Origin of the sequence: Psychrobacter sp. FDAARGOS_221 (assembly GCF_002313155.2) — a bacterium.
Taxonomy (GTDB): domain Bacteria; phylum Pseudomonadota; class Gammaproteobacteria; order Pseudomonadales; family Moraxellaceae; genus Psychrobacter.
Map to the genome: position 1 here is coordinate 519,044 of NZ_NWFK02000001.1, position 57,671 is coordinate 576,714.

At 42.1% G+C, this 57,671-nt stretch carries 44 protein-coding genes (2 of these 44 running past the window's edge); 29 read left to right on the top strand and 15 right to left on the bottom strand.

Annotated features, from left to right (window positions below):
* The 3 genes from A6J60_RS02180 to A6J60_RS02190 form a co-directional block, all read left to right on the top strand.
* Positions 1-359 carry the 3' portion of a hypothetical protein gene (locus A6J60_RS02180; protein WP_096064543.1) on the top strand. 178 nt of this gene lie to the left of the window's left edge, so 359 of the gene's 537 nt are visible here — the last part of the coding sequence; the start codon falls outside the window, past its left edge; it ends in the stop codon at positions 357-359.
* Between the two features lie 66 nt (positions 360-425).
* A protein-coding gene (locus tag A6J60_RS02185) for an IS3 family transposase (RefSeq protein ID WP_413772355.1) occupies positions 426-1,501 on the top strand; the annotation gives its coding sequence in 2 pieces (ribosomal slippage) (positions 426-681 and positions 681-1,501; 1,077 coding nt in all).
* Between the two features lie 116 nt (positions 1,502-1,617).
* Positions 1,618-2,148 carry a hypothetical protein gene (locus A6J60_RS02190; RefSeq protein WP_096064544.1) on the top strand — a complete coding sequence of 177 codons (531 nt, stop codon included), beginning with the start codon at positions 1,618-1,620 and terminating at the stop codon, positions 2,146-2,148.
* Positions 2,149-2,395: 247 nt separating this feature from the next.
* On the opposite strand, the gene A6J60_RS02195 is transcribed toward A6J60_RS02190, so the two are convergent.
* The 3 genes from A6J60_RS02195 to A6J60_RS02205 all read right to left on the bottom strand — a co-directional run bounded on the left by A6J60_RS02195 (position 2,396) and on the right by A6J60_RS02205 (position 5,186).
* Positions 2,396-2,875, bottom strand: coding sequence for a hypothetical protein (locus A6J60_RS02195; RefSeq protein WP_096064545.1), 480 nt, complete (start codon positions 2,873-2,875; stop codon positions 2,396-2,398).
* 27 nt (positions 2,876-2,902) lie between these two features.
* Positions 2,903-3,978 (bottom strand): IS3 family transposase gene (locus A6J60_RS02200; protein WP_413772355.1). Its coding sequence is split into 2 segments (ribosomal slippage): positions 2,903-3,723 and positions 3,723-3,978, totalling 1,077 coding nucleotides; the frame shifts between segments, so codons are not numbered across the junction.
* A gap of 50 nt (positions 3,979-4,028) precedes the next feature.
* Positions 4,029-5,186: a PLP-dependent aminotransferase family protein gene (locus A6J60_RS02205; protein WP_193778006.1), complete on the bottom strand. Its 1,158-nt coding sequence runs from the start codon at positions 5,184-5,186 to the stop codon at positions 4,029-4,031.
* Between the two features lie 184 nt (positions 5,187-5,370).
* On the opposite strand from A6J60_RS02205, the gene A6J60_RS02210 reads away from it, so the two are divergent.
* From A6J60_RS02210 to A6J60_RS02220, 3 genes are read left to right on the top strand one after another with little or no spacing between them, the layout of a single operon-like run.
* Positions 5,371-6,273, top strand: a complete 903-nt coding sequence (locus A6J60_RS02210; RefSeq protein ID WP_096064547.1) for an EamA family transporter — start codon at positions 5,371-5,373, stop codon at positions 6,271-6,273.
* Between the two features lie 33 nt (positions 6,274-6,306).
* Positions 6,307-6,951 (top strand): PhzF family phenazine biosynthesis protein, encoded by a 645-nt coding sequence (locus A6J60_RS02215; protein WP_096064548.1) that lies wholly within the window; start codon positions 6,307-6,309, stop codon positions 6,949-6,951.
* Positions 6,902-7,477, top strand: coding sequence for a DUF711 family protein (locus A6J60_RS02220; RefSeq protein WP_096064549.1), 576 nt, complete (start codon positions 6,902-6,904; stop codon positions 7,475-7,477). The genes A6J60_RS02215 and A6J60_RS02220 overlap by 50 nt, the downstream gene beginning before the upstream one ends.
* Before the next feature lie 360 nt (positions 7,478-7,837).
* Here A6J60_RS02220 and A6J60_RS02225 read toward each other — a convergent pair whose 3' ends face one another.
* Positions 7,838-8,701 carry a tetratricopeptide repeat protein gene (locus A6J60_RS02225; RefSeq protein ID WP_096064550.1) on the bottom strand — a complete coding sequence of 288 codons (864 nt, stop codon included), beginning with the start codon at positions 8,699-8,701 and terminating at the stop codon, positions 7,838-7,840.
* A 446-nt stretch (positions 8,702-9,147) separates the two neighbouring features.
* On the bottom strand, positions 9,148-10,122 hold the full coding sequence (locus A6J60_RS02230) for a DMT family transporter (protein WP_096064551.1): 975 nt from the start codon (positions 10,120-10,122) through the stop codon (positions 9,148-9,150).
* A gap of 195 nt (positions 10,123-10,317) precedes the next feature.
* Here A6J60_RS02230 and A6J60_RS02235 point away from each other — a divergent pair, with 195 nt between their 5' ends.
* The 4 genes from A6J60_RS02235 to A6J60_RS02250 all read left to right on the top strand — a co-directional run bounded on the left by A6J60_RS02235 (position 10,318) and on the right by A6J60_RS02250 (position 14,754).
* Entirely contained in the window at positions 10,318-11,232 is a 915-nt protein-coding gene (locus A6J60_RS02235) for a LysR family transcriptional regulator (RefSeq protein WP_096064552.1), read from the top strand.
* A gap of 343 nt (positions 11,233-11,575) precedes the next feature.
* Entirely contained in the window at positions 11,576-12,451 is an 876-nt protein-coding gene (locus A6J60_RS02240; RefSeq protein ID WP_127891424.1) for an SEL1-like repeat protein, read from the top strand.
* 95 nt (positions 12,452-12,546) lie between these two features.
* Positions 12,547-14,247, top strand: a complete 1,701-nt coding sequence (locus A6J60_RS02245; RefSeq protein ID WP_193778007.1) for a WG repeat-containing protein — start codon at positions 12,547-12,549, stop codon at positions 14,245-14,247.
* 51 nt (positions 14,248-14,298) lie between these two features.
* On the top strand, positions 14,299-14,754 hold the full coding sequence (locus A6J60_RS02250) for a hypothetical protein (RefSeq protein ID WP_096064555.1): 456 nt from the start codon (positions 14,299-14,301) through the stop codon (positions 14,752-14,754).
* Positions 14,755-14,763: 9 nt separating this feature from the next.
* On the opposite strand, the gene A6J60_RS02255 is transcribed toward A6J60_RS02250, so the two are convergent.
* Both A6J60_RS02255 and A6J60_RS02260 read right to left on the bottom strand, forming a co-directional pair.
* A complete protein-coding gene (locus tag A6J60_RS02255) occupies positions 14,764-17,223 on the bottom strand; it encodes a copper-transporting P-type ATPase (RefSeq protein ID WP_096064556.1) in 2,460 nt (819 codons plus the stop codon).
* Positions 17,224-17,578: 355 nt separating this feature from the next.
* The gene (locus A6J60_RS02260; RefSeq protein ID WP_096064557.1) at positions 17,579-18,670 is read right to left on the bottom strand and encodes a glycerol dehydrogenase; all 1,092 of its coding nucleotides are present in this window, start codon (positions 18,668-18,670) and stop codon (positions 17,579-17,581) included.
* A 175-nt stretch (positions 18,671-18,845) separates the two neighbouring features.
* Between A6J60_RS02260 and A6J60_RS02265 the strand changes: the two genes are divergently transcribed.
* From A6J60_RS02265 to A6J60_RS02310, 10 genes are all read left to right on the top strand, one after another.
* A complete protein-coding gene (locus tag A6J60_RS02265) occupies positions 18,846-19,736 on the top strand; it encodes a bile acid:sodium symporter family protein (RefSeq protein WP_096064558.1) in 891 nt (296 codons plus the stop codon).
* A gap of 515 nt (positions 19,737-20,251) precedes the next feature.
* On the top strand, positions 20,252-21,538 hold the full coding sequence (locus A6J60_RS02270; RefSeq protein ID WP_096064559.1) for a WG repeat-containing protein: 1,287 nt from the start codon (positions 20,252-20,254) through the stop codon (positions 21,536-21,538).
* Positions 21,539-21,833: 295 nt separating this feature from the next.
* Entirely contained in the window at positions 21,834-23,873 is a 2,040-nt protein-coding gene (locus A6J60_RS02275; protein ID WP_096064560.1) for an SH3 domain-containing protein, read from the top strand.
* 11 nt (positions 23,874-23,884) lie between these two features.
* Positions 23,885-24,508: a class I SAM-dependent methyltransferase gene (locus A6J60_RS02280; RefSeq protein ID WP_096064561.1), complete on the top strand. Its 624-nt coding sequence runs from the start codon at positions 23,885-23,887 to the stop codon at positions 24,506-24,508.
* Between the two features lie 171 nt (positions 24,509-24,679).
* A complete protein-coding gene (locus A6J60_RS02285; RefSeq protein ID WP_096064562.1) occupies positions 24,680-25,867 on the top strand; it encodes an acetyl-CoA C-acetyltransferase in 1,188 nt (395 codons plus the stop codon).
* Between the two features lie 258 nt (positions 25,868-26,125).
* On the top strand, positions 26,126-26,764 hold the full coding sequence (gene maiA, locus A6J60_RS02290) for a maleylacetoacetate isomerase (RefSeq protein WP_193778008.1): 639 nt from the start codon (positions 26,126-26,128) through the stop codon (positions 26,762-26,764).
* Between the two features lie 95 nt (positions 26,765-26,859).
* Complete coding sequence (locus A6J60_RS02295) at positions 26,860-27,564, top strand: fumarylacetoacetate hydrolase family protein (protein WP_096064563.1); 705 nt, start codon at positions 26,860-26,862, stop codon at positions 27,562-27,564.
* 492 nt (positions 27,565-28,056) lie between these two features.
* Complete coding sequence (locus A6J60_RS02300) at positions 28,057-29,694, top strand: BCCT family transporter (protein WP_096064564.1); 1,638 nt, start codon at positions 28,057-28,059, stop codon at positions 29,692-29,694.
* A 208-nt stretch (positions 29,695-29,902) separates the two neighbouring features.
* Entirely contained in the window at positions 29,903-31,111 is a 1,209-nt protein-coding gene (locus A6J60_RS02305) for a sugar transporter (RefSeq protein WP_227526034.1), read from the top strand.
* A 470-nt stretch (positions 31,112-31,581) separates the two neighbouring features.
* A complete protein-coding gene (locus tag A6J60_RS02310; RefSeq protein WP_096064565.1) occupies positions 31,582-32,703 on the top strand; it encodes a ChuX/HutX family heme-like substrate-binding protein in 1,122 nt (373 codons plus the stop codon).
* Between the two features lie 158 nt (positions 32,704-32,861).
* Here A6J60_RS02310 and A6J60_RS02315 read toward each other — a convergent pair whose 3' ends face one another.
* The 3 genes from A6J60_RS02315 to A6J60_RS02325 all read right to left on the bottom strand — a co-directional run bounded on the left by A6J60_RS02315 (position 32,862) and on the right by A6J60_RS02325 (position 35,302).
* Positions 32,862-33,263: an ExbD/TolR family protein gene (locus tag A6J60_RS02315; protein WP_096064566.1), complete on the bottom strand. Its 402-nt coding sequence runs from the start codon at positions 33,261-33,263 to the stop codon at positions 32,862-32,864.
* A 36-nt stretch (positions 33,264-33,299) separates the two neighbouring features.
* On the bottom strand, positions 33,300-33,989 hold the full coding sequence (locus tag A6J60_RS02320; RefSeq protein ID WP_096064567.1) for a MotA/TolQ/ExbB proton channel family protein: 690 nt from the start codon (positions 33,987-33,989) through the stop codon (positions 33,300-33,302).
* 128 nt (positions 33,990-34,117) lie between these two features.
* On the bottom strand, positions 34,118-35,302 hold the full coding sequence (locus A6J60_RS02325) for an energy transducer TonB (RefSeq protein WP_096064568.1): 1,185 nt from the start codon (positions 35,300-35,302) through the stop codon (positions 34,118-34,120).
* A gap of 617 nt (positions 35,303-35,919) precedes the next feature.
* Here A6J60_RS02325 and A6J60_RS02330 point away from each other — a divergent pair.
* From A6J60_RS02330 to A6J60_RS02345, 4 genes are all read left to right on the top strand, one after another.
* Entirely contained in the window at positions 35,920-38,778 is a 2,859-nt protein-coding gene (locus A6J60_RS02330) for a TonB-dependent receptor domain-containing protein (RefSeq protein WP_227526035.1), read from the top strand.
* A gap of 451 nt (positions 38,779-39,229) precedes the next feature.
* A complete protein-coding gene (locus tag A6J60_RS02335; protein WP_227526036.1) occupies positions 39,230-39,862 on the top strand; it encodes a YceI family protein in 633 nt (210 codons plus the stop codon).
* A gap of 349 nt (positions 39,863-40,211) precedes the next feature.
* Positions 40,212-40,928: a DUF305 domain-containing protein gene (locus A6J60_RS02340; RefSeq protein ID WP_227526037.1), complete on the top strand. Its 717-nt coding sequence runs from the start codon at positions 40,212-40,214 to the stop codon at positions 40,926-40,928.
* A 565-nt stretch (positions 40,929-41,493) separates the two neighbouring features.
* Entirely contained in the window at positions 41,494-42,597 is a 1,104-nt protein-coding gene (locus tag A6J60_RS02345; protein ID WP_096064571.1) for a beta-carotene 15,15'-monooxygenase, read from the top strand.
* 136 nt (positions 42,598-42,733) lie between these two features.
* On the opposite strand, the gene A6J60_RS02350 is transcribed toward A6J60_RS02345, so the two are convergent.
* The 3 genes from A6J60_RS02350 to A6J60_RS02360 all read right to left on the bottom strand — a co-directional run bounded on the left by A6J60_RS02350 (position 42,734) and on the right by A6J60_RS02360 (position 47,532).
* The gene (locus A6J60_RS02350; RefSeq protein WP_096064572.1) at positions 42,734-43,975 is read right to left on the bottom strand and encodes an alpha-hydroxy acid oxidase; all 1,242 of its coding nucleotides are present in this window, start codon (positions 43,973-43,975) and stop codon (positions 42,734-42,736) included.
* A 39-nt stretch (positions 43,976-44,014) separates the two neighbouring features.
* The gene (locus A6J60_RS02355) at positions 44,015-44,791 is read right to left on the bottom strand and encodes a Fe2+-dependent dioxygenase (protein WP_193778009.1); all 777 of its coding nucleotides are present in this window, start codon (positions 44,789-44,791) and stop codon (positions 44,015-44,017) included.
* 179 nt (positions 44,792-44,970) lie between these two features.
* The gene (locus A6J60_RS02360; protein WP_096064574.1) at positions 44,971-47,532 is read right to left on the bottom strand and encodes a TonB-dependent siderophore receptor; all 2,562 of its coding nucleotides are present in this window, start codon (positions 47,530-47,532) and stop codon (positions 44,971-44,973) included.
* A gap of 790 nt (positions 47,533-48,322) precedes the next feature.
* Here A6J60_RS02360 and A6J60_RS02365 point away from each other — a divergent pair.
* The 5 genes from A6J60_RS02365 to A6J60_RS02385 all read left to right on the top strand — a co-directional run bounded on the left by A6J60_RS02365 (position 48,323) and on the right by A6J60_RS02385 (position 54,503).
* Positions 48,323-49,957, top strand: a complete 1,635-nt coding sequence (locus A6J60_RS02365; RefSeq protein ID WP_096064575.1) for an ABC transporter substrate-binding protein — start codon at positions 48,323-48,325, stop codon at positions 49,955-49,957.
* Positions 49,958-50,315: 358 nt separating this feature from the next.
* Positions 50,316-51,332 carry an ABC transporter permease gene (locus A6J60_RS02370; protein WP_096064576.1) on the top strand — a complete coding sequence of 339 codons (1,017 nt, stop codon included), beginning with the start codon at positions 50,316-50,318 and terminating at the stop codon, positions 51,330-51,332.
* A 167-nt stretch (positions 51,333-51,499) separates the two neighbouring features.
* On the top strand, positions 51,500-52,414 hold the full coding sequence (locus A6J60_RS02375) for an ABC transporter permease (protein WP_096064577.1): 915 nt from the start codon (positions 51,500-51,502) through the stop codon (positions 52,412-52,414).
* Positions 52,414-53,484, top strand: a complete 1,071-nt coding sequence (locus A6J60_RS02380; RefSeq protein ID WP_096064578.1) for an ABC transporter ATP-binding protein — start codon at positions 52,414-52,416, stop codon at positions 53,482-53,484. The genes A6J60_RS02375 and A6J60_RS02380 overlap by 1 nt, the downstream gene beginning before the upstream one ends.
* On the top strand, positions 53,481-54,503 hold the full coding sequence (locus A6J60_RS02385; protein WP_096064579.1) for a peptide ABC transporter ATP-binding protein: 1,023 nt from the start codon (positions 53,481-53,483) through the stop codon (positions 54,501-54,503). Before A6J60_RS02380 ends, A6J60_RS02385 begins: the two co-directional genes overlap by 4 nt.
* Positions 54,504-54,720: 217 nt before the next feature.
* On the opposite strand, the gene A6J60_RS02390 is transcribed toward A6J60_RS02385, so the two are convergent.
* A complete protein-coding gene (locus tag A6J60_RS02390) occupies positions 54,721-56,160 on the bottom strand; it encodes an APC family permease (protein ID WP_096064580.1) in 1,440 nt (479 codons plus the stop codon).
* 278 nt (positions 56,161-56,438) lie between these two features.
* A protein-coding gene (locus tag A6J60_RS02395; RefSeq protein WP_096064581.1) for a 5-guanidino-2-oxopentanoate decarboxylase crosses the window boundary here: on the bottom strand, positions 56,439-57,671 show its 3' portion. 441 nt of this gene lie beyond the right edge of the window; only the last 1,233 of its 1,674 coding nucleotides appear in the window; the start codon falls outside the window, past its right edge; the stop codon is at positions 56,439-56,441.

A 57,671-nucleotide genomic window follows, 5' to 3' on the forward strand; every position in this document is an offset into this window, starting at 1 on the left:
TAAAGAAAGTTACACCAGATATAGCAAATATATGTGACCCTACTTTAGTCAATGAATTAAGAATTATGAGACATCGTACTAAATTACTTGAATCTCAAAAAGACATAAAAAAGGTTATTAACATCCTATCAGAAATTGAGATTGAGCAGGTTAAGCAGTATAGAGGAGCCTATACAGGGTTTTTTGCTCCTATATTGGATTTAATGAGATCAGATATAGGTTTAACTAAATGTAACAAACATATAATCACAACAACGCATTCGACAATGTATTTTCTATCTCTTGATGTTATCAACAACCCTAAACACCTCATAGATTTATCGACTAAAATAGGTGAATATGTCGAAACGTTGGTGTAACTATCCCCTAAAATAACACAGCTCAAACGTAGAATTTCTTATAAAATACCCATAAGGAGTTTTAATATGAGCAAACGAATGACTGAGACCCAAATAGTATCCATTTTAAAAGAAGCAGAAGCAGGAATACCTGCTAAAGAGCTGTGCCGTAAGTACGGAATTGCTAATTCGACTTTCTATAAATGGCGTTCCAAGTATGGAGGCATGGAAGCCTCTGATGTTAAGCGACTAAAAGAGCTTGAAGAAGAAAACCGTAGGCTTAAACAGATGTATGCTGATTTAAGCCTCAAAGCGCAAATGCAGGAAGATATCATAAAAAAGCTATAGCGCCTGCTTGTGAGCGCAAAGTCTGGGCTCAAGAATTGCAGGCGCAGTATGGTGTCAGTATTGCATCGAGCTGTCAGGTGGTCTGTATGAGTCGAACCGCTTATTACTATAAGCCTAAGCTATCTGATGATAGTGAGATTATTGATGTCTTAAATGAACTAACAGATAAGCACAATCGTTGGGGTTTCCCAAAGTGTTTTAAGCGTATACGCAAGCTTGGCTATTCATGGAATCATAAACGAGTACACCGTGTTTATAAAGCTTTAAACTTAAACCTACGCCGTAAGTCTAAAAGACGGCTACCAACACGTAACCCCCAGCCGTTAAGTGTGCCAAACGCATTGGGTCATACTTGGTCTATGGACTTTATGAGCGATAAGCTGCACAATAATATTCGCTTTCGAACCTTTAATGTGATTGATGATTACAACCGCGAAATACTCGGCATTGATATTGGTACCAGCATTCCCTCACTCCGAGTGATTCGCTACCTTGACCAGTTAGCCGAGTGGCATGGTTATCCTAAGCAAATTCGTGTGGATAATGGTAGTGAGTTCACCTCTAAAGTGTTTACTGATTGGGCAACGGCTCACGGTATCTATATTGACTATATTGAGCCTGGCTGTCCTTATCAGAATGCTTATATTGAACGGTTTAATCGTAGTTACCGCAATGAGGTTTTGGATTGTTATTTATTCAATGATTTAAATGAAGTCAGTCAACTGACTGAGGAGTGGATCACGGTTTATAACACCGAAAGACCCCATGATTCACTTAATGATATGACACCTGCCCAGTATAGACAGGTGGCTTAATTATTCTACGATGATGTTGTGTTAAGAATGGGGTATTTACATTGGCTAGTCTAAATGGTTCTACACACGAACTATCCATTAGGAAAAACATATTCCTAGCAAATAGCGAATATAAAATGTTCGATGTTAAGTCAAAGAAAATTACTAAACTAAGCAAGTTCAGTGATGACAACAAGGAATATGCGAAAGCTCTTTTATTAATCCTTGCTCGACTAAACTTCACCAAGCTTGTTACATCGAGAGCTTTGCCTAAAAACAGTCATGCTTTACTCAGAACTAAATTTATTAACGTATTTCACGCAGTTTCTTCTTTAAATATTTTACAGGCTATAATCAGAAAACAAGGCTCATCAGAATTAGAGAATGCTTTTTTTAAAGCGGTGTGTGGCGAAGAAAATGTAAAGTGGATAAACAAACAGGCTTCATTACGTAATTTCTTAACCCATTATTTATTAGATAATAAACAACTAAAGAGAATGAAACCGTTATTTACTCGTGAAGATGCAATATATGTTTTAAGTGGAGGGGTTTCTATGGCGACTATAGAGCAAAGACTAGATATAGCTATAGAAAACATAACGACTCACATAGAAAGATTCTTCAATCTGGAAGAAGAGTCTTTTTGGCTCCATAAAGTCGATCCTTAATTATGAGCTGTAAACTTGACCTTGGGAGCGGTTTAGCCCCGATTGAAGCGGATATACTGGCGATTTAAGTAGGTTGTGATGGCTTGGTTTTGGCGTGGCATGGCGTTTAGCCAATTACACACCAAACCTTAGCCCTCGCCCTGCTTAAGACGACAGATAGTAGTGCAAAGCGAGATTGGCTACCAATATTATCTAATCTCTTGATTATACTTTAACCTTCATTTCCTATTTTCTATCTGCTTTTCCTCTAACTGCTTTCTCTCCTTCTATAACTTCTTTTTCCCCCACCCACCCTATCTAAATACGCCCGTAACCAAATCAAAAATGCTTTGGTGGTTGTGCCAACGTTTAATCGAATGTGCGTTTTAAACTTGCCACTGGGTGAGAAAAGATGTCCTGGGGCGACGTGCCAGCCATCGTCAACAGCGTCTTCGGCAAGTGTGGCACTGTCCACACCGACGTCTAACCATAAAAATAAGCTTAGCTCATTGATGCTTTTGTCTTTGTAGTGCTGATTGTCATAGTTAAAGTTTAGCTCGTTCAGCCAAACCACCAGTTGGCGGTGGGTTTGCCTAATGAGGCTTTGCATTTTGCGGATGTGCCGAGGGTAACTGCTGTCTTGCCACATGTTAGTAATGATACGCTCATTAAGCTCGGAGCAAGCGGTGATGGAGAGCATCTTTTGGCGTAGGATGTCCTCAAGTAAATGCTCTTGTAAATACCCCATTCTTAACACAACATCATCGTAGAATAATTAAGCCACCTGTCTATACTGGGCAGGTGTCATATCATTAAGTGAATCATGGGGTCTTTCGGTGTTATAAACCGTGATCCACTCCTCAGTCAGTTGACTGACTTCATTTAAATCATTGAATAAATAACAATCCAAAACCTCATTGCGGTAACTACGATTAAACCGTTCAATATAAGCATTCTGATAAGGACAGCCAGGCTCAATATAGTCAATATAGATACCGTGAGCCGTTGCCCAATCAGTAAACACTTTAGAGGTGAACTCACTACCATTATCCACACGAATTTGCTTAGGATAACCATGCCACTCGGCTAACTGGTCAAGGTAGCGAATCACTCGGAGTGAGGGAATGCTGGTACCAATATCAATGCCGAGTATTTCGCGGTTGTAATCATCAATCACATTAAAGGTTCGAAAGCGAATATTATTGTGCAGCTTATCGCTCATAAAGTCCATAGACCAAGTATGACCCAATGCGTTTGGCACACTTAACGGCTGGGGGTTACGTGTTGGTAGCCGTCTTTTAGACTTACGGCGTAGGTTTAAGTTTAAAGCTTTATAAACACGGTGTACTCGTTTATGATTCCATGAATAGCCAAGCTTGCGTATACGCTTAAAACACTTTGGGAAACCCCAACGATTGTGCTTATCTGTTAGTTCATTTAAGACATCAATAATCTCACTATCATCAGATAGCTTAGGCTTATAGTAATAAGCGGTTCGACTCATACAGACCACCTGACAGCTCGATGCAATACTGACACCATACTGCGCCTGCAATTCTTGAGCCCAGACTTTGCGCTCACAAGCAGGCGCTATAGCTTTTTTATGATATCTTCCTGCATTTGCGCTTTGAGGCTTAAATCAGCATACATCTGTTTAAGCCTACGGTTTTCTTCTTCAAGCTCTTTTAGTCGCTTAACATCAGAGGCTTCCATGCCTCCATACTTGGAACGCCATTTATAGAAAGTCGAATTAGCAATTCCGTACTTACGGCACAGCTCTTTAGCAGGTATTCCTGCTTCTGCTTCTTTTAAAATGGATACTATTTGGGTCTCAGTCATTCGTTTGCTCATATTAAAACTCCTTATGGGTATTTTATAAGAAATTCTACGTTTGAGCTGTGTTATTTTAGGGGATAGTTACACTCTGGACACACCATCATGCCGACACGCCAGTTGCCACCTAGAGATTTGGCAACACCATTGAGGTAAATGACCTGTTCAAATCCATCCAGCATAGCGAATGGGATAAGATGCTGTGAGTCCTGTGAGTCGCAAAGATGCCCTAGTACGTCGTCTTCAACGAGATAACAGGGTGTGTGACGATGACAGCCTATGGCGTCAGTGTGCTGATTTTTAATGTCATTGATGCTTTGGGCGTGTTGTTTGAGTAGGGATAAGACTTTGTACATATTGTTGGCACTAAAGCTAAACCCTGTTGGGTTGTGTAGTCGACTATTGGTGATGTATAGCTTGGGCTGATAAGTGGCAAGGCAATGCTCAAATAGGGTTAAATCGATGCCATCGGCTTGTCTGGGTATGCCTATGACATTGATGCCCATTTGCTGAGCACAGCCGATTATCCAGTACCAGCCTGGGTCGTCAACGAGTATGGTGTCCCCTGCTTTGCATAGGGTTTTTAGTAATAATTCAGTGGCATGCGACACGCCAGCAGTGGTGATGATTTGATTAGCCGTGGCGGTAATGTTTTGACTGGCTAGCTGGATGGCGAAGTGCTCACGTAAGCCATGATAACCTTGCAGATGCCCGTAACCGAAGATGAATTGGTTAACTTGGCGGATGACTTGACGGCTACATTTACCGACCACTTGTGCGTCAGGCAACCAGTCGTCTTTGAGCAGTCCGCCCCCTGATGCTCGGTTACTGGGTAGATCGTGAAATAAGTGCCCCATCATCCAACTGGTGTCTAGGACTTGCTGGTGAATAATGGGCTGTGGCATTGGTGTGGATGCTGTGTGTTCTTGATTGGATTGATTGATTGCATTGGATGGATTATAGGAATCGTTTCGTTCTTTATTTCTGTGGCTATTTGATGGCGTATTAGTGATAGATTGCACTAGAAATCCTACACCTTGCATAGAGGTGATATGCCCTGATGCGACCAGTCTGTCGTAGGCTTGCGAGACGGTGTAAGTTGAGACATCACTTTGCTTTGCCATCACTCGAATCGAGGGGATAAGCTGATTGGGCTGATAACGTCCTGTTTCAATGTTTTCTATGATGGTATTGATGAGGGTATCGGTTTTATTGATTTTTATCATTGTGATTGGTTCTGCTGTCTTGGTTATTGATGTCATTATTTAAACTGTACAGTAGCAAAAAATCACCTGTACAGTGAGATTAAAAAAGGAAGGTGCTGTGTAGGGTCTGTCATGGTTTTTGGTCGTATAGTGTTTGTCAGTATTAAACATACAAATAAGCACTGGCAAGATAAGGGGAATAACAATGACCATTAAAGAACAACTCTTGGCACTGGCTGTCGTTTTGGTATGGGGATTTAATTTTGTCATTATCCGTTGGGGATTAGAAGACCTGCATACGATGACGTTTATCATGCTACGGTTTTTGTTTACCGCTATCCCGATGGTGTTTATTATTAAAAAGCCTGACGTACCTATGCGTTATGTTGCATTATATGGTCTGATATTAGGGCTTGGCGTGTGGGGGTTGGCATACTTTGCTATTGCTCAGGGCATGCCATCTGGCATGTCGTCTTTAATCTTACAAACCAGCCCTTTTTTAACCGTACTGGTTGCTTTGGTGTTTTTTAAAGAGCATTTAACGCCTAGGCAAATTGTTGGTGTGATGATTGCGATGCTTGGATTACTCGTTATCTTTATGTTTAAGTCAGACAACATTAGCTTGACGGGCTTACTGATTACGCTTTTGGCTTCGGTGTTTATGACGCTCAGTAATGTCGTTATAAAAATAACCAAACCTAAAAATGTGGTGAGCTTTACCGTGTGGGCAAGCCTGTTTGTCCCCCTACCTATCCTAATTATGTCGCTTATATATGCTGGCATGACAGACACGCCAATCTATACGTATCTACAGTTGCCAAGCTTGAAAAGTTGGGGTGTGATTTTATTTCAGTCATTGGTCATAACGGTGGCAGGATATTCTATCTTTGCAATGCTAATTACTAAACACGGACTGGCGATTACCACCCCTTATACATTGTTGATACCGATTGCGGGTCTGTTTTTTGGTTGGCTCATTTATGATGAGGTGTTGTCACCTGTGGAGATAATGGGATCTGTATTAATATTGGTTGGATTGGTCGTGTTGACGGTGAGGTTGCCAGTGCGAGGTAAGAATAAAAATCTTGTAGAAATGAAAAAATGCTAATATCGTTAAACCCATCTAACCACTGGAAATAGTATGAAACTAAAAATAGACTTTATCGACGCATTCACTGACACCGTATTCAAAGGTAATTCGGCTGGCGTGGTTGTTTTAAAAGATACCAATGGTCAAAGTCAAAAACAGGACAGTGAGTCAGGCTGGCTAGATACCGATTTAATGCAGTCCATTGCAACCCAAAATAATCTTTCAGAAACCGCTTTTTTGGTTTGTAAGAATCATTCTGACAAGTCAGCATACACAGAAACCACACCTTTATATCATATCCGCTGGTTTTCAACGCTTATGGAGGTTGATTTTTGTGGTCATGCAACATTGGCATCAGCGTTTGTGCTGTTTGATAAGGATAATGATTTAGCTGAGGTGCAGTTTTATGCGGATGCTGTCGGTGTATTGACTGTGACTAAGCGTAATGATGGCAAAATACAGATGGATTTTCCAAATCAGAAACCCAAGCGGATAATGGACTTACCAAAAGCGTTAGTAGATGGGTTGTCTATTAAGCCTGTTGAAGTTTATCAAAATCAAAAAGCTTATTTCGTAATATACGAACAGGTGTCTGATGTCTTAAAAGCCGAGCAAGACAAAAAATTATTGGCAGAATTAGCACCTCATGGTGTGGCAGTCACCAGTCAGGCTCAAACATCATGTAACAGTAATTGATGATATTGCTAAGTCAGTAAATAGAGAATATATACAATTAGGCTGGAATTATTTGGGCATAGACACCTCCCCTGCACCCTCAAAGGACTGTGCGTCAATGGTCGATGTTTATAAGCTGTTAGACGTTCCCTATTTTGGTGCATCGGGTACGGTTGAAGCATCAAGTCTGTTGACACGAATATTTAAGTCAATGACTGGGATTGATGCCGTTGGATTCTCAGGTTTAATGCTGGCAGTGACTGAAGACATAGGATTGGCACAAGGTACGATTAATGGCGATTTCGATATCAGGTCATTATTGACTTATAGCGCGGTTTGCGGCATTGGTCTTGATACCGTACCGATTGCAGGTGATACACCAAACGATAAACTGTGCGCGTTAATACGTGATACAGGAACGATGGCATTCCGTTTGAATAAACCTTTAACCGTCCGTGTCTTTCCTGTGCCAAACTTAACTGCTAGCAAAATAACCGCGTTTGAGAGTGATGACTTGTGCAATTGTGTGGTAATGGCGGTGCCTTAATAGACTTAAAGTAAAGTAAATTTAAACTTCCTTATAAATAGTAATTTTAACTTAGTTTTTATTACGGATTACTTTATTGAATAGCATTGCAACTTCTTACTAAACCATCGATTATATTTATCCTCTTTAATAGCTAGAATACATCCTTTTTATTTATTCTAGCTACTCCCACCCTTTTTTAATCTCTAAAAATTCATTCTCAGCTATCGGTTTTTTGATGACCGAGGTACTAATGCGGGCAATTTTTAGGATATCCACTAAATAATCATCACCGTGCGTGTTTTTAACCGCTAGCGGGATAACCTCGTTTACGAGTGATTATTTGTGCGGTTATTGCAGTGCATTAAAGGTAAATCGAGGCTACTTTTCAGGGTCTATACCCATGTTCCTTAAAAGTATACATGCCTGCGTTAAACCATTGTCACAAGATTGACCAAGCCATAATATGGCAGACGTAGTATTTACTGGCTGATTGATGCCTTTATAATTAATTACACCAAGTTTGTACTGGGAATATTTATCTCCTGCTTCTGCCTCTTCTCTATATGCTTGTATTAATTTTTGAGAATCTGCAACCCCTTTATTTCTAAACGCAAGCAACTCTAAAGATAGCTGCGCATTAACGTCGTTTTGATAGGCCGCTTTTCTCCACCATTCAATAGCTTCACTTTCATTCTGTTCTACGCCCATACCATTTTTATACATATTCCCAAGTGCATTTTGAGCAGGAGCATAATTTTGATTCGCTGATTTGGTCAAAAATTCGAAAGCTATCTTATAACGTTCTTCAGGATTGATATTTGCTACCGCATCTCTATTGCCATTAAGATATACAATGCCTACATTATACTGACCTTTCATAGACCCAGCGTCGGCAGCTTTCTGATACCAATAAAAGGCTTTGTCTAAATCTCGCTCGGTACCCATTGCAAACTCATACATTGCACCAACTTTATTAAGTGCAGGTAAGTGATTAAGTTGTGCCGCCTTCAATACCGCATCAAAACCTTTCTCCTCACTTTCTTCTACCCCCAAGCCATTGTAATACATGAATGCTAACTGATAATAGTCTGCACCTGTCATGGGTTCTCCATCATATCTCAGCTCAACTTCTACATTTTTTGTATCATCTGCATGACCTAATAAAGGTAAAGTTAAAATTAATGGTATTAACATTAATTGACTAACGCACAGTTTTTTGGAGATCGATTTTAAGAATGTCATATTTATTACTTATAAATTAATAAATGAAAGAGTTTCTGAGTTTACATTATGCTCTTTTTATATATTAAAATGTCGAAAACCTCACTATCGGAGCGATTTAGGCTTACTACCGTAGTCTTGCCTTACAACGCCGTATCGTGACAATAGCAACATATCTGGACCTCTTAGAGTGACATATAAGTGCAAAATAAAAATCCATTTTAGGCATTTTTACTTGCAAAGCTAAAACTTCTATAGAGTTTTTTAACATTTTTCATTATTTTCACCACTACCCTAGTCATTTTGTAATCGTTAATTTAAGGGTTCAAATATTAAAATATCATGCCTACCTAGTATCTTAGCAAAAGCACAACAGAGAAATTTAAAGTGTTAGAGCCTAAAAGACTAGTAAAAAAGAGGCTTAAAAGAACAATCAATGAAACCATTTTCTAGAAAGAAAGTCTAAGCTATCGTTTGACGACCAATGCCACAGATGCCACCGTAATCAGCCCACCGCCTAGCCAGCCCAACACACCTATCTGCTCATTAAGTAATAATACAGCGAACAGCGCACCAAATACTGGCTCGCTACCCATAAGCAAAGACGCACGGCTGGGCGAACCTATTTTTACTGCCCAATTTTGAACAAAAAAGGCAAAAATGGTGCAAAAAATGACAAGATAAAGTGTCGGCAGCCAAAAAGCACTTTGGTTAGGTAGATCAATCACACCATTTGAATAAATTTGAGTAATTAAGAATGAAAACAAACAGCCTATAAAAACCATAATAGATTGGACCGCAGTCAGTGCGAGCGATGAGATAGGTTGTTTTGTTTTGCTAGTTTCTCTATCTAACACCTCTAACGGCTGGTTATCAACCAGTTTCTTAGTCATCGTCACCATGACAGCGCGGGCAAGCGCGGCACATAATATAAGCCCGTCCCCTAGATTCAACAACATAGAGGATGCGTTTACTGAGTCTTGGGCATCCATTGTTAGTAAATAAGTACCAAACAATGATAACAAGGCGCATACGAAGACACGGTTGTGTGGGCGATTTTTCAGGACCGCCCATTCCATAAAGGGGGTCATAATAAGGCACAAACTTATCAAAAACGCTGCGTTGGCGGCGGTAGTATAAAACAAACCATAAGTTTCAAATAAGAAAATCGTGAGTAAGATGGCACCAAGAGGGAGACCAGCGGCAATTGTTTGTTTTAATTGTGCAGGGTTACGTCGATAAGTGCTGATTAATATAGGAAAGAGTATCAAACTGGTTAACCCAAAGCGTATCGCTAAAAAGCCAAGTACAGGGTAAAACTGTAGGCTAATTTTTGCCATACCATAGCTTGAGCCCCAGATGGCAGCGACGAGTATTAAACAGATATCTGACAGCAGTAAGAGCTGTCTATTATTCAATTGAAAAGAGATGCTTTGACTCATTTGGATTTATCCTATCGGTTCATCTACCTTCCAAAGTGTATCTACCCGTCAGCCTGCATTAAATGATTATTTCGGCAAAACTGTTTTTCCAAATGCGCTTCTTATACTATTTAATAACAACTTATAATATAAATTTACTTTGACTTGGTTTATTTTATTTTTATTAAATCGGGTATTGGGTTTGGATAATTATCAATGAATAAGACGACTTTGCACGGTTTGCTATTAAATATGGCAATTTTTGAGACAGTAGCCGATTTAGGCAGCTTTAGTGCCGCAGCAGAGGCGCTGCAAATGACGCCATCCTCAGTGAGCAAACGTATCACTCAACTGGAGGATACGCTTGGCACAAGGTTGATTGAGCGCACCACACGAAGTATGCGCCTGACGGGTACAGGAGGGAGTTTTTTAACGTATTGCCAAAATATGCTTAAGGAAGCCAACGCTGCGGTTGAGGTTGCCAATCAATCCTTGGAGGTGCTGGCAGGTGATGTGTCTATAGGCGTACCCAAAAGCTTTGCCAGTCATGTGATGGGTGGTTTATTAGTAGCGTTTTTAAAGCAGTATCCAGATATTCGTTTAAAGGCGGTTATTACGGATAATTCAATAGATTTGTTACGTGATAATGTAGACTGCGCCATAGAGATAAGCGAGTCGCCACCTGATTATTTGATTGCAAAGCCACTGCGAGAAGTGCGGCAAGTATTATGTGCGACACCTCAATATTTAGCATCACACCCGTATCCTATTAAGCATCCTTTAGACTTAAAACATCATGATTGTATTTATTTAGGTGAGACGCCCGATGACAATCAATGGCGGTTTTTAAATATCAATGATAAGACTCTAGAACCGATAACCGTCACCGTTAGTGGTCGCTACGCAGTAAATCATACAGGCATGCGCTTAGAGGGTGTGGTCAATCATTTGGGTGTGGGCTGCTTTCCTGATTTTGTCGTCACAGAGGCATTGAGTAGCGGTACGGTCGTTGAGGTTTTGCCTGATTGGCAATTAAAGTCAAAATATGAAGGGGTTGCATGGTTGACCTATTTACCCAATAAATTCCGCCCGTTACGACTGCAAGTTTTGATTGAGTTTTTGCAAGACTAAGATGTCTTAATCTCTATGTACGGAAATACGCCATAAATTCAAACCATTCTTATAAGCCATCGTATTAAAGGTTGATCCAAATACTCAATCCACTTTAATTCCTCACGTCTCTAAATAAAGTGATATAAATATTCTTAAGAGTTAGCAATCCAAACTTAATCATCGCAAATTTTTGTTATCAAAAATATTGTACAACCCTATATATCCTGCTTAAATAATTATTAGTCAGACTCATAATGTATCGTTAAAAACTTCAAAGGCAGTTAGCATGAGATTTATAAGGCGTAAATCAGTATTATCTGTGATCTCATTGACATCAATCATAATGCTGTCAACCACTTCAATGGCTCAAACAAATCAACGCCAGCATCCAACCCCTCATTCTTCTACTTCTATCGCTAATGCTATTAATACAGATACTGATTCGAGCTGTAGTGTCTATCAGCGTATTGAGCAATCAGATACCCCTATTGATATAAAAGAGTTCAAGCAGACACCAAATGGTATAAATATTTATTCAGATAATTTAAGTCTACAAGTTAAAAGATTTCAGCCTTGCAAAGCCGATGTACCATTCAATAAAAGCCCAGAAGTTCTTGCTCAGTATCATGAATTTGAAAAACCTGTAATAGCGCTAAACAATACAATTAATGAAGATGAGTTCACGCCTGAAGATGTTGCTCTAATAAATTTGTCTATGGCGATTGCTTATTATTCAGGCGAATTTGTACCGAAAGATGATAATAAGGCAGTGCAATACTTAAGCAAAGTGGTCGATTATTACCAAAATGAGAAACCTGAATGGTCGCCATTACTTAGCTATATGGTTACTAGTGAAATTGTCAGTAAAAAAAGCCATCTCAGCGAGAACAATCCTATTAGATTGCAACATGAGACTGAAGCAGGGATCGGTATAGTAAGTAGCTATTTGCTAGACAAAGCAGGACATTTTGATACTAAGGCGATGTTGACTTATGAGGATATTGAACATTTTTTGGGTGTCCCTATTCTTCCTAGCAATGAGGATATTAAACGATATATCACGCCAAAACTTGACGAGCTGACTCATTTAGCCAATCAAGGGAGCTATGTTGCCACAGGTATCTTGGCAGAACTGTATGAAGAGTTAGTAGATATTGACCCTAACTATACTGACAAAGCAAAGTACTGGGAAGACAAAGCGGATGCTTTGCCACAGGATGACATCGACTGGCGCTAAAAATATGTTATTGCTCAAAATATCTGATAAACCTTAATCTTCATCACTTCAGGTGAACCATGCGCTCTGTTCTTATAAAGCCTTTATCTCTTTGTTTGTTTACAACTGTTCTGCATACAGCACTCATTGCACCGTCCGCTATTGCTTCAGATTCAAAATCAGAAGGCACTTCAACTTTGGACTGTGCTTGCTTAAATGCCAAAACCACAAAAAACAGTCAACAATTAAGGGAGCAACAACTTGCCACCGAATACCAGCTCATCTTAAATGACTTTGATGCTGAAAGCGCCTACCATGATATGAGTGATAATAATGATGTGTCGATTCGTATTAATGATAAAGTAATGTTCCAACATTTAAGTCATGTATATTTGACCAAAAACTTAGACATCATTGCCAAACAAAATGACAAATCAGGCGTCATTGATAAAACAGGTAAAGTGATTATACCGTTTGAGTACGATAGTATTTATACCTACCAAGATGCTTTTGTGGTAAAAAAAGATAAATTGTTTGGTTTTATAAATCGTCAACATCAAGCCTTAACCTCTGACGAGTATTATTTTGACAATTGTAAATTGAAGCTTATTCAACGAGCCTCTGCATATCAACCTTTGATTGGTTATAAAAAAACCGGTGCTTATACTGGTAAATGGGGCGCGCTTGATAGCGAAGGTCAGGTTGTAATTCCTTTTGACTATGACTCAATTGGTGAAGTTACAGACAACTACTCAATTGCTTCGGGTAAATTTTATAAAGTAAAAAAGGACGACTATTGGGGCATCATTGATAGTAAAGGGAACACGATATTACCGCCCCACTATCAACGCATACGTTGGTTTAATACCAGTCAGAACTTATTTTATGTTATTAAGAATAATCAAAAATTTGTCGTTGATGCATCACAAAATATAATTATTGACGGTAATATCGGTAGTATTCAATTTATTGACGCTGACGGTGAAGAGAGTTATAGCGTTTACGATGATGAAGTGCATGATGGTAGTGTTCGTCCTGCCATTATTGAAATTGATGGTAAATACGGACTATTCGACTCAAGTGGTAGACAACTATTACCTGCCCGCTATGAGGCTATGCAAAATCTGTATAGCTTAGGCTTGTTACAGGTTGAAAAGGATGGCAAACAGGGTGTCATCGACTTAAAAGGAAGTACCGTTATTCCTGCAAAATTTGATGAGCTCGACCCTGTTAATATCAATATTAAAGGCGAAGATTTAAGCCATTTACGTTATTTTATTGCCAAACAAAACGGCAAATTTGGGCTGTTATCAATTGACAATACGCAGGTGTTGCCATTTGAATATGACAGTATGACTTACAATGTATTTACTTTACCCAACCGACTGATTGTCAGTAAGCCTATCAATAATGACGATCAAATAAAATTTGCACTACTCAATGTTGATGGCACGCCTTTAACCCCTTTTATTTATGATAAGTTAGAATACGACAATTACGACTCACGACTCCATGTCTGGATTAAAGACTTAAACTCTGTTCTTAAAGAGGGGTTGATAGATAATAATGGAAACGTACTACTGGCACCAAAGTATGACAGGCTACATTTTGAAATTGTTGAGGACGGCTATGTATTTGAGCAAGGCGGTAAATACGGCTGGATAACTGAAGATAGCTTTAATGAAATTATACCTGCAACCTTTGATGAACGATTTGATTTTGAAGATGGTATTGCGAAGGTCATCCGTGAAGGCAAGACATTTTGGATTGATAGACAAGGACGTGAGGTTAATAAAATACCTCAAACAAATGAGTGATTAACAGTTAATGATACTATCGAATAGACAAACCCTTAAAGAGTGTAAACTATGAAAAAACTCGCTTTAATTGCCGCTTTAAGCACCGTAAGCACCTCTTTATTTGCTGCTAATATTTTTGATCACAGAGGCATCCAAAAAGGCGCTATATCTGAAAGTTGCTACCACAACCCTTGTAGTATTGTGCGCGTGATGGATTTTAAGTTACTCGAAAAAACGCCTAGACATCATATGTTGAAGTTAAAGGTTGTTGGCGGTCAAAGATCTTGGAATTCAAAAAAGATAGTCTGGAATCATCATTTTCATAACTTATATATTACGTGCTCACTACAGTCGCCAACCGTACAAACCGGCGATCAAGTGACTGTATTACCTATCAATCAAGGGATGGCACTTCCTGGCGTGCTTTATGCTGAAGGCGTCTTGTATGCACAAGCTTGCCACAACTTTGATGGTGATGCGACTGACCTCGCCAAGAAGTATGGCTACAACGTATCTGAATGGTAAAACCATCAGCTATTTATTCGAAGCATCCAGCGACAAGTCCATACCACGCAATCTCAGGGCATTACCAATCACTGACACAGATGATAGGCTCATAGCCGCAGCAGCAATCATTGGGCTCAATAGCAAACCAAACACAGGATAAAGCAGACCAGCAGCAACAGGGATACCAAGCGAATTATAAACAAAGGCGAAAAACAGGTTTTGTCTGATGTTTTTCATGGTCGCTTCACTTAGCTTATGTGCATTAGCAATTCCCATTAAGTCGCCTTTGACTAAGGTAATGCCAGCGCTTTCCATCGCTACATCTGTCCCTGTACCCATTGCAATACCGACTGTGGCTTGGGCTAAGGCTGGCGCATCATTAATACCATCGCCTGCCATCGCCACAGTACTTCCATTACTTTGAAGCTGTTGCACAATGCGGTTTTTATCTTCAGGTGATACATCTGCATGCACCTCATCGATTCCCAACTTTCTGGCAACAGCTTGAGCGGTCACCTCATTATCACCAGTTAGCATAATGACTTTTAGATTCTCGCTGTGCAGCAAATCAATGGCGTCTTTGGTACTGGATTTGATAGGATCAGAAACAGAAATCAGGCCGGCAGACGTATTATCAATCGCCACAAACATCACCGTTTCACCATCAGCACGGCGCTTGTCGGCCTGTTTAGACAATGCTGAATCATAGCTGTTCAAGCGCTTCATCAGTTTGTCATTACCAATCGCAATCTCTTTGTTATTTACAGTCGCTTTGACCCCTTCACCGGTAATAGAATCAAAGTCTGTCGCTGTCGATAGTTTAAGGTTACGCTCATTGGCAGCCTCAACGATGGCCGCAGCAAGCGGATGCTCACTCGATGCCTCAACAGCAGCAGCCAAGGCCAGAACCTCCTCTTCTTGCCAGCCTGAGCTGACATCAATCGAGGTTAATTTGGGCTTGCCTTCGGTCAATGTGCCTGTTTTATCGACAACAATGGTATCGACCTTTTCCATCCGCTCTAATACTTCGGCGTTTTTGATTAGCACTCCATGTTGAGCGCCTTTACCAGTACCAACCATGATTGACATCGGTGTGGCTAAGCCTAAGGCACAAGGACAGGCAATGATAAGCACCGCAATCGCATTCACAAGCGCATAAGCCAGCGCTGGGTCTGGCCCAAAGATTGCCCACACAATAAAGGTAATAATGGCAGATATGATGACAGCAGGCACAAACCAGCTCGACACCTTATCGACTTGCTTTTGAATCGGTGCTTGACTGCGCTGCGCCTCACTCACCATCTGCACAATCTTGGATAATACGGTGTCTTGACCAACGTTGACCGCTTCAATCAGCAATGTGCCTGTCCCATTAACCGTACCGCCAGTGACGCTGTCATCAATTGACTTTGAAACAGGCATCGGCTCACCGGTCACCATGGACTCATCAACACGGCTGTCACCATCAATGACTCGGCCATCAACAGGTACTTTCTCACCGGGTCTTATGCGTAGTTTGTCCCCTGTTTTGACCTCTTCAAGCGAGACTTCAACTTCTTGACCTTGATCATCGACTCGTCTGGCAGTCGGCGGTGCAAGCTCTAACAGTGAACGTATCGCGCCTGAGGTTTGACTGCGCGCTCGTAACTCCAACACCTGCCCTAGCAATACCAAGGTGGTAATAACAGCGGCGGCTTCAAAATAAACACCCACTTGGCCAGAATGATCTTTAAAGCTGGGTGGGAAGATATCAGGAAAGAAGGTCGCAACAATACTAAACAAATAGGCAGCGCCCGTACCTATTGCAATTAAGGTGAACATATTAAGCTTCATGGTCTTAATCGACTGCCAACCTCTTATAAAGAAAGGTTTAGCACCCCACACCACAACAGGTGTGGCAAGGATTAATTGAATGATATTCAGTGCTGTGTTTGAGATACCATAGCTGTTTAGCATACTATTAAGATTGATACCGACCATCTCACTCATGGCGATAAGAAATAGCGGAATGGTGAGCGCGGTACATAGCCAAAAGCGCCGAGTCATACTATCAAGCTCTGTAGTATCTTCTTCCTCTAGTGATACCGTTTCGGGCTCGAGTGCCATACCACATATTGGACAGCTACTGTTTTTGATATCTCGCACTTGTGGGTGCATCGGACAGGTATAAACTGTTCTGTCATAACCTTCAGGCACAAGATTATATTGACTATCTTTAATCTCACCACTGCTAGGTGTATCTGTGCCGTGATGCGAGTCATGGTTATGGCCATGTTCGTGTGCGTGCGAATCACCTTCTGCCTCAATCTCCTGCTCAGGCTTTAAATGCATGCCACATATCGGGCAACCACTGTCCTCTATATCTCTGACCTCAGGATGCATCGGACACACATAGACAGTACCTGTATAGTTTTCGGGTACACGGTCATAGTTGCTGTTTTCATGATGCTCATGTGGTTTAGGGTGTTTATTAGAATGATGATTCATGAAACTGCTCCTTAATGTGTCACTAGAGAATAAAGGTTAACCCAATGAGGGAGATGTCTCAGTTGTGAATGCGTATGATAATAATGAAAGGAACCAATAGTTTGAGGGTTTGCTTATTGATAAAAGACAGTCAAGGTCTGCTGAAACTTTTACGATAAACCGAGTGTCGATCAGTGAAGATGGGATTTATAGAATTCAAAAATTCATTAAACGGGTTATTAATATTTACAAAAAACTAAGGCCTGATGTTCAGACCTTAGCGTTAGTTAGTTAGGTAGGTAGTTAAATAATTGGCCAGTTAATAAATTGATTAAGTAGTTACTGTAACGACTACTCTACTATAATTAATAGCCTACTACAGCAAAGTGCCCAGCTTATCAGCCGTCAATATGGCAGCGTACACATCGTCTGCGGTCACTTCAAATGGCATATTGTGGATGGTTTCATCAGGCACAGTACTTACTTTTGCAACTTCATACAGTCTCTCTTTAGATACGTCCTTAAGGCCTAAATCTTCTAAGTTCGTAGGCAAGCCTAACGACTGACAGAATTCGATGATATGCTCAATCTCAGCCAATTCTCTGTTCTCTAACACCAACTGAACAATGGTACCAAACGCCACTTTTTCGCCATGATACATGTGGTGACACTCTTCTAAGATGGTCAGACCATTGTGAATGGCGTGTGCTGCTGCCAAACCACCACTTTCAAAGCCGACGCCACTTAGATAGGTGTTGGCCTCAATAATATTCTCCACCGCTTTGGTACAAACCTGATTTTCGACCGCCAGCTTGGCTTTGTAACCGTCTTCCAATAATATCTCTAGGCATAATTTGGCAATCGCCATCGCCGCTTTGGTGGTATTACCGCCAGCGATAGATTTTGCGTTGGATGTTTCGCAAGCCTTGGCTTCATAATATGTGGCTAAAGCATCACCGATACCAGCAACCAATAGTCTCACTGGCGCATTGACCACCACACTGGTATCAACAATCACCATATTAGGATTAGACTTTAAAAACAAATACTCATCGAACTCACCATTTGCTGTATACACTACAGATAAGGCACTACAGGGTGCATCGGTTGAGGCAATGGTCGGTACGATAAGGGTGGCAACATTGGCATAATAAGAGACCGCTTTGGCTGTATCTAACGTCTTACCGCCGCCAATGCCGATAATCGCATCACATTGATTTTGTTTTAATAATTCAATATTGCTGTTAATCTCTTCTTTGGTGCACTCACCACCAAATATTTGTAACTGGTAGTTTATGTTATTGTCTTGGAAGCTTTTTTCGATGTTGTGTTTAAAGTTGTCATAAACAAACTTATCGACCAAAATATAAGCCCCTGATTCACCGACCATGCTGTAGTAATCAGCAAGCCTCAAAAGCTCGCCATTGCCTTGAATATACTTACTGGGAGAGTTAATAATTTTTGTCATTGTTGACCTCCGTCATTAAAAATCTAAAATGTTAGCGGTTTAAAACATGTATTTTAATATTATATTACTGACATCACGGCTGTTCTATCTGTATTCTGTATAAATCGCCTCGAGGTTGATGTCATAATATAACGCCCTACTTTACCTACTTATTGTTACCAAATAGAGAGACATTATGTTTCAGCTTTTGCCGCTATTTTTAGCCTTTATTATGTTTGCTCTAGGTTTGCAAACTCAGCTTTCAGACTTTAAGCAAATACTGATTAATCCAAAAGCACTGGTTCTAGGACTGGCGATGCAGCTACTGCTTGTGCCATTTATCGCTTATATGTTGGTGATTGCCTTTAATTTGACCGGCAGCGCCTCTGCTGATCTAGGCTTTGGTATCATGCTGCTGAGTATCTGTGCTGGCGGTATCACCAGTAATATGATGAGTTGGTATGCGGGCGGCACCATCGCTCTGTCTATTTCACTGACTGCCATCACCAGTATTATCGCCATTTTGACAGTGCCGTTATGGGTTCAGTTTTTGTATCCACTGTTTTTTAATCAGTTACCGGTTGATTTTTCGATGGCGTCGCTATCGCTGCGTGTGCTATTTATCACCACTATCCCTGTGCTGCTTGGGATTAGCGCGCGTCATTACTTTCCTTCGTTTATTGATCGCTGGCAAAATCGGATTCAGCAAGTAGCCAATGTGTTGTTTGGCATCATGGTGATTGGTGCAACGGTAAGCAACTGGACTCTTATGGTGTCACAAATCACTCAAATTGGAATATTAGTGCTGCTGATGGCGTTGATGTTATTAATCTCAAGCCTACTTATCTCTACCCTATTTAAGCTTAACGCCCCTGCCCGCAAAACCATTGCCATTGAAGTCAGCTTACAAAATGGCGCGATGGGTATTGCACTTGCCAGCTTATTGAGCCAAACCGATGCGCTCTCTGCTTTTGCAATGCCGTCTGCTATCTATGGGGTGTTGATGAATTTTATCGTGTTGCCTTTTGTGTTTTATCAAGGCTATCGCTACAAACAGCAAGGTCAGATAGCAGATAAAAAAGCTTAGCAGCCAATATCGAAAACTAGGTTAACGCCTTATCGCTTAATAATCGCCCCCAGTATTCAAACTGGGGGCTTTTTTACGCCTATTGTTCTCACACTCCAACCTCTTATGATCTAACCTAAACCTGAAATGCAGCCCTAATGACTCTATATTCACACCCCTCTTTTAACATCAATAAAAACCTATTTATCTAAAAATAAAATAACTAACATAGCCACTGGCTAAAAGCCTATCCACAAATCCAAGTTTAATCGTTTTAAAAAAGCCTTAAGCGAGCTGCTTAAGGCTTTTTATTTTTTAATTTGATATTTTTTTAGGGCTGTTAATGTATTAAATTTAGATCCAGATGAATCAAATATAGGTTTTAAGGATTAGTGAATTCTTCGCATAGCAATCATTGTTGTTTTATCCGTTATATTTAAGCATTAATTCACTGTGTAAATAGAGTATAAATTAATAATCATGCTAAAATTAAAGGTTATGTAATTAATATTATTAGTCACATGGAATAATGGCATATGCGCAAATTAACCTCTACTGCTCTGTTAATCTCCTCTATGACCTTAAGCTCATTAAGTTGGGGCTTGGCTTGTGAACTTCCAAACAATTATGAAGTTACCTGTTTAATTAATGGTGTTGCTGTCGTTCCTGATCAGTACTCTGATTTAAAAGGTCTTATCAACTATAAAGGCGATATTGTCATCCCGACTCAATATGAAGAAATTGGCTACCCTGAGGAAGGACTGATCGCTGTTAAAAATAATGGTCGCTGGGGTTATATCAACCGCTCTAATGAAACGGTTATTGATTACGCTTACGATGAAGCGCAAGCCTTTTCTGACGGTCTAGCCGCTGTTGCAAAAGATGGAATGTGGGGCTTTATCGATAAGCAAGGCGAGCTTGTCATTCCGTATGGTTATAGCGAAGTTAAAGAGTTTAGTAATGGACGCGCCAGCTTTAAATCAGGTGAGAAATGGGGTGTCATTGACAAAGAAGGCAAACAAATCGTAGCGGCTAAATATGATAGCCCCATCATATTTAAATCAGGTATTTATAACACCGACTTTGCTCAAGTAGAACAAAACGAACGCTATGGCCTAATCAATCTTGATGGCGAGGAAACAATCCCTGTTATCTACTCTCGTATGAATAGCTACTACACAGACGGCTTAATCGGTGCCAAAAAAGGCCATAAATGGGGCTTTATTGATACCGACGGCAAGGTAAAAGTTGATTTTAAATATGATGACGTGGACTACTTCTCTGATGGGCTAGCTAAAGTCACTATTGAATCTGGTGATTACGAAAGACTCAGTGGCTTTATTGACAAATCTGGCAAAGAGGTTATCCCCCCTATTTACAAACAAGCAGGTAGTTTTTCAGAAGGCCTTGCACCAGTTTGGGTCAACGAAAAGTGGGGATTTATTAATAAAGCAGGAGAAATGGTTATTCCTCCTAAGTTTGAAGATGTTCATCCTCACTCATTGCATGCTGGATTTTCTGAAGGTCTCATCTCAGTTGCTATGAATGGTCATTACGGGTTTATCAATAAAGCAGGTGAAACCGTGATACCCTTTATTTATTACAACACCATCGGCGTATTTGAAAATGATCAAGTCTATGTGATGGCGGATAATGACTATTACTACATTAATAAACAAGGTGAACGCGTCGAGCCTGTCTACCCAGAAAAAACTGAAGAAAAAGTTGAAGAAAGTAGTGAAGACTCAGAAAGTCCGATGAGTGCCTTAATGGATAAAGTTAAGAGTCTTTTCGAGTGGGCTTTGGGTCTCGTAAAAGCATAGCAATCGCACCCGTCATCAAGCTTAATATAGGCAAAAGCGAATGTGATTATCTCTAATGGTAAAAATTCATTCCGCTTTTGCTTTATGATTAGTGTAAGCAACTAAAATGAATAGCTAGCTAGTTAAAAAAATATGCGCTCTAAAGAAATATTGGTGCTAAAAAAACTGCACTGTATTCATAATGAATTGACTGTAGCAATAATAAATAAGTTTAAATCGTCATACATGAACTCAGGCGACATTTAACAACATTCACCCCTTAATCTCCGAACAGACTACTTTAATAAGAGTTATTATGACAACTTATTACTACCAAAGCCCTAATGGACAAAGAGTTGAGTTTGAAACCGTTGAAAAAATATCAACTTCAGATAACTATGAGTTATACAGTATCAATAGTGTCGCCGGTTTTAGTATCACCAACCTGCACTTTAAAAAATTAAAGGCAACACTCAAAAATGCGGCATATCAAGCAAAAATAGAATACATGATACGGAACAAGCCGCCGTTAAACCCATCAGAAAATACAAAAATCTGTTGGCCGTTACACTGTGTGTTTGATGCCGATCAGAACTTCGTCGGTTATATGGTACCTCAGGTGCTCGACAACAGTAGTGATCTACAGATGCTGCTCACTAATGATACGTCGTTAACCGGAGATTGGCGGTTATTTGTTCATAATACCCAAAACAGCTATGATTTAAGAATCAAAACCTGCTTAAACATCTGCCAAGCCTTGAGCCCTATCGTTGAGTTAAACCAATATAGCTTCGATAGCTTTACGCCAAATAATATTAAGGTAACCACTGACGGAGAGGTTTCGTTGGTTGACTGTGAGTTAGTCCTCGAGCCAATCACCCCGCTAACAGCAGAACCTGACTTAACCAACGAACAAAATCAGGACAGCCTTACTGTTGCTACGCAGCGGCAAGTGGCTTATACACCCCCAGAAATGCTCGATGAACAGACCACTTATGGTACAAAAACAGAAGCGATCGAACGCTTTTCTTTAGCGGTTATCCTCTATCAGCTGATGTTTAGAATTCATCCTTTTTTGACCAATTTAACGGACAGTGTTAATCAATCACAAATACTATTAACCACAATTTCTAAAGGCCTATTTGTACATGGCAAAGGTAAAGCCATTTTGTACAATATACCAGCAGCTCACCAAGGCTTTGACGCATTGAATCCTAAGCTAAAACAGCTGTTTCAATTGGCGTTCGAGCTAGACACTAAAGACGAACGACCGACACCTCACATATGGCTAGAGAACTTATCTGCATTAATAAGTGATGATAGTCATGGGCTGAAACCAAACTTAGCTCTATTGTCTAAAATTAATACTACCAAGCCTATCCCAACGGCTACGTCAAAGGATTCACTTAGCGGCACTCCTTCCGATTTAACGCCCTCTTCTGTTGATCCTGATAACGTCTATCTTCAACCAAATTCGCCGTTTACGGCAGCAGCAACAAAGAAGAATAACTTACAAAATGCGGCCATCATTGTTATTGCTATTATTGCGATTGGGATTGTTGCTTATTTTGCATTTGCTAACAAATCATCAGAGGATAACTCAGAACCTGAGCCTGGACTTAACAATGCAGCTGAAACCGATTCGGCTGAATACGACACCAATGTTCTCACGCCTGTGACAGACGGCTCAAGTGACGACAATGGCGACGATGATGACATTGACTACAGTGACCCCGTCGTCCCTGAAGTACAAAGCCGCTATGATGATGACTATGATGAATTAGAGCAACAATCAACGGCTCTCCCCATCACTGAATATAAAGTCACAAATCGCTCGCTATACGTCTCAACTATTCGAGCGAATGTAAGACAACGACCAAGCTTGAACGCCCCAGTTGTCGCGGAGCTAGAATATAACACCAGGGTTTTAAAAACCACTGCCCCAGTAACCAATGATGGCGAAAGACTTTGGGTATATGTTGCCACAACCACGGGCGTCCGAGGCTGGATGTCGAATCGCGTGCTCACGGCACAACAAAAACCAGTGGTTTACTCAGCATGTGATATTCGAGCAAATGAAGCACAGTATGTGGTATCTGCTATTAGCGCTAATGTCCGTTCCAGTGCTCGAAAGGCTGAAGGCAATGTGCTTGGTGTTATTCAGCAAGGTGAAATCGTTTGTCCGTATATGTATGTTGGCTCTAATGACAGCAAAATAGGCAGATGGATGGGCTTTGAGTTAACCAATGGCGAAATCGGCTGGATTGCTGAAAGCATACTAGAACCTGTGTATGGTGCTTCAGGCGGTTATGATGCTGGTCTGGAGTATGATGAAGAAGCAGATATCTGGTTCTAAGAAGTTAATATATGACCCAAGAATCCACCCTAAGCTACTATCAGGCCAACACAGAGGACTATATTGAGCAAACCAAAAGCATCAATATGACTCCTTTCTATGATTGGTTTATTGAAAGTCTACCCTTTCACCTAGGCCCACAACGCATCCTTGATGTGGGCTGCGGCTCTGGGCGGGACAGCTTTTACTTTGCCAGTAAGCTGGCGATGAAGGTGACCGCCATAGATGCCAACCCGCTGTTCATTGAACATGCAAAACACCACTATGGTGCAGATATCGTCGATTGGATGACTCTGAGCTTTGAGGACATTGACAATCAGCCTTGGCAGCAGCAATTTACCGCTATTTGGGCATCTGCCTCACTACTACATGTTCCTTTTGCACAGCTACCTAAGCTACTCGACTCTTTATTAAGCACTTTAAAATCAGACGGCATACTGTATGCTTCATTCAAACATGGTGACAGTGAACGTATTGATGAACATGGCCGATTTTTTTGTGATATCAATGAAGAACGGTTGGCGCAACTTATCTCCTCATTGACGCACATGCCAGAAGAATATGAAATCTGGAACACGAAAGATTTGCGTCAGCAACAACAGCAGCCTTGGCTTAATGTCATATTGAGAACTTAAGCCACACATCAACTGTTGTCGCCAAGAGTGTGATTAAACAATATAAACTTTACCCCTAGCCTTGACCGACAGTTACAGCGATAGTGATTGCAGTACTAGCGATGACAGTTATAGTATGAAGGATGCTAATTTAATCCAATCAATGTTATAAAATACTACAGGGAGTGTTGTATGTCAGAAGCTTATATCGTAGCAGCGGTTCGTACTGCGGGCGGTCGTCGCCAAGGTCGCTTGTCCGGGTGGCATCCAGTAGACTTGGCGGCACAAGTGCTCAATGCCTTGGTCGATCGCACAGGTGTCGACCCCAGCTTGCTTGATGATGTGATCTTAGGTTGTGTCAGTCAAGCAGGAGAACAGTCAACCAATGTGGCGCGTGCTGCGGTACTCGCCTCCAAGCTGCCTCAAACTGTGCCAGCTACGACAATAGATCGTCAATGCGGCTCATCACAACAAGCTCTGCACTTTGCTGCGCAAGCGGTCATGTCTGGCACCCAAGATATCGTTATCGCCGGTGGCGTTGAGAGCATGAGCCGAGTGCCGATGGGTCTACCCCATTGGTTACCCAAAAAAAATGGCTATGGCGACTACATAAGCCCAGGAATTCTAGTGCATTATCCCAATGCAGTATTTAGCCAGTTCGATGGGGCTGAGATGCTGGTTGATAAATACAATCTATCCAAATCAGATATTGACGCCTTTGCGCTTGCCAGCCATCAAAAGGCCATTACTGCCACCCGTGAAGGATATTTTGACAACGAGATTCTACCCGTGGCGGTTAAAACAGCAGACGATGACTCACAAGATAAACCCTCTGAATTGCATCGTGTTGATGAAGGCATTCGCTTTGATGCAACCTTAGACTCAATTAGTCAGGTAAAATTGATTCAAGAAGGCGGTAAAATATCAGCAGCGGCGGCCAGTCAAATCTGTGATGGTGCTTCCGGCATCATGGTCGTTAATGAGCGCGGATTAAAAGCGCTCGGTGTCAAACCATTGGCGCGTATTCATCATATCAGTGTGTTAGGCGATGATCCTGTTATCATGCTAGAAGGTCCTATCCCTGCGACCAAGCGTGCACTTCAAAAAACAGGTTTGACCCTTGATGAGATAGACTTATATGAGGTCAATGAAGCCTTTGCCTCGATACCGATGGCGTGGCTGCAAGCATTGGATGCCAATCCTGATAAATTAAATATACATGGCGGCGCCATTGCTTTGGGTCATCCACTGGGCGCAACCGGTACAAAGCTAATGACAACCCTGGTTAGTGCCCTACAGCGTACTCAAGGTAGATATGGGCTACAAGCAGTGTGTGAAGGTGGCGGCATGGCCAATGTGACTATTGTTGAGCGGTTATAACTATTGAGCAGCTGTAACTATAATCGTCTGTCGCTATAATCGACTTTGGCTATTATTAAACTGAGTTTGCTAAGCTAGGTATAACAAACTTAGCAACTGGTAGATGTCATTTGCAAAAATATAAAGCAAATCGTCTACCTAAATACTGATATAGCGACTATGCTATATCGAGCCTATATCAAGATCAGGACTAAAGTAGAAAACCAAATTTCGATACCAAAAATTGAAACTAAAACATCAAAACAAGGACAGGTTATTATGAAACTTTATGGATATTTCCGCAGTGGCACTTCACACCGTACTCGTATTGCGCTTAACTTAAAAGGGCTCGATTATGAATATATTGCGGTGAATTTGCTTGAAGCTGAGCATTTAGAATCAGAGTTTCAAGCCATTAATCCGCAAGGCTTGGTGCCGGTGTTAGAGGTAGATGGCACGCGTATGACTCAAAGCCCGGCCATATTAGAATGGTTGGAAGAAACTTACCCAGAGTCTCCGTTATTGCCACAAGACAGCAAAGGTCGTGCCCGTGTACGAGCGCTTAGCGCCTTGATTGGCTGTGACATCCATCCGATTAACAACCGACGCATTTTGGTCTATTTAAGAAAAGAGCTTGGTCTAAATGAAGCGCAAGTCAAACGGTGGTGTCAGCGCTGGATTAATGATGGCTTTAGCGCTCTAGAAAAAGAGCTTGAGCAAGATAAAGAGCGTGGTAATTTTTGTTATGGCAATTCGCCAACCTTGGCAGACTGCTATCTGATTCCACAAGTATTTTCAGCGCGCCGCTTTGAGGTCGACTTAACCCCTTATCCTAATATTGTCGCCATTGACAGCCATTGCCGCAGCCTAGAGCCGTTTATTAAAGCTGAGCCTGCCAATCAAATCGATGCTTTCTAGGTGTAAAACAATAGATTCTAAGTCTTAAGTAATAGGTGCTAAGCAATCGCTTTAGTTTTAGCCTACTTTATTTGAATGTACGTTAAGGAACGTCTATGTCATACGTTTTTGAACCTGCCAAGCCCGCTGCCCTAGATGTGAAAGGCACGGAGGATAAATTTGCAGTGCGCCGTGTTTATTGCGTGGGGCGTAACTATGCCGCTCATGCTCGTGAAATGGGTTCAGATCCAGATCGTGAGCCGCCGTTCTTTTTTTGCAAGCAGGCAGACGCTGATTCTGTGGTTGCTGTTGCTGCCAATGGCGAGGTTGATTTACCCTACCCGTCTTTAACCCAAAACTATCACTATGAGGTTGAGCTGATTGTTGCTATCGGTAAAGACGGTAAAAACGTATCGATTGAAGCGGCAAACGACCTAATTTACGGCTATGCGGTCGGATTGGATATGACTCGCCGTGATTTGCAAGCAACCATGCGTGAGCAAGGGCGTCCGTGGGAAATTGGCAAAGCTTTTGATTATTCTGCGCCAGTAGGAGAAGTGACTCCGATAACCGACTCTGGTGAAATCAATTCCGGTAATATTAAGTTGACAGTCAATGGTGAGACACGTCAACTAAGTGATATTAACCATTTGACATGGAAAGTTGCTGAGATTATTTCACGCTTATCAGAGCTTTTTGAATTAAAAGCAGGTGATCTGATCATGACTGGTACACCAGAGGGCGTTGGCCCTGTGGTAGCTGGAGATACTATGGTTGCGACCATTGATGGTCTAAGTAGTATTACCATTCATATCAAATAATAGCCTTACGGTTAGCTGCTTCTTATAGTTATAGCTGTTTTTTTATAGCCGTTACTGATGATTAAGTCAAACATTCCTTTCATCAGAATGTTTGGCTTTTTTGTGTTAAAAATCCACTCAAATTGTTACCGCTTGTTATCTAAATTTGACATCACTGTGTCATTTGTTAGGATAACCGGCTTATTTCCCCTAGTAGAATGTGATTCTAATTTTGCGTATGTTAGGCAAGTCCTGCTAACAAATACACGCACAGTTCAATAATTGACGTTTAATAGCTGCTACATATATGACCGTTATCATGATAACGACTGTCATAGGACTAGCCGTTGCTATCAAACCGCTTTATCAAACTCAACATTAGCTTTCGTTGTAACGGCGCTAATCTACACAGCCTTAATTTATAACTTAAAGCTACTCTAATATTGATAAAGGTAGTAAATATCAGCAGATCCATTTTGCTCGAGTTTTATAAACTTTACATAGGACAATATTATGAGTAAACGACCTGAAAAAATCCCCCATTCGCTACTGGTTCGATTCCGTAAGCGTCTATACACCACAGATCACGAAGTGGGTGAGAATAATATTGAAGTGATGGGGATGGATATCCATAACCCTGTTTTTGGTATTACAGCGTTACTGGTTCTTGCTTTTGTGGTTTTTACCCTGGTTATGCCAGAGATGGCCAATACCTTATTAAACGGTGCCAAAAGCTGGGTAGTTAATACCTTCGATTGGCTCATCGTTAGTGCCAGTAATGTGTTCGTATTGTTTTGTTTATTGTTAATCATTTCCCCATACGGCAATATCCGTATTGGCGGTATTAACGCAACCCCTGACTTTAGTCGTTTGTCTTGGGTCGCCATGTTATTTGCAGCTGGCATGGGTATTGGCTTGATGTTTTGGTCAGTCGCTGAGCCACTAGCCTATGCCAGTGGTTGGGCGGGCACACCTTTGGGCGTCGAGCCTAACACCCCAGAAGCTTTTAGTGCGGCTATGGGTGCGACCATGTATCACTGGGGCTTACATCCTTGGGCCATTTATGCCACTGTTGGATTGTCATTGGCTTTATTTGCCTTTAACTTTCGCTTTCCACTGACCTTACGCTCGGTGTTCTACCCTATCTTTAAAGAAAGAACGTGGGGTCTGCCAGGTCATATCATTGATATCCTAGCGGTATTAGCGACCATTTTTGGCTTAGCCACTTCATTGGGCTTAGGGGCACAGCAAGCAGCCGGTGGTCTTAAGTACCTATTTGGCCTAGATTTAGGGGTGAACGTGGTCGAGATGATCATCATTGCGGTGGTGACTTTCTTGGCAACCCTATCTGTATTCCGTGGCCTAGATGGCGGCGTTAAAGTGCTGTCTAACTTTAATATGTTAGTGGCGCTACTACTGTTGGTATTTATCTTCTTGGTATCTAACCCGATTCAACTGATTGGTAAAGTGTTCGGCACGGGTGTTGATTATGTGACTCATATCTTGCCATTATCGAATCCAGTTGGCCGTACCGATACTGAGTTTTATCATGGTTGGACCTTATTCTATTGGGCATGGTGGATCAGCTGGTCACCATTTGTGGGTATGTTCATCGCCCGTATCTCAAAAGGTCGCACCGTTCGTGAGTTTTTGGGAGCAGTAATGATTGCCCCAACCTTAGTCACTATGATTTGGATGACCGTCTTTGGTGAAACTGGTCTAAGCCAATATCAAAACCAAGTGGGCGAGCTATCTCAAGGCGTATCAGATGCCTCATTGACCTTATTCCAGATGCTGAACAATCTACCACTGAGTATGATTACCTCGTTAATCGCTATTTTGCTGGTGTTGGTATTTTTCATTACCTCATCAGACTCAGGTTCACTGGTAATTGATACCATTACTGCTGGTGGTAAGCTTGAAGCACCTGTGATGCAGCGTGTATTCTGGGCAGTAGCCCAAGGTCTGATTGCCATTGCATTGTTATACGGTGGTGGTGAAGCTGCTTTAACGTCATTACAATCAGGTTCGGTGAGTACTGGCCTACCCTTTACTTTCGTCTTACTGGCAATGTGCTTTAGCCTAGTGCTGGGCCTAAGACGTATTTATAAAGCGCGTGAATGGTTGTTCGATGAGTTAGAAAAGTATTAAACTAAGCCTGTTTTAGTCAATATTAACGACTTAATGTTGGTTTCATAGTTTAATAGTTAACTTTCAATCGTTAGCAATTATTCAAACCACACCTCTTGTTAACACACCTTATTGTGAAGCGCTGGCGATACGCACAGCATAATCCCACAATAAGGTGTTTTCTTTTTGAGCGACAGTTTTTCGAGCGACCATTTTTTGAGCGATAGTTATGACAGATCAAACCCAAATGCCTGACTCAACACCTGATACTCCCGAGATTTCACGTCGCAGCCAATACATCCAAGTGATGTTAATGGGCGTCAGTGCTTTTGTGATGAATACCACTGAATTTGTACCTGTGGCCTTGTTATCAGATATTGCGCAAGATTTTGCCATTACCACTGCACAGACCGGCTGGATGTTGACCATTTATGCTTGGATTGTGGCGGCGATGTCATTGCCGTTAATGTTGCTCACCCGCAATTTTGAGCGCAAACGCTTGTTACTGGGTATCTTTGCGCTGTTTATTGTCAGTCACATATTGTCATACTTTGCCTGGAGCTTTAATGTACTGCTCATTAGCCGGGTCGGTATTGCGTTTGCGCATGCGATATTTTGGTCGATTACCGCTGCCATTGCCATTCGTGTGGCACCCAAAGGCAAAAAAGCACTGGCGCTCAGCGTGGTCGCAACCGGCACCTCAATGGCCATGGTATTAGGCGTGCCTATTGGGCGTTTAATCGGTCAGTGGTTTGGCTGGCGAACAACATTTGCAGGTATTGGCATGGTCGCTTTACTGGTGTGTTTGCTTCAGGCCAAGCTGCTACCAACCTTACCTAGTATGTTCAAAGGCTCTTTTAACAAGGTCCCAGAGTTATTAAAGAACCCTGTACTCATCGGCCTATATTTGCTGTGCTTTATTGTGTTTTCTGCCCACTATACCGCCTACTCCTATATCGAGCCGTTTATGAGTGAGATAGGTGCCATTAGTGAGAACTATGCCACTTGGGTGTTATTACTATTTGGCGGCGCAGGTGTCATTGGCAGTATTATCTTTGGGCGCTGGGGCGATCGGCATGATACGTCGTTGATGATTGGGTCAACCATCATCATGCTCGTCTCCATGTTGACCTTGCTTGCCAGCGTTCACTCGGTGACGGTACTGAGTATTAATGCGCTATTTTGGGGAACCGCATTGATGCTTCTGATTATCTCCATTCAAGGAAAAGTGTTGGCTATTGATGTACACGCCCAAGATATGCTGATGTCAATGTTCTCGGGCATTATCAACTTAGGCATTGGCACCGGTGCCTTTGTTGGCGGTTATGCGGTGACTCATTTATCATTATCCAGCATTGGCTTCGTCGGTGCCGCCTTTGTCAGCTTTGCGATACTGTTGGTATTGGTGATGAGAAAAGCACTGGTTCATCGTTATTAGCTTAGCAACCTAATACCACTGGCGGTTAATCCTAAACTCGTTTTTTAACAGAGACTTTATTAACCGCCACTGTTGTGGTTAGCTCAAAGTTGTTTCTCTCTTCCCAGTTATTACTCTTGTTCTTGTTCTTGTTCTTGTTCTTGTTCTTGTTCTTGTTCTTGTTATTTCTCTTATCTCTCTAGTTCCTCTTACTTACCTTCTTCCCCCCATACTGCCCTCTACACGCTGTCTTTGTTATTCAGTTTTATCTCAAATACCACATATCAAAATCAATATTAGTACAAATGAGAATTAGTATAATATGATAACAATTATCATTTACACCTTTATTGTTTTTCAGTATACTTTCCAAACACTTGAAGGCTGTGACTTTCACAGTATTTATTATTACTGAGAGTGATAAACACCGTATCTGATACAACAGTATTATCAGATACAGACGACAAACTTAAACCAGGAACTTATGACTTATGACAACACCACAAACCCAATCAACATCTGATAAAAACCAAGCCCTTTGGCAGTCATACCAACAGCTTAAAGAAAATGACCGCTTTTTGTTTCCACTAGAAGGCGCTACAACATTGAAAGTCAGTGAGCTTGAGTTGCTACTGGCCTCACCTTATAGTCAATATCTAGGCAAAGACTGCCAAACTGTTCTGCAGCAACTAACCGATTTTAGTAAGATTGAAATCATTGTTAGAAATGAGCTTGCGGTACATGAAAAAACTGGCAAATTAAATAATCTAAAGCTGGGTAAACATATGGGTATCGCCCTTAATGTTGGCGGTCTCGACTTACGCTTTTTTGTTGAGCATTGGCATCATATGTTAGCTATCTCAGACACCAGTAAAGCTACTGACAACACCTCGGCTTCCTTTAGCATTCAGTTCTTTGATGACCATGGCGACGCCATTGCCAAAGTATTTTTACGCGATGATAGCCCAGCAGCTTTAGCCCAGTGGCAAACCTTAGTAAGCGAGCACGCACAGTCAACAGCAACAGCAGATATCGTTGCAGAGCTCACACCAAAAGCAGCCGCAACCAAATGGCAGTATAAACAGCTAGATAAAGAAGATTTGCAGCAGTTACATCAGCAATGGCAGCAAATGCAAGATGTGCATCAATTTCACTTTATCTTAAAAAACTTACAGTTAGATCGCGCCAGTAGCTACCATCAAGCACCGGAAGAGATGGCTTATCAGTTGCAACCAGAAGCGATCGATACCCTACTACATCTGGCTCAAAGCAGCGGCGACCCCATCATGATATTTGTCGGCAATAGCGGTGTGGTGCAGATTCAAACGGGCGCAGTACACCAAGTCAAACGTATCGGACAATGGCTTAATATCTTAGACAAACAACACACCGACTTTACCTTGCATTTAAATGACAGTGGTTTGGCACAAGTATGGTGTGTTAAGCGTCCAACCAAAGATGGAATTGTGACTTGTATTGAGGGCTTTGATGACTCAGGCAATAGTATCATCAGCTTCTTTGGTCAGCGCCAAGAAGGAGAGTCAGAGAAAGAGTATTGGCAACAGCTGTGTTCGCAGCTAGTTGAGCAGCACGCTGTCACTAAAGCAGCTTAGGCTATTTTAAATATAGTCATTGTTGCTACTTTCTATTAACAGTTTCGACAGAAAAATTATCGAAGAATGCAGCACTTAGAGCAGTATTTATATAACACTAAAAAAGCACGATAGATTTACTATCGTGCTTTTTTTTAATCACTATAAAGCTGAATCACTTAATCATTAACAAAAGCAATTTTGGTCAATTCTGCGCCACTTGCTGCAGCGAGAATTTGCGCTACAGTTTCATATCGTGCTTCTTTATCCGCGCGCAAATAGATGGCTGGCTGATTTTCTGCTTTCGCTTCACTTTCTAATCGTGTTTGTAGCTGTTCAAATGAGATAGGATCACTCTCCCAATAGATACCCGCATCTTTGTCGACACTAATTTGGATCACCTTAGGAGGTTGCTGCTGTACATCAGCACTGGTCTTAGGTAAATCTAAAGGTACCGATGGATTAAGCACCGTTGCGGTCACCAAGAAGATAATCATCAACACTAGCATAATATCAATCAAAGGAATGAGGTTCATCTCATTCATGCCTTGCATTTCGTCATCACCGAGCTGAAACGCCATAGTTTACTCCTTTATCAATCGCATCAAATTGGCAGATTAACGATTCGCGGTTGATGTGTTTAATCGACTGTTAGACTCTATCGGTGCTTGCGAGCTTGGCTTATGCATTGTTGATTGAGTCGCTTGTGATGGCGTTTGCTTGACGCTATGGCTGGCTGCATCAGCATTGGCCACTTTAGCCGTCTCACCCAATAAGCCATAAGCAACATCGTGCGCCGCAAATAGAGTCTTACGATTGATACGTATGCCAATGTTATAAAAGATAACTGCCGGTATTGCCACCGCCAGACCAAGACCGGTCATAATCAAGGCCTCGCCTACAGGTCCTGCCACTTGCCCTAAGCCTGCCTGCCCTGTCTCACCAATATTATGTAGTGCATGAAAGATACCCCACACCGTACCAAATAGACCGATAAATGGCGCGACCGCTGCAGTGGTTCCCAACACTGCCATGCCCTTTTCACTGTTAAAACGTAACCGCCCTATTTGTTGCATTAATACCTGCTCAACCACCGTCTTACGCTCAGCACTTGATAGATTTTCTAAACTGCTTTTTTGACTGTTTACAGCTTCTGTTAGGCCAGCTGCAACTTTGTCTTTTTGCTGACGGCTGTAATAAATACGCAGTAAACCGATCACCCAAGAGGCGATAGACAAGATAATAAGAGTGAAAAATAAAAACTTGGTGACGATATCTGTGTAATGCCAATACGATGCAAAATCCATGGGAAATCCTTACAAAAGGTTGTATTTAATATCTAATATTCAATGTTTAGAGCTAAATAATTTAAAGCTAAATACTTAATGCCATTGTTTATGTCTAACCTGTCATTTAAAAACAAACTATTTAATGGTTATAAGTTAAATTTAAGCGGGTAATCTGCTGATCCAGAGACAGGAACCCCTTGTCTTATAAAAGGGTTGAAACTGGCTTTTTGAATCGCTTTTAAAACCGCTTTATCAAGCGGTCGATGTCCTGATTCCTTCTTTATTTTTGGGTTTATAATTCTGCCTTGCTTATCAATATCAAAGCTCAGCGTGATCTGATAGGTTTTACCCGACCTTGCGCCTTGATAAACCGCATCATCAAAATCAAATTTGGGTCTTTTTTTCCAGTTAGCATCTACTTCAGCTTGCGAGAAGTTCTGTGGTCCTAGATCTGTTAGACCTTCGCCTTGACCGCCTGAACCTTCGCTTTGACCTTGACCGCCTGAGCTATTTGAGCCAGTACTAGCATTGGGGTTCGCACCTAATCCGCCCTCAGTAGTGAGTGGTGATGATTGATCACCTTTATCATCCTGGTTTCTATTATTTTGATTGGTATTATTGTTGGTGTTAGCACTAGGTGTTTGAGTGTTAGTGTTAGTGTTAGTGTTAGTGTTAGTGTTAGTGTTAGTGTTATCGTTGCGATTACTATTGTTATCGGTATTCGTAGTGTTATGAACCACAGTAGTCGTCGTATTATTATTGACCGTTAACGGATTAAGTAAGTTTGGGTCTATAGAGCTGGTTGGCGGCTCTGTATTGACGGTTGCAAGATCAGGATCTAGAACATCATGTTGATCATTATCAGCCGTATCTAAGGTATTATCTGGCTCTACTGTGTCATCTACCGTAACCTTTGGCTCTGTCTCCACCGTTTTTGGATTCACTGGCTGCTTATCGGTTGTTGGTTTGACCGGATCAGGCTCATTTTGCTCTGCTGCAGCAGGCGTCTCTTTTTCAACTTGGCTGTCTGTTTTATTGCCCACAGCACCAGCATTAGACTGGGTATCAGGTGCAGGTTGTGACTGAGGATCAGAGGCTGTAATTACCTCAGGAGGTAATGCTTGCATCCGTGATTCCGAGCCAATTGACAACAGCTCAATTTGTATCGGTTCTACTGGTTTTTTGACTTCTTTTTTGAAAGACACATCAATAGTGGCTAACAGTGCCGCCAAAGCAGCGTGAATAGCAATGACCACTAATAACACGATTAGTTTTACTTTTTGCGCATTGGCTGTATCGAGACTTGCAATGTTATTAGCTTGTTTTTTCATAAAATACAGTCAGTGTGTGAGTACCTGTCTATTAGGGCATTTATCAAAGCATCTATTAGGGCTTCAATCAGCCCCCTATTTAGTCTGCAACCGCCGCTCCCCCTTTATATAGGATAAGGATAGGATAGCAACATGATGCAGTGCGGTTGTGATTCTGATGCTTAACTGCTTAATAGCTCAAGTATGGTTGACGGTGTGATCTTAAACGTATTGATTCGATCGTTAAGTTGAGCGCTATAGTACAATAAAAATATCCTATATGTAAATAGGAATCATTATTGTTTACGTTATCGTTGTTGATTATACTCGGCTTATCTCAACATACTACCCTCCCAACTCTTTACCCTAAAGCCCTCAAACACATCATAAAAATGCCTAAATACAAGCAATGCAATATTTTTTATTGCATTTGAATATTATTGTTATATTATAACATAACTTTTTCAGCCAAGTTATCTTATCCTGATTATTGGTTATTTGCTGGCTTAGTCTCGCTTGCCTCTAACCTAAATCTGACTTGACTCTAAAAGTAACACTGAGAAGTGTCGTTCAATAACACTCATTTCATTATCACCAAACCGTCAGTTAGACGATGACATCAGACAGTTGAATTGCTCATGAAACCAAAAACACTCCCCCTGACTATTTTTATCATCATGACCTCAGTTGCTGCGCAAGCTTCTACAGCAGCGGTCACCACCAGCCATAATGACCATAGGACAACAACACAGCCAACAGATTTTGATAATCCAAGCCCTTCCACTACTTACTCACAGCCAGTGGTCAATAACTCAGATAACCAAAATGCTTTAAATAGCTCTGAACAACCACATATTGAACTTGATACCACCACAATAAACGTCAAACCATCGGTAACCAGTGCGTTGCCGTTTCAAAATACACGTAAGGCAAGTGATGTCAGCGTCAGTCGTAAGCAGTTAAGCCAACGTTCAGCAACACTAGGTAATGCGTTATCTGAAGAACTTGGCGTACACAGCAATCCCTTTGGCGGCGGCTCATCAGCACCAGTGATTCGTGGTCAAGATGGGGTACGCGTCAAAGTGCTACAAAACGGTACGGATGTGGTGGATGTTTCTAACTTATCGCCCGATCATGTGATTGCTACCGATACCTTACTTGCGGACAAAGTCGAATTGGTACGCGGGCCATCTACCCTACTGTATGGTACCGCCTCTTCTGCTGGCGTGGTCAATGTGATTGATAAACGTATTCCGGACAAAATGCCCAGTGGCAACTTTAGTGATAAGGTCGAAGGCGAAGCGCTGCTGCGTTACAACAGCAACAGTAATGAGAAGCTAGCGACAGCAGGAGCAACTTTTGCATTAACTGACCATATAGCGCTAAGAGTAGAAGGCTTAAGTCGCAATGCAGATGATTATAAAGTGCCTGAGTTTAAGTCTGATGTCACCCTCGACTATCTACCTGATTCTTATAACAAATCAAAAGTAGGTACCCTTGGCCTGTCTTGGATTGATGACAAAGGATATATTGGCGCCTCCTATAGTCGCCGAGAGGATGTATACGGTATTCCCGGTCATAATCACAACTATGACAGCTGTGATGGTCACTTTATTAACTGGCTGGGTTCGGCTGAGACTGGTTTCCACGGTCGCTACTATCTTAACGCTTACCCGCACTTAATGGATGACAGTGATATTATCGACTTCCCCCATTTTGATGGTTGCTATGTGGGCGGGCATGCCGATGATCATGGACATGAGCACAATCATGACAATCCGTTTGGCTTTGAGCACAATCATAACCACAAAGGTCCTTGGGTCGATATGACCATGGATCGTTATGATGTGCGTGGTGAATTAAGACAACCTGTCACTGGTGTTGATAAAGTCAAACTGAGCGTGACTTATGCCGATTACTATCATGATGAAAAAGACCCAGGTAACCCTGAGCGCATTACGGGCATTGGTGAAGGCTTAGATCCAAGACTGGATAAAGGGCATGCAGCGGCTATTTTCAAAAACAAAGGCACCAATGCACGTTTAGAGGCTTATCATAGCCCGGTTGATGCTTTAAATGGTACATTCAACGGCATGATGGGTGTTCAATATCAAAAGCAAGACATGAGTGCCACTGTACCCTACTTACCAAGCTATGGTGATACCACACAAGCTGACCCACGCTACTTACTGGCGCCTCACACCAATAAAAACTTAAGTGTATTTGGCTTAGAGCAATATCAGGTTGGCGACTTTACCTTTGAGGCGGCAGCGCGTTGGGAGAAACAAAAAACACCGGTTGATTATGATCAAAATCTATTGAACCGCAAACTTGAATGGCTGAACACTGGCTTCCCTGCACTAGAGGCCAATGAGGTTGAGCACCCTGACCTGACGCCTTATGAACAAAACGCCCTATCCTACGCAGGCAGTATGATTTGGGATTTTAATCCTGACACTCGCTTGTCATTCACTGCCTCACATAATGAGCGCCTGCCAGCACCGATGGAGCTGTACTATAACGGTAAACATTTGGCGACCAACTCGTTTGAATATGGCAATAAAAATCTAAAAAAAGAACGTTCTAATAACTTTGAGCTCGGCATCTCTCACTTCGGTGAGGACTGGCAGTACAATTTAAGTGGTTACTATAACGACTTTGATAACTATATTTTTAATGAAAATATCACCAAATTTGGCGACTTATACATGCGCCGCTATAACCAAACCACGGCCAAATTCTACGGGTTAGAAGGTGATATTAGCCACTACTTCACCCCAACTCAAAAAGTCACCTTATTTGGTGATTTTGTACGCGGCAAAATCGGTGCATTGGAACCAGTGGTAGGTAAGTCTTTATATGGTGAAAGCTCTGAAGTGTTAGGATTAAAGCCAAGCTGTGAAGGTATGACTGGTGAACAAATTGCAGGTCAATTATCTAACTGTATACTGTTAGCCAATGAGGCGGCCAACCCTATATTAGAAGTAGATGAAGCTTGTAGTCCAGAGGATTTGGTCAGTGCCGCTGATTTTTGTGTTCTAAGCTACCCACAAAAGCTAGGCACTGATGTACTTCTACGCAAAAAAACCAATGCACCCCGTGTACCACCAGCACGCTTAGGCTTCCGTTATGACAACTATATCACCGATAATCTATCCCTTAATGTTGATTACACTCATGTGTTTGAACAAAATAAAGTGACCACTTCTACCATCGCTATTAAGCCGATTGAGTACACGGAAAACGGTGAGAAGAAACAGTATAATAATAACAGTCTGTTAATGCAGCCAAGATATGTCACCGAAAATAAAACTGCCGGCTACAACTTACTTAACTTAGGCGCAGATTATGAAAGCAGCTATGGTAACTTTGACTATACGCTGTCCCTTCGCGCCAATAACATCTTGGATGAGAAGATTTATATTCATAACTCTTTCTTACCCTATGTACCGCAGATGGGACGCAACTTTACCTTAGGTCTCAACGTGAAGTTTTAAGCGCTAGCGCAGTAAATAATTGTCATTTAACGCCCTTAACAACTCCGAAATACCAAGCTATTTAGTGGTTATCTAATGCGACATATCATCAGTGTATGTTAACTAGATGGCCTCTAAATGGCTTTTTTATTGGCTTGGCACAATAAATAACCTCAACTTTCTTTCATCCTAACTTAACCCCAACTTAATCAATGACGGCTACTGTTTATAGCAAATTATTACAGCCTAGCATCATTAGCTTTACCATTGGCATGATAAAATAGCGTGTTTTACCCATGAGTTTACCTATTGGGTTGAATTTATTATAGGGCATGGTTAGTGTTGTGGCGCCGTTTGTTAATGTGATGCTGTTATTTAAAGCTAACAGATTGTTTATAAAAACAAAATCGTAAAACACAAACGCTCTACAGCAGTTAATACTTTATATATTAAACCTTTGGATTTAAACCTAATGATGACTTTTAGTGAGACTTCTACACCCACTTTGAAAAAAATGCTATTAACCTCTTTGGTTGCCAGTTTGCCTCTACTCGGGATGAGCGTTGGTATCAATCAGGCCATGGCCGCACCACCTCCGCAGAAGTGGAAACTAGACAAGTCGAAAACCAAAGTAAACTTCTCAGTCAGCTATCTAAAAAACTCGACCGTACAAGGTAAGTTTAATGAAATTGATGGCGACATTCGATTCGATGAAAACAATCCGCAAAATACCAAAGTCAACTTTGTGGTGCAAACCGAAAGCCTTGATACCGATCTTAAAGCACGCGATTACTTTATCCGCCGCAAAGAGCTACTCAATACTAAGCAGTATCCGACGTTAAAGTTTGTTTCTAGTAATATTAACCTAGCCTCTTCTCGATCCGGTACATTGTCAGGTAACTTCACTGCTTTGGGTCAAAGCAAGCCATTAACCGTCAAAGTAACCTTAACCGATGCAGTCAATAGCGCGACTAACCAGCCGGTATTGAAGTTTAAAGCCACCGGTCAGGTCAACCGCCATCATTATGGGGTCACTGCTTTTCCAAAAATCTTTGGCACCAACATACCTATCGTGATTACTGGCGAGCTAGTTCCTGATAAATAGCCACTTCGGTTACCAATATTGTTAATCTCAAGTTATTGTTTGTGACGCCATAAGAAATTTCTTATGGCATTTTAACTGATTAGCAGTGAGTTCTAACCAGTTGCAATCGCTTACCTTGTGAGAATCAATCACAACAATTGTAAGCGTTGCCCTTGATACACTAAGCCTATCCTAAGCTTAAAAGCAATATGAGCTTAAGAACAATAATATAAAAAAAGCAAAAACATTAAAATTTAGTGTTACAACAGATACCCTAATAAGGAGAAACAGGATAACCATTCAACACCTTTCTAATAACAAAAAACTGACGACTAAAAAGCTGACATTAGCCGCATTATGCGCGTCTAGTTTGGCCTTGTCTGCCTGCCAGCCCAATACTGATGAGAATACTGACCAGACTCAGCCGAGTGACGTTGAGAGTACTGAAGTAGCTGCAGACAATGAAGAAGCGGCTATGGCCAACGATCATGCCGAACATGATCAGCAGATTAGCGATGACCATCAAGATCATGATGCCAATACCTCCGCGACCACTGAGTTTGGTAAAGCATATATGGCCGACATGGATGGCATGCACCAAGATATGATGCAAGCGTTAACCGCTAATGATGCTGATGTTGCTTTTGCTAAAGGTATGTTACCGCATCACGAAGGTGCAATCGACATGGCCGAGGTTCAGTTAAAGTATGGTAAAGATGATACGATGCGCAAATTAGCGCAGGATGTCATCGATGCTCAACAGGCTGAAATTGATCAGATGAAAGCTTGGCTAGATGAGCATCCTGATACCGAAGAACAAGAATATACCAAGCAGATGCAGCAAGCTTATAGTAGCAGTATGAATGCAATGCATGACGATATGATTCAAGGTCTATTAAGTGATGATGCGGATATAGCATTTGCCAAAGGCATGCTTGCTCACCACCAAGGCGCAGTCGATATGGCTAAGGTTCAGCTTGAATATGGTAAAGATGATGCCATGCGTCAGTTGGCCGAAGACATCATCAGTGCTCAACAAGCTGAAATTGAGTTAATGCAGCAGTGGATCAGTGAGCATGAATCTTAATTCTATTTTTTAGCTTATTTTTTTCACATAAGCTTTAGCCTATTTTTGAACATAAGCACACTGAACCATTAGATTAAACAAAGCGCTTAAAGCAAGTTTAATGTTTACTGCCTTAGGCGCTTTTTAATGGCTAACTCGATTCATTGATTAAGTTATGTTCAGTTTTTTAATAAATTTTTCTAATACTAACCGTTATCAAAACACTCTAAATACAGTGTCATAAAAAGTTAAAACGGGTAATTTAACAAATCTGAACCCCTATATTTAGACCCTCCGTAACATCAATACCTAACCCTCTTTTATATAAATCACAGCCATTGTCAGCTTAAAAATTTCTTAATAGACAACTGAGTTAAAACTCAGTGACCGGTTGGTTTAAAAACCGACTGGGACAGTTTTGCCCTGTTAATTGCACTTGTATTCTGTCGACTTATTGATAATATGGCGCCCTGCTAATGCATAATCAATTTTAAAAAGACCTTAATCCGGTCAAAGTTAACTTAAAACAGACTTATTTATTTTCTATAAAGTCTCCTGAATAAACAAGCAATATAGGGATATGAAAATGAGCAGCTCAGTTATCAAAGCCATGAGTTATGCTGGTGTGTATGTCGGAGCCGTCATCGGTGCAGGCTATGCTAGTGGACAAGAAGTGATGCAGTTTTTTTCCGGTTATGGGCTCGTTGGGATTGTCGGTGCAATTATTACGACAGTGATGTTTGTTTGGTACGGTTCTGTGTTTATGGAGTTGGGTAACCGATTACAAACCTGCAGCCATCGCGATGTATTGCGCTACTTATGTGGTGACAAATTGGCGTTTATTGGCGACTATGTGCTTCTATTTTTCATGTTCGGGTGTGTCAGTATCATGTTCTCAGGTGGCGGTGCGGCCATCAATGAATACTGGGGCTTATCTGTGATGACCGGTAAGCTGATTATTGCCGGCATGACACTGGCAACCGTTATCTTTGGATTCTCCTCGTCTGTTCGAGCACTGGGTATCGTCTCTCCTATTATCATCTTCAGTGTTATCGCCATATCTTTAATCACACTAGGCTCGCATTTTGATCAATTAAGCACAGTCGATCAAAGCTTAGAAGGACTAACGCCGACCCTGGCTACCCCATTTTGGTGGACCTCTGCGGTGGTGTATGTGTCGTATAACGTCAGTTTAGCGACATCAACCTTGACGGCCATTGGCGGTAAAGAGCCTAGCTTACCAACCTTGCGTAAAGCCGGTATTATTGGTGGTATTTCGCTGGGTCTATGCTTGTTATTTATCACGCTAGCGCTGCTTTCTGACCTAAGCAATGTAATTGAATACCAAATTCCATTTTTACAAATCGCACAAAACATCAGCCCATTGGTTGGTATTTTATTTAGCGTTGTGCTGGTGATTGCGGTATTCACCACAGCCGTAACCAACTTATATGGGTGTGTGATTCGCTTTTTTGATTCTAAAAAACAGCCTGCTAAATTCCGCACCTTAACCATCAGTTTAGTGGCGTTATCTTTATTAGCATCACTGTTCCCATTTAGTACGCTAATCAACGTCCTCTACCCTGCGCTGGGTCTGTTAGGCATGGTCATTATGGTGTGTGCGTTATACAAAACCGTCACAGGGCAAATCTTTTTAAAAACAGGTGCCAAGCTGACAAACAACAGATAGTTTGTTTTAAATAGAACAAATCACCTATTATTTAGCCCTCTTTATTTGGCTGCTATTAAGCAATAAAGAGGGCTTTTTTGTGGCTAATTGTTATTTAAAACTGGCTAATTGACTGCTGTTTATAAATAAATACGGTTTAGGACTGAATGAGCGTTGCCTGCCTTAATTCAGTAATATTACCCACGCCCAAGATAGCCATGGTGACCTCTAATTCTTCTAACAGCAGCTTATTGACATGTGCCACGCCAAGCGCACCGGCCAACGCCAACCCATAAATATAACCGCGCCCTATTCCCACTGCATCAGCGCCGATCGCGATCATTTTTGCCATGTCACTGCCTGAGCTGACACCACCATCAGCGATAATCACCATATCGTCACCAACTTGCTCTCGAAGCTTAGGCAAACAGGTCGCAACTGGCATAATGTCAGCCAACACCCGCCTGCCATGGTTTGATGCAATAATACCTGCGCAGCCACTGTCTTTGGCAAGCTGTGCGTCCTGAGGGTGCAAAATACCTTTGAGCATCACCGGCACTCGGCAACGAGCAACCAGCCAAGCAATATCTTCCCAATTCGGGGCTTGTGCTAATAATTGCGCCAAGCTGCTTTCAGATGAATTGGCTTGTGAATGGTTTTGCGAAATGGAGGGCATATTCACCGCTTGGCAATACTCAGGCAGCTGCGCACCAAAACGACGACTGACGGCACGCACTCCGGTATGCGGCGCATCAACGGTGAGCACTAATAGCTGCATACCGCTTTCGATTAGTGTATCTATTAATTGTAAGTTATATTCACGCCGTGCTTGGGTGCTGGCCTTACTCGATGGATTGCTAATGTTCTGCGCCTGCGCTGCAGGCAACGCTTGCCAATACCACTGCACCACACCAACATTGGCTTGTGGCAATAATTGATCAAACGCAGTATTACCGAAGCTGCTTAAGATGACAGGCGTATTCATAACTTGCGCCGCTTGCATCGTTGCCAGCTCCGCTTGAGGGTGATATAAGCCTTGATGCGCAACTGGTGACAGCCACAGCGGATGTGAAAGCTGTATATCCAGTGGCACAGCACTGTACGGATTGTATAAACGGCAACTGGTATCAACCGGCTTTGGGTTTAGTACTCTTGGTAGCCATTGATAACCATCTAAAGCATCTTTATTGCTATCACCGATAAGGTTATTTTCAAACAGCAGCGCTTGCATTTGTTCAGGCAAATGCTGACGCACCGCGTGCTCATAGTCGGCTAAAGTCACCAGTTCATTTGGAATATGTGACCATAATGGCTGCCAGCGTTGCTGATGCTTATATGACTGGCTGTGTGGCTGCTTATTTGGATATTGACGCTTATTGGATTGAAACTGAGCGCTCATGACGGATGCTGCCTTGTTTAATTGACGGTCGCTGTCCGGTTAGCTTTCTGCCCATAGTCTGAGCAAGTTATGATAGCTTTGATTTAGCTTTTCAATGGCTTGCTGGATTAGCCTTTGATCTGCGCTGTGTTTTTCATCTATATGTTTATTTAGCTGCTCGCCTTGAACTTGAGTGCTTTGTTGTGGGTTGCTAACCGCAAGCAGCTGCTGTCTTAATAGAATGTGACTCACATCCAAGTCATGTAAAATTTGGCGCTGCTCATCACTACGCACCAAGCTTTGCACCCAAGTAACCATAGCCAAGCGCTGACCGGAAGTAACGGTATTGACCCGGTGCAAACTGGTCGATGGATACAGCACCGCATCCCCAGCATTTAGCTTAATGCTGTGCTCTCCATACTCATCACTGATAATCAGCTCACCGCCCTCATAGCTGGCAGGATCATTTAAAAATAAAGTAAAAGATAAATCCGTGCGCATCAGTTGCTTGCTATCAGGATGGGTTTGAAGTGCATTGTCGACATGCATCCCATAGCCCTGCCCTGGCTGATAAGCACTAAATAAAGGCGGCATGATAACCTTTGGTAAAGCTGCAGACATAAACACTGGGTGCTGCAGCAGCGCTTCAAGACAGAGACTGGCCATGGCTTGATAGCTTGGATCTTGACGGCTTAATTGCCAGTTGTTTTTTTGCTGCTGCGCACTAATACCCGCGGTCAGCTTACCGTCTTGCCACTGCGCGTTTTGTTGCGCCAATGTGTTGGTTATTTGCGACAGCTGCGTGTCATCTAATACTTTTTCGATAATGTGTAGCATGGTCATCATTCCCATTTATAACGGCATAAAGCCCTTACAAGATAAAAGCCACTCTCAAATGTCAGCTTATCATCCCTGCGATTGGCAGTCGTTAATAATAGTTCGACATCAAAAGTGGCTTAGTCTTTATAAAGTTAAAGCTAGTGATTTAAACAAACCAGCTTAAAGGGTTTATAGCCTTAAAACTGATACTTTAAGGTTAACATTGCATTTAATGGCTCACCTTTTATGGCTCTATAGCCCAGTATGTTGACCGACTCCAAATAATCTTTATCAAACACATTATTGATATTTAGATCGGCAGAGAACGCATCATTAAAGCGATATGAGGCAAACACATCAAACGCCCAATAATCTGGAATAACTGGCATAGAAGTTTGGGCTAAGTCTGCATCAGGGTTGGCTTCACGTTTTTGCTCATCGACATAACGCACACCGCCGCCTAAGGTTAGCTTGTCATTATAATCATAGCTGGTCCATAGGGTTCCGGTAAGCTCAGGTGACCATCGACTCGAGGCACCGACTGAATTAGGTCCACTGACACTGCCTTTTTTAATTTCGGTATCCATGGTTTGGATACCTAAGTTTACCCGCCAATCTGGGGTAATCTCACCTTGCGCTGTAAACTCGATACCTTTAATTTGGCGCTTACCAAACTGAACGTAGTTACGATTTTCATCAAGCTCTGCCAGCTCATCTTCATGAGTGGTGTGGTAATAAGCTAGACCCAGTAACAATCGCTCATCAAGTACATTCCATTTTGAACCAATCTCCCAGCTTTTGGTTTTTTGAGGGTCAAAAATTGGATTGGCATTAGGATTGGCCGCATTACGCCCAGTGGTACCAAAGGTAAAATTCTCACTACCCGGCGGGGTTTCGGTACGACCATAACTGGCATAGATACTCGACTGTTTGGTTGGTTTAAATACCAGCGCACTCTTATAGCTGTGCAAAGTGCCCTCATCTTTTAGGGTGCTCTTTTCACCATTAGCGTTGCGCGTGGTAAAGTCTGTTTTATACTTATCCAAACGTCCGCCAAGCATCACATCCCACTGCTCATTTAAAGCGATGGTATCAAATAAATAAGCAGCCATTGTTTTGGTCTCACCTTTGGTGTGCGTACCATTGGCAATGGTTGCCACTTGTGGACTGCCCGGATCTGGGTGATACAGACTTGGGAAATTGCTGTCCAAAGAGGGATAGGTTAAGCCATTATTTTTTTGATTTTCTTTGATAAATTCAATACCGGTACTAATATCGTGGCTCAATGCGCCGGTTTGGAAGTCCAATATATTGATATTGGTCATATTCGCCAACGTGGTATTTTCTCTATCTACCCCTTGTCTGATGGCACTGACTCTCCATGTGCTGGGGTCATTTTTATCGACATTTAGGTCAATCAATTTGTCATAGACTTCTAGTTTATTGGTACCGCGACGAATATTAAGCGGTATATTAAAAGGGATATAAGGTGCTGAAGAGCGACGATCCATGGTTGTTTTCGAGTATCGAGTGGTATTGGTCAGTTGAATATCATCATCTAGATCATGTTCAACAAACACGCTAAACACATCACTATCAATATCTTCATAGTCACTGCGCATGCCGTAGTAATTTTTGTCATTTACTTTTGGCGCCGCATTTCTGGCCGCATTGGCTGAATTCAGTTCAGCCACCACTTCCTCTGGGGTTGAGGCATCTACCCGTGAATAATCAAATTCAGAAAAATCAAAATCATCAACTGTATAATCGGTGCGGCCATAAAAATAACCGTCCATCCCTATGGTCGGAATCCCAGTCTCTGGCGTATTACGAGATCTCAACATCTCAGCGCTAGCAGTGACTCGTGTCGCTCCGCCATTATCCCAGGTGATGCTCGGCGCAATACCAAATTGCTTAACATCGACTTCATCACGTTTTACCGCATCACCCTTTTCATACATTAAGTTCAATCGACCTTTTAGGTCATCATTAAAAGGACGATTTAAGTCAGCAACCGCACGGGCTTTACCTTCGCTATCGATACTGAATTCTGTTTGATAGTCCTCATAAGATTTGGGCTTTTTACTAATAATGTTAATCGCCCCGCCTGTTGCGCCACGTCCAATTTCGGCACCTGCTAGCCCTTTGGTCACTTCAATGGACTCAACATTAAAGGTATCGCGATTAACTGCGCCGACTTGACGCACCCCATCTACCAAAAATAGGCTATTGCCCGAAAAGCCACGCATACTGATTGCATCACCCTCGGTGCTATTGGCATTTTCACCCATTTGCATTGTAATCCCTGGGGTGTTGCGCAGCGCATCGATTAAGCTACCGGCTTTTTGCTCTTCAATTAAGCGATCATCGAGCACGGTTACCGTTTGAGGCACATCGACTAACGGCTGGGTATACTTTTGATTTTGTAAATTATTGGCTTTAAATTCAGCAGGAGGGCGTGCATTGATAACCGTTGTGTCTAAGGTGATATGTGGCGCTGAAATCTGCTGATTATCAGTAACTGCATTGATTGATTCGCTTTGTGAGCCTGCCTGTGTGGTTGATTGCTCTACTGCCATTGCCATAGATGTCATCGATGAAAGCGGTACCGCAGAGGCCATAATTAACAGTTTTGATAAGCTCGGTTTTCGAGTACTAACGATAGTGGCAGGGCTTGTCGCCGCAGAGGAAGCTTTTGTATTGGTTAACACTGTTGGCTTTGCATTCGCAGTTAATCGGTCACGTTGGTTTTCTGGCATAAGGTAAAGTCCTGAGTTTAAAAGTTATGCTGAACACATGATGCACTTGTCGCTTACTTAACCACGCGGCGGTTAATACACATAGCAGTTAATAAAAGACAAACCACACCATCAACTGAGTGTAGAAAAAGCAGCCGCCCAGTCATCGTTATTGCATCCTATTTGATTGTTACCCATGAGCTTTGGTTTACGGAATTTGACCTAATCAGTTGCAACCGCTTATTAGTAGTTGGTTATCGTTCTCATTTAAGAGTGATTATCATTAATCATTGTAAATTTTGCAAGTATTTTTTAAACTTTTTGTTGCTGAAGCAAACCATTAGTACTTTACCTCCTTTGATTACATTTATTTTTACTTAAGACAATGACTGTTTCTACTCACAATAATGAGTGTCTATGCTAAAGAAATTAACGGTTGATGCTCATATTTTGCATGCCCTAATGGTTAATTATTGCATACGAGAGTGACTGTTTTTTCTTATAAGGATCACTGCTTAAGAGTGGCGGTTTAATTGCTATGGCTGTGAGCTATTTTACCCAAATCGAGCATCAGCTTATATATAGCAAACTAAAATGACTATTTTAATACCTTGCGTAACATACCATTTACATAGTATATTCTTATCTATTCAAAATTATCTGTGACTACTCGATCGAACATGTCAACTTCTCATGCCATTTAGTCAGCCACCGATTTGATACCCCTATCTCGTTCAATACAAGCTTATAGTCGTAAAAAGATTTAAAAATCTAATAATAATATGAGCATAATCTGAAAAAGGAATTTCCCATGAAACAACCTATGTTTAAACTTAGCCTATTAGCTGCAGCAACCCTAGCTGTAACAGCCTGTGGCGGCGGTAACGAAGACAAAGCTGCCGCAGCAGGTAGTGATGCCGCTGCTAAAACCCTAATCTATTGTTCAGAAGGTAGCCCAGCTGGCTTTGACCCTGCGCAATACACGGCCGGTACTGACTTTGATGCCAGCGCCTACCCGATTTATAACGGTCTGGTTGAATTTAAACGTGGTGAAACAGAGATTCAGCCAGGATTGGCTGAAAGCTGGGAAATCAGTGATGATGGTAAGACTTATACCTTTAAACTACGTCAAGGTGTTAAGTATGGTACGACCGACTTTTTCACCCCATCACGCGAATTTAATGCTGATGACGTGATCTTCACCTTAAAGCGCTTAACCGATCCTGACTTTGAATTTAACAAAGCCTATCCAGCTGAGTTCCCATACTCTGTTGATATGGGATTACCAGACAACATCGCTAGTATTGAAAAGCTTGATGACTACACGGTGAAAGTGACTTTAAACGAAGTTAACGCGCCTTTCTTACAAAACCTAGCCATGCCATTTGCTTATATTGATTCAGCTGAATATGCACAGTCACTATTAGATTCTGGTAATGCTGCTGATATCAATACCAAGCCAGTTGGTACTGGTCCGTTCGTCTTTACCTCTTATCAGAAAGACTCACAGATTCGTTATACCAAAAACCCTGACTACTGGAATAAAGACGACATCCATATTGATAACCTAGTATTTGTTATTACCAAAGATTCATCAGTACGTGCGCAAAAAGTACAAGCCGGTGAGTGTCATGTGTCTGCTTATGCCAACCCATCAGAAGTTGAATCTGCTAAGAGTTCAGGTAAAGCCAATGTATTGGAAGAGCCTGGCTTTAACGTCGGCTACATCGCTTATAACACTGAGCGTCCAGAGCTAAAAGACCGTAAGGTACGTGAAGCACTTGATATGGCCATCAATAAAGACGCCATCATTGATGCGGTTTACCAAGGTGCCGGTGTAAGAGCTGCTAACCCAATGCCACCAACGCAGTGGGGCTTTAACGACGAGCTAAAAGATGCACCTTATGATACTGAAAAAGCCAAGGCGTTAATGCAAGAAGCTGGTGTTGATGGTTTTGAAATTGATCTTTGGTATATGCCAGTTCAACGTCCTTACAATCCAAACGCTAAGCTAATGGCAGAAATGCTACAGGCCGATTGGGCTAAGATTGGGGTTAAAGCCAACCTTAAAACTTATGAATGGGGCGAGTATCTAAAACGCGCCAACAAAGGTGAGCACGATATCATCCTAGCCGGTTGGACAGGTGATAATGGTGATCCTGATAACTGGTTAGGCGTATTACTGTCATGTGATGCAGTTAATGGCAATAACTATGCGCGCTGGTGTAATAAAGACTTTGATAAGTTAATCATGGATGCCAGAGCTATTACTGACCAAGAACAGCGTATTGCTAACTATGAACAAGCTCAGACTATCTTCAAGCAAGAGCTACCTTGGACTACTGTTGCCAACTCAGTTGTTACCGTATTGACCACACCTAATGTAAAAGACTACAAAATCAGTCCTTTAGGTTCTATTCGCTTTGACGGTGTTGATGTTGAATAACACTGATATTGTCTAAAGTTGATATCAATCGATATGACGAGTTGTGCCAGTAACAACCTAACGTACCTTTAGTTCTTATAAGTAATCTCAATGCTAAAGTTGTAGCGACCAAACAGGATAGGGTCCTATCCTGTTCTAGGTTAGAAGGCTGGTTCAGAAACTTTTTTTCTGTTCCAGCCTTTTTTGTTTCAGCTTTTTAGCAGCATTTTTTAGCTGTATTTTTTAGCAGCTGTTTTAACTGCATATAGCTACTTACTGACGATAACCATAGAACTCATTGCAGCTTTAGACTTAAGCCAGCCACAACCACTGTCCATCGGTTCATAACCACCCGTAATTAAAATAATCGAGCGTACTCATGCTACTGTATATTCTTCGCCGAATCTTAATTCTCATTCCCGTCTATATCGGATTAACCCTATCTACCTTTACCCTCATTCGCTTAGTACCAGGTGATGCGGTTGAGATTATGATGGGTGAACGTATGGTAGATCCTGAGATGCACGCCCAAGCGCTTGCACGTCTTGGTTTAGATAAGCCATTACCTGTGCAGTATTGGGACTATATAAGCGGTATTATGCAAGGTGATTTTGGTGAGTCCTTCCGTACCAGGACACCGGTACTGCAAGACTTCTTTGCGCATTTTGTGCCGACATTAGAGTTGGCATTTTGCGCCATTACTATTGCCAGTATCTTGGGTGTAACGCTCGGTATTATCGCTGCATTAAAGCGCGGTACTTGGTTGGATTACACCTTAATGTCAGGCGCTTTGGCCGGTTATTCGATGCCAATCTATTTATTGGGTCCGATTTTAACCGGTATATTTGCCCACTATTTAGGCTTACTGCCTGTCTCTGGGGTGATTTCTGTCGCCCAGTTCTTAGACGTTAAGCCTTTATATGGTTCCTGGCTATTAGGCTCATTGAACTCGGGCATACCTGGGGCTTTTTGGAATGTGGTTCAGCACTTTATCTTACCCTCTATTGCCCTAGCGACTATCCCATTGGCCATGATTGCACGTATGACACGCTCTGCGATGTTAGAAGTACTTGATGAAGATTATGTACGTACCGCAAAAGCGAAAGGCTTATCGCCAAAGCGTGTGGTATTGATACACGTCATGCGCAATGCACTGATTACAGTGGTTACTGTTGTTGGACTACAAATGGCTACTTTGCTGGCTGGCGCTATCATTACTGAGACTATCTTTAGTTGGCCAGGTGTTGGTAACTGGTTACTCGATGGCTTCTTTACCCGCGACTACCCTATTGTACAAAACGGTATTTTATTGGTCGCAACAGCGCTGATTATCGTGAGTCTTATGGTCGATATTTTGTACGGATTAATTAATCCACGCATTCGCCATACCTCTTAATTATTACTGAACAAACCGTCGACTCAGTCATGACTTATCCATATACGATGAGCAATCTCGATAATGGTTTAGACAGTGGCTTAGATTGTTTAACCGCAGACATATTTGCATTTATAGCATGCAGCCTTGCATACAGACCTATGCATAGACACTTATAGGAACACGTGATGAAGCCAAGCGCATTACCTAACAATTCACAAATTATGGCCGCAACACCGCCCTCTTCTTGGCGCTTATTTGTTGCCACTTTTTGTCGCAACCGAGGCGCTGTTCTAGGACTATTGGTATTGACCTTAATGGTCATCGTTGCCATCCTAGCACCGAGTATCGCCCCACATGACCCTTATGAGCTATACACTGGAAAAGAGCAACTGCCGCCTGCATTCTTTAGTGGCGGAGATGCTCAGTTCTTCTTGGGCACAGATGATGCTGGTCGTGACACCCTATCTCGAGTGATGTATGGGGCACGCTATTCGTTATTCATTGGACTAAGTGCGACCACTTTAGCGATGATTACAGGGATTAGCTTGGGTCTAAGTGCTGCCTTTTGGCCCAAGGTCTGGGGTAAAGCTGTGATGCTGGTCAACGACATTTTAATGTCCTACCCTAGCCTGCTATTAGCGATTATTATTGCCGCTATCTTAGGCCCAAACATGACCAACACCATTATTACTATTGCCTTGGTCTGTACGCCTCCGTTTATCCGTCTTACCCGTGCAACAGCCATGGTTGAACTACAGCGTGAGTATTTCACTGCCTCTAAAGTTATGGGCGCTGGTGTACTGCGCTTATTATTCATCACCATTTTGCCAAACTGTATGGCGCCTTTGATCGTTCAAGCCACGATGATCTTCTCTTCTGCCATCTTAGAAGCTGGCGCGATTGGTTTCTTAGGTTTTGGTGTACAGCCACCGGATGCCGAATGGGGTGCTATGTTGGGTACTGCTCGCCAGTATATTCAAAGTAATGTTTGGTTGGCGATTTGGCCAGGCTTGGCAATTTTCTTAGCCGCTTTATCTATCAACTTAACTGGTGATGGCTTACGCGACGCGCTAGATCCGAAATTAAAGCAGGTGTCATAATGAGCAACTTAACTCCTAATTCACTCTTAAATAACTCGCTATTAAATGACGCTCCTGTTGATGACGCGCCTTTGTTATTAGACATTGAGAATTTATCCGTTACTTTTGGTAAAGGCGCACGTGCGTTTCGTGCCGTAGATGATGTCTCACTGCAACTAAAGCAAGGTGAAGTGCTGGCAGTAGTCGGCGAATCTGGTTCAGGAAAATCTGTGACCATGATGGCGTTAATGGGACTGTTACCCAATACCGCCACTGTTGCGGCAAACAAAATGCGCTTTGATGGTCAAGACATGCTGACCCTCTCTGACCGCAGTAAACGCAAAATCATTGGTAAAGACATCTCCATGATTTTTCAAAATGCGATGTCTTGTTTGAATCCAAGCTTTACTCTAGAGTTCCAATTGGCAGAAGTGTTAAAAACCCATTTGGGTCTAAAGGGGCAGGCTGCCCGTCAACGTATCTTAGAATTGTTAGATTTGGTTGAAATACCTGATGCCAAAAACCGATTGAAAGTCTACCCTCATCAATTATCAGGCGGTATGAGTCAGCGTGTGATGATTGCTATGGCACTGGCCTGTGAGCCAAAGCTGTTAATTGCTGATGAGCCAACAACCGCACTGGATGTGACCGTACAAGCACAGATTATGGGGCTCTTAAGCCGCTTGCAACAAGAAAAGCAAATGGCGATGGTGCTTATTACCCATGACTTGGGCTTAGTGGCGCAAAACGCGCGCGATGTTGCGGTCATGTATGCCGGACAATTGGTAGAAACCAATACTGTACCTGATATATTTGAGCACCCCGCTCACCCTTATACAGAAGCCCTGTTGCAGGCCATTCCAGAGCTGGCCATCGGTCAAAGCCGTTTAAACAGCTTACCTGGCGTGGTACCTAGTCAATATGACCGACCACAAGGGTGCTTGTTATCACCACGCTGTCCCTATAAGCAGCCGATATGTGATACACCGCCGCCACTGATACCCAGTCATAATGGATTAGTACGCTGTATCCATCCTGATTTAGTGACCAATAAAGCGGCGCATTTAAACACACACGGGGATCTGTCATGAGTCATAACCCTACACAACACACAGCAGCAACGCCTAACGCAGACACCGCTGCAAGTCCCATCGTACTAAAAGCGGACAACCTACATAAGCATTATCCGGTATCACAAGGTATCGGCAAACCTAAAGCCTACGTCAAAGCGTTAAACGGTATCTCTTTTGAATTGGCAGCGGGTAAGACCTTAGCGGTGGTTGGTGAGTCAGGCTGTGGTAAATCGACACTGGCCAGACAACTGACTTTAATTGAAAAGCCGACCGAAGGGCAGCTTTTTATTAATGATATTAATACCACCAGTTATAATCGCCGAGCACTCAAAGCGATTCGTACTGAAATTCAGATGGTATTCCAAAATCCTTATGGCAGCCTAAACCCAAGACATACGATTGGCTATCAGCTGACTGAACCGCTTAATATTCACGGCAACTTATCGGCAAATGAGAAACAAGATAAGGTGCATGACATGATGCGTTTGGTAGGCTTAAGACCTGAGCACTCTGGTCGCTATCCGCATATGTTCTCAGGCGGTCAGCGTCAGCGTATTGCCTTAGCTCGCGCCATGATGCTTAACCCAAAAATCGTAGTAGCAGATGAGCCGACTTCGGCGCTTGATGTGTCTATTCAGGCGCAGGTATTAAACCTGTTTATGGATTTGCAAGAGGAATACAACACCGCCTATGTGTTTATCTCTCATGACTTGTCTGTGGTACGTCATGTGGCCGATGATTTAATGGTGATGTATTTAGGTAAAGTGGTCGAACATGGGCCAAAAGAAGCCATTTATAATGATCCCAAGCATCCTTATACCATAGCTTTATTGGCAGCAGCGCCTAGCATTCATGGTCAACAAAAAATATTGACCTTAGAAGGCGAGCTACCCAGCCCACTCAATCCGCCTAGTGGTTGTGCCTTACATCAGCGCTGCCCTTATGCAACTGAAGCCTGTGCACAGCAAGAGCCTGAGCTTAGAGAATGGGAAGGTCGTTTGGTATCTTGTATCCGACTTGAAGAGATATATGCTTAGCCTCTGGCTCACGATTATCTAATCTAATCTAACCGTATCTTAATCGGGTTAAATTTTGATTAGTCTTGTTTGTTTAGACCGACTCAATTGTCCAGCTTGGTATTAGCAACAATAAAAAACGTGTTTTGATCATCTAGTTATCTAGAGTCAAAACACGTTTTTTATTGCTAGCTGTTTCTTATAAGTTTAAACGCTATATAGATTAAACGGTAAACGGCTACATTAACTTATTGTTTTTTAACCACTCAACATTTAGCTTTTTAACCGCATCAATTTCAGCATCCATAAATGCTTTACTTTTACCTGGATATTTAATCAATGAATAGACATACAATACCAGACCTAATACGATCCAACCTAAGAAAATTAGCCACTCCACACCGGTTAACGCTGATGCCATACCAGGCATATACAGTACAAGCAGCCCTAAGCTTAAAATGATAGTCACCAGACCGATTAACTTGCCAGCCGGTACTTTAAATGGACGTACCATTTCTGGTTCACGATAACGCAGTACCAAGAAAGAAATGGCCACACAAGTATAGGCAATAACAATACCAAAGCCGCCGGCATCGACAATCCATACCAACATTTTACGACCAAATAAAGGCGCAAACGTCGCCAGACCACCGATTAACAAGATTGCATTCACAGGGGTATTATATTTTGGATGCACTTTGGCCAAGAAAGCTGGCAGCATATGCGACTTCGCCATCGCATACATTAAGCGGCTACCACCAATTAAAAACGCATTCCAACTGGATAAAATACCTAGCACTCCACCAATTACTAACAATACACCAGCCCACTTGCCGCCCCAAGCATTACTCATGGCATCAGCGGTCGCCAAGGTTGAGTTTTGCGCTTGAACCAGTGGTAGTGTTTGTCCCACACTCCAAGCAACCCCAGCGTACCAAGCAACAGCGACAATTAAAGATACAATTAAAAACTTACCAATCTCAGGGCGAGTTAAGTCAATCTCTTCAGCCGCTTGCGGAATCACGTCGAAGCCAACAAACATAAAGGGCACCATTACAATCACCGCCATCATGCCGCTAATACCGCCAATAAAGGCAGGCGCTTGAACTGCTGATGTCTCTGCTGGATTGTACAAAATAGCACCGATCATTAATAAGGTGCCGACACATAAGATACCTGCTACGGCCAGCTTTTGGAACCAAGCACTGACTTCAACACCACGTATGTTTAACCAAGTCACCAACAATGAACCCAACATACCCACGCCAGCCCAAGACGCGTACACGTCCCAACCGGCTATATTCCACAGTTTACCTTGATTAAAATTGGGTATCAGATACTCAATGACAGTGGGCAGTGCCACGGCTTCAAATGCTACGACTGACAAATAGCCAAATAAAATACTCCATGAACAAATAAAGGAGACATGCACCCCAAGTGCCCTATGCGTATAAGTATGCTCACCGCCTGTAATCGGCATAGATGATGCTAGCTCAGCATATGTAACGCCAATAAAAATAACTGCCAGTCCGCCGACTAAAAAGGCCAATACTGCGCCCCAAATACCTGCTGACATTACCCAGCCACCGGCCAGAACTACCCAGCCCCAACCCACCATGGCTCCAAAAGCCAGCGCGATAATATCTACCATCCCTAAGGATTTCTTTAATCCAGACATATCCTCTCCCTGATGTTATCTGTTCGTTAATTTGTAATAGGTCTCGATGCGCTTATTTAGCAGCTAGTAATACCTACAATAAGATATACTTGCTGTTTTAATAAGCTACTAAGCCATCTTCACCTCGTTCATTTTCTATATCACTTTCTATATCACTTTCAATATCACTTAGTTTAAATCTGTATTCCGCCCCACTCTGCTTAGGGTAATACCATTAGAATCCCAATTATCCAGATATGGCGGAATAAATTTGACCAGTATTTTCGATCAGTAATGGTTTACGAAAAATAGGTAAAATCTTGCGCCAGTTCTGATAAGAAATCATCTGCCTCGTCTATTTCATAAACCACAGGCTTATTACCTTGAGTGTCTGTCACCAGTGCTTCTTTAAGCTGTTGCACACCAGTGATTCGGCGATAGTCAGCACCAAAACCTTCTGCTAACGCGTCAAACTTAGGTGTTTTAATATTGACCCCGATTAATGGCAAACCGGCTTGTTCCATATAACGACGAATCTCACCATAGCCTTGGTTATTCCATATCAATACAATCACAGGCAGCTCCAGCTCAGCGGCACAAATCAACTCAGCGATGGTGAACTGAATACCGCCATCACCAATCAAGCTAACCACAGGCGAGCTTGAGCCAACCTTGGCGCCAATAGCAGCAGGCAAACCGTAACCTAGCGTGCCAAAGCCAGTCGATGAGTTAAACCATTTGCGTGGCTTAACCGCCTCATAACCCAAGTTACCGCTGTACACTGGCTGAGTAGAATCGCCGACGATAATAACATCATCTAAGGTATCTCGAATCAGCTTTAACACCCCAATTTGACCGGCAAAGCTGGGCGCCATCTCATCAATCAACTGCTTTTGAAGGCGCTCTACTGTTTGCTGTCCATTATGAGATAAGGGCTCTTCTTGTAAGCGTTGACACAGACCCGTTATAGCAGACTGTGCACTGCTTAAAACCGGAACATCAGCCACAAAGGGTAAGTTTAATTGACGTGGATCACAGTCGACTCGAATCAAGGTACCAGTGATATCAAATTCATCATTAAATACAATGTCGTAATCGGTCTCACCCAGCTCGGTACCAATCGCCAATACCACATCCGCTTCTGCCATTAACGTTCTCGATGCCGGTAGTGAATGGGTACTGCCCAAGCTTAATGGATGTGACGGCGGCAACAGACCCTTTACATTAATGGTCAATAGAGTCGGTGCATCAATCAGTTCAGCGAGCCTTTGGGCATCCTCATTCACATCAATACACCCACCACCGTATAACAGCACTGGATTTTTGGCCTGCTTTAAGTGGGCTACGGCTTTATCAAGCTGCTCAGGATTGGCGCCAATATGCAGTGCAGATGAGTCAGCTAAAGGCTGTTTGTTTTGTGGCGGCCGAGCAACATGACTGGCATCAGCAGTAATCACATCGGTAGGCAGCTGAATATGTACCGGACCAGAACGAGCCCCTTTCATAGCACTAAAGGCTTCAGCGATGACTTT

What these genes read in the sequence shown, in the direction of transcription:
- A6J60_RS02370 (WP_096064576.1), top strand. Translation starts at nt 50,316, where the DNA reads ATGCTACTGTATATTCTTCGCCGAATCTTAATTCTCATTCCCGTCTAT.
- A6J60_RS02385 (WP_096064579.1), top strand. Translation starts at nt 53,481, where the DNA reads ATGAGTCATAACCCTACACAACACACAGCAGCAACGCCTAACGCAGAC.
- A6J60_RS02285 (WP_096064562.1), top strand. Translation starts at nt 24,680, where the DNA reads ATGTCAGAAGCTTATATCGTAGCAGCGGTTCGTACTGCGGGCGGTCGT.
- A6J60_RS02350 (WP_096064572.1), bottom strand. Translation starts at nt 43,975, where the DNA reads ATGAGCGCTCAGTTTCAATCCAATAAGCGTCAATATCCAAATAAGCAG.
- A6J60_RS02265 (WP_096064558.1), top strand. Translation starts at nt 18,846, where the DNA reads ATGTTTCAGCTTTTGCCGCTATTTTTAGCCTTTATTATGTTTGCTCTA.
- A6J60_RS02355 (WP_193778009.1), bottom strand. Translation starts at nt 44,791, where the DNA reads ATGCTACACATTATCGAAAAAGTATTAGATGACACGCAGCTGTCGCAA.
- A6J60_RS02190 (WP_096064544.1), top strand. Translation starts at nt 1,618, where the DNA reads ATGTTCGATGTTAAGTCAAAGAAAATTACTAAACTAAGCAAGTTCAGT.
- A6J60_RS02225 (WP_096064550.1), bottom strand. Translation starts at nt 8,701, where the DNA reads ATGACATTCTTAAAATCGATCTCCAAAAAACTGTGCGTTAGTCAATTA.
- A6J60_RS02310 (WP_096064565.1), top strand. Translation starts at nt 31,582, where the DNA reads ATGACAACACCACAAACCCAATCAACATCTGATAAAAACCAAGCCCTT.
- A6J60_RS02300 (WP_096064564.1), top strand. Translation starts at nt 28,057, where the DNA reads ATGAGTAAACGACCTGAAAAAATCCCCCATTCGCTACTGGTTCGATTC.
- A6J60_RS02215 (WP_096064548.1), top strand. Translation starts at nt 6,307, where the DNA reads ATGAAACTAAAAATAGACTTTATCGACGCATTCACTGACACCGTATTC.
- A6J60_RS02235 (WP_096064552.1), top strand. Translation starts at nt 10,318, where the DNA reads ATGAATAAGACGACTTTGCACGGTTTGCTATTAAATATGGCAATTTTT.
- A6J60_RS02260 (WP_096064557.1), bottom strand. Translation starts at nt 18,670, where the DNA reads ATGACAAAAATTATTAACTCTCCCAGTAAGTATATTCAAGGCAATGGC.
- A6J60_RS02325 (WP_096064568.1), bottom strand. Translation starts at nt 35,302, where the DNA reads ATGAAAAAACAAGCTAATAACATTGCAAGTCTCGATACAGCCAATGCG.
- A6J60_RS02280 (WP_096064561.1), top strand. Translation starts at nt 23,885, where the DNA reads ATGACCCAAGAATCCACCCTAAGCTACTATCAGGCCAACACAGAGGAC.
- A6J60_RS02210 (WP_096064547.1), top strand. Translation starts at nt 5,371, where the DNA reads ATGACCATTAAAGAACAACTCTTGGCACTGGCTGTCGTTTTGGTATGG.
- A6J60_RS02205 (WP_193778006.1), bottom strand. Translation starts at nt 5,186, where the DNA reads ATGATAAAAATCAATAAAACCGATACCCTCATCAATACCATCATAGAA.
- A6J60_RS02335 (WP_227526036.1), top strand. Translation starts at nt 39,230, where the DNA reads ATGATGACTTTTAGTGAGACTTCTACACCCACTTTGAAAAAAATGCTA.
- A6J60_RS02270 (WP_096064559.1), top strand. Translation starts at nt 20,252, where the DNA reads ATGCGCAAATTAACCTCTACTGCTCTGTTAATCTCCTCTATGACCTTA.
- A6J60_RS02220 (WP_096064549.1), top strand. Translation starts at nt 6,902, where the DNA reads ATGGTGTGGCAGTCACCAGTCAGGCTCAAACATCATGTAACAGTAATT.
- A6J60_RS02360 (WP_096064574.1), bottom strand. Translation starts at nt 47,532, where the DNA reads ATGCCAGAAAACCAACGTGACCGATTAACTGCGAATGCAAAGCCAACA.
- A6J60_RS02365 (WP_096064575.1), top strand. Translation starts at nt 48,323, where the DNA reads ATGAAACAACCTATGTTTAAACTTAGCCTATTAGCTGCAGCAACCCTA.
- A6J60_RS02330 (WP_227526035.1), top strand. Translation starts at nt 35,920, where the DNA reads ATGAAACCAAAAACACTCCCCCTGACTATTTTTATCATCATGACCTCA.
- A6J60_RS02345 (WP_096064571.1), top strand. Translation starts at nt 41,494, where the DNA reads ATGAGCAGCTCAGTTATCAAAGCCATGAGTTATGCTGGTGTGTATGTC.
- A6J60_RS02255 (WP_096064556.1), bottom strand. Translation starts at nt 17,223, where the DNA reads ATGAATCATCATTCTAATAAACACCCTAAACCACATGAGCATCATGAA.
- A6J60_RS02295 (WP_096064563.1), top strand. Translation starts at nt 26,860, where the DNA reads ATGTCATACGTTTTTGAACCTGCCAAGCCCGCTGCCCTAGATGTGAAA.
- A6J60_RS02230 (WP_096064551.1), bottom strand. Translation starts at nt 10,122, where the DNA reads ATGAGTCAAAGCATCTCTTTTCAATTGAATAATAGACAGCTCTTACTG.
- A6J60_RS02305 (WP_227526034.1), top strand. Translation starts at nt 29,903, where the DNA reads ATGACAGATCAAACCCAAATGCCTGACTCAACACCTGATACTCCCGAG.
- A6J60_RS02240 (WP_127891424.1), top strand. Translation starts at nt 11,576, where the DNA reads ATGGCTCAAACAAATCAACGCCAGCATCCAACCCCTCATTCTTCTACT.
- A6J60_RS02250 (WP_096064555.1), top strand. Translation starts at nt 14,299, where the DNA reads ATGAAAAAACTCGCTTTAATTGCCGCTTTAAGCACCGTAAGCACCTCT.
- A6J60_RS02275 (WP_096064560.1), top strand. Translation starts at nt 21,834, where the DNA reads ATGACAACTTATTACTACCAAAGCCCTAATGGACAAAGAGTTGAGTTT.
- A6J60_RS02320 (WP_096064567.1), bottom strand. Translation starts at nt 33,989, where the DNA reads ATGGATTTTGCATCGTATTGGCATTACACAGATATCGTCACCAAGTTT.
- A6J60_RS02375 (WP_096064577.1), top strand. Translation starts at nt 51,500, where the DNA reads ATGAAGCCAAGCGCATTACCTAACAATTCACAAATTATGGCCGCAACA.
- A6J60_RS02380 (WP_096064578.1), top strand. Translation starts at nt 52,414, where the DNA reads ATGAGCAACTTAACTCCTAATTCACTCTTAAATAACTCGCTATTAAAT.
- A6J60_RS02315 (WP_096064566.1), bottom strand. Translation starts at nt 33,263, where the DNA reads ATGGCGTTTCAGCTCGGTGATGACGAAATGCAAGGCATGAATGAGATG.
- maiA (WP_193778008.1), top strand. Translation starts at nt 26,126, where the DNA reads ATGAAACTTTATGGATATTTCCGCAGTGGCACTTCACACCGTACTCGT.
- A6J60_RS02195 (WP_096064545.1), bottom strand. Translation starts at nt 2,875, where the DNA reads ATGGGGTATTTACAAGAGCATTTACTTGAGGACATCCTACGCCAAAAG.
- A6J60_RS02390 (WP_096064580.1), bottom strand. Translation starts at nt 56,160, where the DNA reads ATGTCTGGATTAAAGAAATCCTTAGGGATGGTAGATATTATCGCGCTG.